Consider the following 57671-nt stretch of genomic DNA (forward strand, 5'->3'; position numbering starts at 1 on the left):
ATTTTTATAAATACAAAGTTGAAAAAAGAGTATTCCTTGCTTCGTATAGAAAAAAAGCAAGTTGGTCTAGAAAAATTGCAGGCCTTTTGATGCCTATCTATCTTTGACCAGCTTAGTTGTATTAGATATAAGTGAATTGCTTTGTGTCACCAAATCGATAATTGCATAATATAAATAGGGCTTAGTCATAATTAAGAGATTAAAAACAATTTTAGATAATAATGTAATCATGAGAGACGAATTAAAGAAAACAAAAAAAATGAACTATGTGCCACCAATGATTAAAGTGAATCAGTTAACCATGGAATATTCTATTGCTGCTGGCTCAGCGGTGGTAAATCCCAGTCAACCAGATGTTACTGATTGGGACGATAAAGGAACTGTTGGTGATGGCATTTCAGAGTTTTAAAATAAACATAAATAAGAAAATGAAGAGTAATTTAAGAAGAATAGTACAGTATTGTTTCATTCTTGGGGGGATATCAGTTGTCATGAGCAGTTGCTCCGAAAAAGATCAGGAGGAGATCACAGCTACAGTTGAAGGGACCGTACTTTCAGTTCGTGTGGAAGGGATTGCCGATGCGCGAGAAATCGCATTAAGTGCTTCCAACGGGCGAACTGCGGTCGGTCTACAGACGGCCGTTATAGCGAAAGAAAAAATGGTTTCTGTCGATGGTTTTGATGCGGTGGTAAGTGTTGAAAAACAAGCACTTCTTGAGGGTGATGGAATCAGTAGCGGTGCTAGAGCGGCGGCATCTACTACTGCAGTAGCAACAAAGGCTTCGACGACAAAGATGCGCAATGGAATTGAGTATAGACTTGTGATTTATGATGCTGCCGATGTGGATCATCAACATGCGCCCAAAGCAAATGTCGTTTTAAAATCTGGTGTAACACCTACTTTACCGATATCGGTAGATGCCAATAAAACGTATAACTGGTACGCTTTTTCTACAAATTCGGCGGGAACTGTGCCGGATGTCAAGAATGGTGTGGTGGATAAAGCAGGATTAAAAAATAAGGATGTTGTGTGGGCAAATGGTACCCTGACCACCCAAGCAGGAGTTAATAATTTGGCGATTACCTTTAATCGCAATACTGCACGCGTTCAGGTCGTGGTTAATACACTGGGTGTATCGGGCATTATGTCTGGAGTTCCGCAATTGGAACTATTAGCTGGCACCAATGGCGTACTGAAATATGGTGACCTCAATATATTTAATGGTGAGTATCAAAACGCGACTGCTTTTATCGTTGATGATATCTCTGGCTCGCAAACTCCAGCTCCTAGAGCTTACCAAAATACATTTACCTTGCATACTATTGACAATAGTACAGTCATTGCTGCTAATACATTAAAGGCTAAACTGGGTAATTTCAACGTAAGGAGATTTGATTTTAATGCACCAAATAATAGCAATTACCCGGGGTCGGCGCTCATAAATTTCAAGTCACCTACGGTCGCTTTAAAAAACGATAGCGAGTTTACGTTTGTCAAGAGTCATGCGTATAAAGTGGACATCAAATTAGTTGAGTCAGCTGTTAATGTTGCTGGTGTGCAATGGGCGAGAAGTAATGTCAAGGGATATGATGTCAATTTGTATGAAGGTAATAGTGTTTTTTTAATGGCCGATCCGATGAATAATGTGGATCACGGTTTTGAAACTTTTTATTGGAGTAATCTCCCACAAGATATTTGCCAGAAGGTATTTCCTGCCGGAACATGGCGATTACCTACGAAGGGAGATTTTGAGAAGCTTCGGAATGTAGCCTCAAATACTGTTTTCTTGGCGAGTACACTTTCCAATAATGATCTGAGTGGCAAAGGAATAGGGAATGGTTTCCTTGGTATACAATATGCGGATGAAAACACGGTAATCAATTCAGGCTATCCGATTTATGCGCAGAAATTAACACTGCCAATGGCTGGTTATCATGATTTTGGTATTACAAGTGGCTATAATATTTCGAACCCTTCGACTAAACGTCAGATAGAGGCTGGATATTGGACAAAAGATGGTGCTACATTTGGTAAACAGTATTTTCATACCAACGGTGGGTATGTGTATACGGGCAGTGAAACCCCGCCTGCAATTACTTGGGGAGGAAATGTAACTCCTCCAGTAGGGCAGAGATTTAGTGTGCGTTGTGTGCGAAATTAACATGCAGCACAGATCTGTTTCATCTTATTTAGCGGGTGTAATTTGGTCTAGAAAATTTCTGGGACATTAAAAGTGACGCTATATTTGGGCGGAAGAAATCCTGCTAAAAGAGATGCCTTATCAATAAAGGTCTAATCGATATGGATGTGTCATAATGAATAGAATAGAGAGTAGTAGTGAAAGTTCCTGCAGCAATGCAGGGACTTTTTTTGCTTGGTATAGAAAATATCGTGTTTGGTATAGTAATGACATTTTTAATTGTAATCTAGTCTATTTTTAAGAAAGTGTAAGTGATGTATGTACTTTTATTAAGTAATCTGATTTTTAAATTTTTGTAAGGATTCTTTTGTTGATCGGACCCCTTTCTTGACAAATTTGGGGTCTGACTGAATGATTTGTCTGATGCGTATAACAGCTAATTCAGAAGTTCAAACTTAAAAATAAACGATAAACCAAAATTGTGAGCACATGAAAAATCAAAAAAAAGTGTGAAGTCCCTTGTATCTATAGCCTCGTGATAGCGTTAGAACAGGGAATTGCTGCAGGATCAGCTACACTATCGCCCCCAACCAATCCCGATGCCACTGATCCGGGTACCGGGACGGGGGGGAGTGGAAACGTAGATTTTTAATAACCAATAATCTAATTAAACTTAAACATTTTATGAGACGAGTACACATCAAAGCGATCAAGGGCACGGCTCTACCAATCGCATTACTTTTGGCTGGGGGGCTTTTCTTCACCGGCTGCTCGAAAGACCGCGAGCAAGCGGAAGAAATGACCGATATCATCGGTACAAAATTAACATTGAAAATTACAGGAATAGATGAAAGTATCACTGTCTCGACCTCAGGTACAGAGGCAAAAACTACTGAGGAGAAAAGCGGCATGACAAAAGTTTTAGAATATCCTGAATTTGATGCTCTTTTATCCGTAGATAATTATCTTCCGCTTCGAAGTTCAGCTAAGGCGGCTTCTAATCCCTTATTGGCCCAAAGTTTAAAAGCTGTGACAATAGAAAATGGGGTAAAATACCGCCTGTACCTTTTTTCTCAGGACGGCAGTCGATTGATTTCATCGACCCTACTGACTTCCGGTACACAGGCTTCAATTGATGTGTTGAAAGGTACGACATACAGGTGGGCGGCACTTTCCTATAATACGGCAGAAGATGTTCCGGATATATTGCAAGAAAGTACAAAAATCGTTCTTCCTGCAGGTAAAGATATTTTATATACAAGCGGAGAAGTTGTTGTACCAACCGGAGCAGGCAATATAAATGTACCGATTGATATTACATTTAAACATAAATTTGCACGGTTGGCTGTTGAGTTGAACTCGCAAGGCATGTTTGCCAATATGACGGGGGCCAAGGTTAACGTTACTGGCATAAAGACAGCTACAATTGATGTAGTTACAGGCGGATTATCTGACTTGGTATCGGCAGATCAAGAAATGCCCCTTACTGTTTTTAAAGATGTCGATCCACTTTATCAGGATGATAAAATAACCTATGTGTATACGGCTGATCCAATGGCGGTAACAGGTGGTATTAAAGTGGGCGTTTCTGACTTGAGCATTCGCATAGATGATAATACTATTCGTCAGTTTTCGGCGCCCGTTAATTTCGCATTTAATATTACGCCGGTTTTGGGAAATAGCCATCGCCTATTGGTGAATTTGGTGGAGTCACCCTTGACCATAGATGCTGTGCGCTGGGCACGTCAGAATCTCTATTATCAAGCCGGACATAATCCTTATCGTTTTCATCACACCTACGCTCATTCCAATGCTAGGAACACTTATTTTTCGTTTAAAGGGCTCGTTCCAGATCAATTTGGTATCAATAGTGATCCCTGTGCACAGGTATATCCTGCAGGAATATGGCGGCAGGCAAGCGAAAGCGATTTTAGGAAGTTAACAGGTTTACTTGGATTGGGTGGGAAGACGCCAGCTTACGGTACCGTAAATAACAGAGGTTACTATGAGTACGATGCTGTCGGTGTGGCTGCTCCTTATCCCAATAATAAGCTCCATTTTAACTTCAATGGTGGCAGTACTGCAGTGAGTTTACTGAATGGTGTTGTACAGGCTACATTCGGGAATTATGGTACCCGTGTAGAGCTATGGACAGGTAGCTCCGGGTTGGACTTGGGCGGTTTGGCGGGACTTGGTGCCTGGTATTATTCTGGTTCAAAAAATCTTCTTGGGGGAAATTCTGCTGATCTTTTTGCAAGTTTGCTCAATGTATCAATAATTGGTGTCAATGTGATTCAGAGCCAAATGAAAAATGTCCGGTGTGTGCGGAAATAGAAACTATTATTAATCATTTTATTCAAGCTAAAATTCAAAATATGTTTAATTTAAAGCAATATAGAACTGTGCTGTGTCTATTTGGGACGCTTAGTATGGTCGGGCTAAATTCCTGTGAAAAAAGTACGATGGAGCCTGTTGATGAAACGGTCACACCTGGGGAACTAAAGTATCCGCTTTTTGTCGAATATTGGGGGGTACTTCCGGAATATAAAATAGCCGATTTTGGTCTTGTTAAGGCTGAAGATGTTCCAGAAGGTACAGACATCGTCCACCTTTTCGTTTTTGACAAAAGCAAAGGCTCTGATGGCACATGGAAAATAACCAATAGATTTGATAGCGAATATAATATGCCTATTCAGAAGGAGGAAATTCCGGATACCATTGTAGATGGTATCCGGTTGATCCAAGATAGAGGGATCCGGGTTATCTTTTCCATTTTTACACCGAAAGTTGTTGATGCGCAGGATGCTGATCTTTTTGCAAAAACTTGTCTTGCTTTTACAGAAAAGTGGAAATTAGACGGTGTCGAAATTGATTTAGAAGGAGAGCCTACCTCGACTCATTTACTACCGGCGTTAGGGAAATATTTTGGTCCTAAAGCCAACAACGGAAAAATTCTAGCTGTCGTAGACTACAATCAATATAATATTAGTCACATTAAAAATGCAAATCAATACCTGGATTATGTGAACACAATGAGTTACTGGAATACATCCTCTGAAATTGCTGCTGTGCTGAAACCCTATGCTGATGCAATGGGAGACGCAAAAAAAGTATTGATCGGTGTAGGTGGAGGCCCAGCAATTACTCCAGGGCAGGCTACTCCCCGTGGTGAAGAGATCAAAATTGCGCAATGGCTTAAAGCCAATTCTCCGGGTACAGGTATGATGAATTTTATTATGGATGCCGATTATGCTGTCAAAAAAACAGATGGAAGTATTTCGAGAAGCATGGTCTATTCGCAAGGTATCATTGCTAACTTAAAACCGCAATAGAGGGCATAAGAGTAAAATTTTATACGAACGTTTCATATACGTATTTGTTCGTATAGTAAATATGTTGTTTGGTCTAGTAAGATGTGCTGGTATTTCTATTATACCTATTTTTGAGATAATAAAATTAGTACAGGTTTTATTGTAGGGTAGACTAATAACTGTCGATAAGGCGTACTTTATAGTGTGCCTTTTTAAGTGAAGGTCTGACCATTTTAAAGTTAGAACAGTATAATGCAAAAAAGAACAGATTCGCATAAAGATTGTCCCTACTGTGGGACACTATTGTATACACGTGTTCCAAGAGCGAGCTGGGTGAAACTGTTCTTGTTTTTCTTGCCGTTGCGACGGTATAAGTGTTATCCCTGTAATCGGAAAATTTATTTTCTACAAAAAATGCACGATTGAATTTGAATTGACCTAATTGCCAATGTTGTAACTTCTGGACTTTTCTATTGAATGTATGGATAAATATAAACATTACTATGACGGTTTGTCCGATCGTTATTTTCTGAGGCAAGACTTTTTTTTACGCTTAATAAATTCAAAAAAATATGGAATTGTTAGACATATCGGCGGTATATCTCTTTTGGCATTTTGTCTTTTTGTTGATAAAAAATGGGATAAATATGAAACTATATTCGACTATTTAGATTGGATTTTCCATCTGGTTTTGAATATAGTCCTGTTTTATGTTAATATGGATATCTTGGTGCCAAAAACTATAAAGGCGCCGCCAGCACCCAAGGCAAGGTGGAATCATTCCATCAGGCCGGAGGAAGTCTAAATATGAATTTTTTAAAGCGGCGCAACTGGATGCTGGGTACTAGTCTTGGCTACCAGTATACTTCTGTAAATTTACAGGAATCCGATTGGAACACGCAACAGTTAAAACAACGGACACAGGATTTTCAATACCACTATGAATCACTTAATTTTATTTACTTTTCGAAATTATTCGGTAAAACCGCCATTTACTCGGCCAGTGTCCTCACCGATGGGAGTGAGAAAGGGATAGAGCGCCTTCGTGGTATATTGACTGGAACATTGCCGCCTTTCGTTGGGTTCAGATCTTAACACGACGATATTCTATCTCTACGACTTTTTGGGGTCAGATAAAGTTTATACCTTAGGTCAGATGGAAATCAATTCAGGATTAACCTATGAGCATAATCTGGGAAGATCATTCATTGCAACCGTCAAATCTGGGATGAAGACCATTTCGGGATCACGGATATTTGAGAAAAAAGAACGGCAAAACAACTATGTTTGGGAAGCTTCTGCAGATCCATCTTTTTACCTAAGCCTAGGACTTTCTTTTAATCCTTTTGCAAAAAAAGACTTTAGTTTGACGAATTTCTAGTCATTAATAAATGAAAACACGATCTGTTTTTGTATAAAATATTGACCTTTTGTATGAAAAATGATTGAGTATTCCTAATTGATCTATTCTCGTAAGGTGCTAGCTGTTTACTGTACAGTTTTATTTCGAAACAGTCTGCTTTGTGTTGTATTTAAATGAAAAATGATATCATAATAACACAGAGAAAATGTTCGATAGAAGGCTTAATATTAGCGGCAGCATAAAATTTAATTTTCAATTTAATATAGCCAGAAACAGAAACCCCAGCAATTGCTAACAATGCATCTTAAATCGGCAACCAAATGTGTGTATTTGTACCTTCACCATAAGTAGGAATTGTTCGCAGATCCGCAGTTCCAAAATTATCTGTGAAGCTCAATATCTTGTTGTCAAAATTGGTATAGGCTGCAATTTTTGGTCATGTAGTACTTGTAATGGTAACAGTACCAAAAGTTTCTGTGTCCTCACTGGCTGGAGGCGTTACATCGTCATCTTGGTTATAACGGTGTAAGAGCCGGACGGAACATTATCCCAATAGGTGATTGTAGCCGTTATCGCAATAGCCTGAGGAAATGAGATTCCATCTTCTTTCAGTTCAATTTCGTAGGTGTATTTTTTACCTTGTTCAAATTTTGAAGCCGCAGGTAGGGTTGATTTGAAATTGCTGAAAATCAAAGCTTTGTCTGTTGAAGCGTATTGAAGTATCCATTTATTGTATCTATTAAAACCATAATATTGAGAATAAGCTAACCATCATGGTTAACTTATTCTCAATATTACGCCGATCAATAGTTTTTTATAGAACTATAGACCTCATGTGATGACAGGGAGCAAAGCAGTGTCGGTATATACCAATGCTTTATTCGCCAGTTGGATTGAGTGTTTTGATCATCTCTCTAAACACAGGGTAGTCAGGTTGGTCAAAATTAAAGCCATAAGCACCAAATCCGCCTACTAATCTGCCATTTACCGGATCCATATAAGCATTTTTTAAATTGGAGCTTTTAGGGTTAACTTCGAAATCAGCTGGAATAAGCATTATCTTTTCTTTGGCAATACCAGGTCCTTTATTTTGATCAGTATAGCTAAACGCTGTATCAAAACCACCGTAATATGATTGGATGTAGATATAGTCAAATTTAGCTAATAAATCCTTTGAATATCCCAGAGATGAAAATGACAGATTTGTATCTAAAATTAATAATTTTTTTGGCTTTCCTGCTGGTAATGTTGCGTTCGGACCGAAATACTTCGCCATAGCGTTTAGATATCCCATTTGTTCTTCCGTTGATAACCAGGTAGACCTATCATAGTTGGGCTTTTGCCAATCATAGCCAATTTTGCTCAAACATTGTGGCTCATGCTCCACATCGAAATCTACCCCATCGAATCCCCATTTGTCGAGTGTATCTCGTAGTGCTTTTGCAAAACCATCATAATCGGCTGCTGTATTTGTCCAATTAATTTTATGATCCGAATCTTTGAAATTATCCATAAACTCGCGTAGAAATTGAGTTTGCACAACCTTTACTCCTTTTTCCTTTAAATTCTTTACACCAGCTAGTACTTCGGGAAGTGTTGGCTGAGTCGCGCCTGGAGCATGTACAGGTTGTCTACTGAGTTCCCAAAGTGGTTTGAATTGATTGAAGATATTGACAATATCAAATCGGTCCGGAACTTTTGTTAGGTCATATTCTGGACCAATTCTATCAATCCCATTAAAGTAGCCTACTGTCAGCTGATGGTTTGTTCCTCTAGTTATTGAAGTGACGGTTTGAGTCTCGCCTTCCTCTAAATTGCTTTTACAGGATAAAAAAGATACTGTTAAAAATAAAAGCATTGAGGTAACTTTGATTTTATTAGCAATGATTCTGTTCATTGTTTGATTTATTTAAAGTGAATAATTTAAAATTTAAGAATAGATTGTAAAATTTCATGTATTTGTCAATTGTAAATGGTCAGCAAAAAAAAATCGGACACCTCTTCTGATTAAATGCCTTGTCCACCATCAGAGTTAAAGGTGTGTCAACAAGGCTGGCAACTCTGGCATATAGTTGTATTTTATCAGTTAGATTTTGAATTACAATGTCCTCACTCAGTTTAGCTGAGCATGAGCAACCTGCTATAAACAGTCCCACAGGGCTTAGAGTAATAGGTGTTTTTTATCTGACTATATTTTCTAATTATTCGATTCGTAAATCATAGCAAGTTTCTGTGCTATTTTACATCGTTATGTCGTAATTTTTTCTTAATAACATAAATTTCCTTTTTACTTAGATAATTTTTTTAAAAAATCTTTCAAATTAAGTGGTAATTAACAAGGTAGCGTAGTTTTCGATCAATAGTAAGTTTTCTATACCAAAATATGTGTTTTCTAGATAAAATTCGATAATTGACAAATTTCACCCATAGGTGAGGTGGTAAGAATAATGAACCTTAATACTGATGATGACAGTGGCTATAAACAAAGAATATAACGTAGAATAGATGAAATCGGAACTAATGAAATTTTTTTTGATGCCATTAAAACGAAGTAAGGAGAACAGTTGAACAGTTAAAAATTAATCAAGCCAGATTTTGATATAATAAAACTGGGATCGGGGAGATAGGTGTACCATACTTGAGCAATTATAGCGATAAAGTGTGCTCGAAATGGTAATTATTTTTAACTCTCTTTATTCTGTAAAGGGGCGTTGTCATTGATTTCTTCAGATTTATTGACTTTTTGGTAATTTATATCAGTGTCTGTCATTTTGTTTACTTCCTTATCAACTTGACAGTAAACATCCATTTTTATATTTTTATTGTTTTTAGGTACTTTAACAATTCCCCATTTCATCAGAAGTTCCTGTGTGGAATTTCGCTTTAAGTGTTCTTTCTCAGGTTCCCCAATCAAGAACCCTATTGCTTTCATATTCTGGTTTGCATCGAATATTACCTTAAGAGTAGCTATTAAAGGTAGGGCGATGATTAATCCTGCTAATCCAAATAGCATGCCGCTCAAAAGAATGCTAATAACTGCCATTAAGGGATTGATGCTGACTTTGCTGCCAATGATGTTAGGAGTAATAATGTTACCTTCTAGGAATTGCACTACTTGGAACCAAATAATTATTCCCACAGCATACCAGGCGTTATCTTTTACAGCCAAAGCGAAAAGTGCGGGTAAAATAGATCCAATGGTGATCCCAATATAAGGTAATAGCATGAGAAGCGACGCTAGCGAGCCGAAGAACCATGCATAGTCAATTCCTAGTACCATTAATCCTATTGTATTTAAAACAGCAACAATACCCATTACCTTAATTAAGCCAACGAGATAGCTTTGTACAACGTAGTAGATTTTATTTAATACTTCATTTACTTTATGTTGAGGTGAAGATTTGAATGCTTTAAAAAAGAACTCACGAAAGAAATCACGGTAGTACAACATGAAGAAACTTAGAAGAGGTACTAGAGCTGCGCTAGCTAGGATATTACCGATAGAACCAAACGTGATTGACAGCATACTTCCGGCATTTGCAATTGTTTTGCTTGTTTGTTCCCGGAGTTTTTCCATTATCTCGGCACGTCCAACTGCAAAGGTTGTTTCCACCCATTTTTGACCATTTTCTAATAATAATAATACCTTGTTGCTGATTGCCGACGCGTTTTTTCCAATAAATATACTTTCATAAATTATAAACCAACTTAATCCAAGTATTACAACAATGGCTATGATGATGGCCAATATCGCGGAGATAGCTTTACCAAGTTGCATTCTTTCAAATAATCGGGCAAGTGGATAAAGTGAAATTGAAATTAGCGTGGAAAATATTACGGGAAGTAAGACACTCTGTGTAACGTATATCAATACGAGAATGAGTGTCAAAGTTAATAAGCTAGAAGCCAATTCGGAAGAGTAAGACTTGTCTGTGTTGTTATTTCGCATATAAATTGAAATAATATTAATGTTGCATAGTGAATAAGAAGTAACCATTTTACCATACTAAAGAGCTTCTACTTAAGTAAATGCGATTCTTTATCAAAAGTAAGGCTATTAAAGAATCAGTGGTGTTAATTGTCTTGAAGAATTCTTATGCTCTAGTCTGTTAAAAATACCAAGATTACTTTTGCCTCGCTCACTGTATTCTATCCCCCAAACTGGGTGATTTAGTCTTTTATGATTTAAGGGGATCCAAGCTAATAGTTGCCGGAAACTTCTTCTGTTTGAATGTCTTTATCCCAATCAGTTGTTAGGACGTCAGTAAGCTTTGTGACTCTGGTATATAGTTGTATTTTGTCAATTGCATTTTGGATCAAAATGTTCTCCAAGGAAATAAGTTGTATGAATGATTGCAAAGTTGTCTTTTTGCCCGGACTCAGTTTAGCAGAGTATGAGCGGACCACTGATAACAATCCTACAACGTTTAAAGTAAGAAGTATTTTTTTCATCTATATTATGCTCCAATTACTCGTTATTAGGAGATAAAATTAGAATCATTTTCAATCAAGAGCAGATTTTTTATACCAAACCGTCTGTTTTTTAGACTAAAACCTGAGTCGTTAGAGCATTATCATATGGGCTGTCGTTATGCATCATATTTATCGCAATACCTTAGCGTCGAAGCATTCTGGTATATTCATTGTTACACTACTGGATACTCTGATCGGAGTGCAGTATAATATAAATGGCGGTAAATGTCTTCATCCAGATATGGCCATTTTCGCAAAGATCAACATTTTTATAGTAACTATCAATTTGCTGTGGGCGTAGGATTTTATCGAGTGCTTTGTTACCTGGTGAAATCAATTTTAAAATGAAATACAAGGGCAAGATGTGCATTGAATTAAAGTTGGGAAAAGTATTTTATTCAAATTGAGTATTTCCGATTTTCAAATATAGACTTGGGTTAAAATGCATGACTTAGTTACAATGAATCTAAGCTTTTTTTTATTTGGTATAGAAAATACTTTGATTGGTATAGAAATTTTCAGTTACAACGCAAATCTAACTTAATTTTTAGATTATTAATAATTAGCAGTTGGAGCTTTGAGTTTATCTCATTGGGCAATGAATGGCGAAACAAACCCAGTTGAGGATTTCAACTGTCATTTTAAGATTTCTCTACTAGGGTGTGTGAGGGTATCCCTGACCGCAATTGAGTAAGTTAATTATAAGAAATAGATAGGTTCGAGAAGATCGGAGAATCGTCATTTTTTATAATCTAAATTTATGTAGTAGGCTACTGTATTATTCTTTATTTTTATATTAATTCCAAGAATCTAACATAATCAGGAAAAACCATTATGCAATTTAACTTCTCATTCGGTTCGAGTCCTTTCAAGACCCTGATTGCCTTTCATAAGCTTATAGCATCTTTCGAGGAAATGGCTTTGTCCAAAGTTGATTTTCAGTCTACCTACGCTAAGGCGTTGCTGGAAGAGATCAAAAAATATCCTGAACTGACCGAAGGGATCGAAAAAATGGAAGACCTGCGCCCCTATGAAGCTGTTGTCAAAGTCCTTTTGGCCGACCTGTTGCCAAAATCGCTGACGCAAAATGAAATGAAAGCCATTACGGCCCCCTTTCATTTATATACGTTTAATCATACCGAACGATTAGATAAAATCTTAAAGGATGCGGGTGATCATTATGATTTTAGTTTTAGGGACATATCGGCAGATACTTACTATATTCTGAATTGCTGTTTGATCATCAGTCATTACTACGGCGTCAAAGTTGATGCCATGGCCCCCCCCCTGTTTCTGGATATTCCCGATAAAAATAATATCACATATCATTACCGAGTTTTGTTCAATGTGGATTTTATGGATATTATTCCGACAGATAAAGCGGTGGATCTTTCGGCAGAAGACATTACTGAGCTGATTGATAATTTTTCGGACATAGCTTTATGGAAGACTAAATTTCCTGAACAAAGCTGGATACTGAAAGGATTTTCGATTATGACTCTCTTCGATTCAACGGTTGAAAATGCCGTATCAAGCTTTAAAAGTAATCTATTACGTGAAGATAGCTCGATTCATTTAGAAGAAATAGAAAGCATTTTCAGGTCTATCTATAAAATAGATGATTTGCGGATAGGATTTACCTCATTTGAAAGAGTTCGGAATGAATACAATTTGAGAATTGTCGAAAAACAGCCGTATAGTCATCTGCTATATGATTCAACGATAGCAGAATGTGAAGAAATGCTGTATAATGAGACAATGGAAAGTATGCTAAAGAATGGTGAGCTTTTAGTTGTTCCGGATATCGATAAGATACCCATTACAGATTCAAAAAAAGCGTATTTTATTGATAAACTGAAAAAGCAGCACGTGAAGAGCTTTATCTTTGTCCCCTTGATACAGGGCGACAAAATGCTGGGTTTATTGGAAATGTCCTCGTCGAGAGTTCGGGAACTGAATTCGGTGAATGCTAATAAACTCGACTTTATATTACCCTTTGTAAAGGACAAGGTATCCAAGGCATTTTCCGAAACAGAAAACCAGATTGAAGCAGTCATACAAAAAGAATATACCTCTATTCACCCAAGTGTAAAATGGCGGTTTCAGGAGGAAGCGATACATTATCTCAACAATAGGGCCTTTGGTAAAGATTATACGCTACAGGAAATTGTATTTGACAACGTTTATCCGCTCTATGGTCAGATAGATGTTCAGGGCTCTTCAGAATCCAGAAATCAGGCCATTACGCAAGATTTGATCAACCAAACAATAAATCTGATCGCAGTTTTTACCAAAATAAATCAGACGCATAAATTACCGTTGTTTGAACAAAAAGTTTTTGATCTGGAGCGTAATCTGGAAATGCTTCACCTTTCCCTTTCTACCGATACGGAGCAGCTTATGCTAGATCATTTTAATTTGGAAGTACATCCTATTCTGGAGAATTTTAGAAAGAACAATAAAAATAGTCTTATCCTTAGTGATATCGATGCCTATTTCGATCGAATAAATCCTGCGATAGTCGGATTTTATGAGGCACGGCAGGATTATGACAACTCCATCAAGCTGATCAATAAAAAGCTGGCGACTATTCTTGACGTAAAGCAAGCTGAGGCGCAGGAGTACTTCCCGCATTATTACGAGCGTTATAAAACCGATGGCATCGAACATAATATGTATATTGGTGCTTCCATTGCGCCCGATAGAAATTTTGAGCTATATTATCTCAAAAATTTACGCTTATGGCAACTACAGGTCATGTGTGAAATGGAAGTTCAGTTTAGAAAGCTCCAACCTGAACTGCCCAACCAGCTGGAGGTTACATCGCTAATCCTGGTCTTTGCAACGCCGATTTCCATCCGTTTTAAAATGGATGAAAAGCAGTTTGATATCAACGGATCTTACAATGTACGCTATGAAATAGCAAAAAAACGTATTGACAAAGCAAAGATCAAAGGCTCGACGGAGCGTATTACGCAAAGAGGAAAATTAGTCGTTGTCTATTCACATGCTCATGAAGAGGCTGAATACTTGGGGTATTTCAACTTGTTGCAGCACAAAGGCTTATTAAATGAGGATGTCGAAAAATTTGATGTAGAGGATCTACATGGACTTATCGGTCTTAAAGCTATTCGCGTTGGGTTTAGGGTGCAGGAAAGTTTGTAAAAAACCATTTGCAAACCAGGATCCATGGCTTACCCTGAGTATTGTTTCTCCTGGAACTGTCGTCAATGGAATTACGATTGACATCACCAAACCATCCTCGCCGGATGCCCCTGGCAAATCAGATACTTCTTTTTCGAGCTACTGTTATAAAAAAGTCGTTCCGTCAAAAATTTCAGGAGCTTGGGACCGCAGTGCCGGAGCCGATGTTGTTCTGATGCGATATGCCGAAAAACTATTAATCTATGCCGAAGTGCAATTATAATTTGCCATAAATTTTAAAAATTAATTATAAATAAAAATTACAAAAAACTCAAAGTTGCTGCATCCATACTCTGTTTGGCTAGAGGGGATTGGGAACCGCTACATCTAATTATTTTAACAAATTGGTTATGGACAAATTGACTTACGATTCAAGCTGGATCTTAAGGCTTCGCTTCAAGCCTAGGAGCTTATTAGAAAAGAAGTTACGGAAAAAGCGAATGATTCGACGACAGTTTTGATTGAAGCAGTTTCTACACTACCGAGAGAAAATGAAAGACGAACAAGGGATGTTACTGATAAGGTTTATGCATTGGGAATGCAATATTTCCTATTTCAGGATCATTCGAATGTACAACAGTATGCAGAAAAGGTGAATGATATGCTGCTCAAGTGGGCCAAGGTGAATACCGCCGGCCCGCTAGGGATCTTTTCAGACTAAAACTAGGGGCAAAATTAGAATGATCTAAAAATAGCCTTCTTTTTAATGGAAACATGCCTTTAAAATTTATTTAGGACACTTGTGAATATTCCTAATACCCAAATAAACAACAGCAATCTTCCTTAAGGAAGATTGCTGTTGAATGTATTCAAAACTATTATTTAAGTTAGCTGTTTAGACTTTGAAGCCATAAATTAATTCAATGCCTGATATACCAAAGTCTTATATTTTGCAGCAAATTTTTTAGCATGTGAAGAAGGTAATTGCTGCGTATAAAGTTGCGCTACAATTTTTTCTTTTGGGTCACACCAATACATAGTTCCAAAGATCCCTCCCCACCAAAAAGTACCAGCAGATTGCTCACGTTTCAAACGTCCTTTTTTTGTTGTAATTGCAAAACCTAATCCAAATTTTTGATTGTCAAAAGTCACTCGAATATCGCCAATCTGATTTTTAGTCATTATCTCAACTGTATGTGTCGCAAGTAATCTATGACCATTGTACTCTCCGCTATTTAGAAGCATCTGTAGAAAGACCGCATAATCCTGGATCGTGGATACAAGGCCGCCACCCCCACTATAATAGTCATCCTTATTGATAGGATAATCGACAGTTGCACCAGGCATGGTATTTTGTTGCCAAAGAATAGGCTCATGTGTTTTGGGGTCTTCAGTATACACTTTTACAAGGCGAGATTGCTTCGCTTGAGGCAAGTAAAAATAAGTATCGTTCATTCCCAATGGCTTAAAAATTTTTGTATGGAAAAAATTGTCCAGACTCATTCCAGAAATAATTTCTACCAATCGTCCAAGAACATCTGTACTTGCACTATAAATAAATTTCTCACCGGGTTGTGCAACCAGTGGGAGTGTACCCAATTTATTAATATCATCTACCTGTGAGCGTTTTTTATCCGAAAAGGCCACAGTAATATCTGCTTTAGCGTAAATGGCTCTCATCTTCTTTGAACCTATTTGTGGATAATCAATACCCGAGGTATGTGTCAGCAAATCACGGAAAGTGATCTCCCGTTTTGCGGGCTTTGTGGTATAGGTAGTATCCTTAGGATTAAAGCGGTCCAGTACACGCGGATTTTTAAATGAAGGAATGTACTTTGAAATGGGGTCATCAAGTAAAAACTTTCCTTCTTCGAAAAGCATCATTGCGGCTACACTTGTAATGGCTTTTGTTTGCGAAGCAATGCGGAAAATAAGGTCTGTCTTCATTGGTGTATTTTTATTGACATCGTCTATACCGAAAGCCTTATTGTAAACAATAGTGCCATTGTGTGCAATAAATCCAATTGCACCTTTAATCCAATTTTTGTCAACAGCCTGCTGCATAAGATTGTCAATACGTTTCAGCTTTTCTTCCGAAAAACCATTGGAAGCTGCATTTCCAGACTTATGTATAGTGTTGTTTTGCGCCTGTATATTTAAGCGGGAAATTGTAAATAAGAGAAAAATTAATAAATATCTCATTAAAAAATGTAATTAAAAATATTTAACTGTATCAGTTTTGTTATCAATAATAATATCCTTTGTCCCCTTCAATTTGTTTACTTTTGAACATTGTAAAAACACAAAAAGACTTCGCCTTGCAAACAGCTAAATCTTATTGAGTTAATTATTTATTAGGAATATCTGTTTTTATCCCCAGTTTTTGCAAATTTTTTCTAATCCCATTTCTTATCGCTAGCATGTCTGGGTCTTTATAAAAAAGAAGTATTTTTTTGCTTTTTCCATCTACATCTTCAGGCTTATCATTTGATAACACGAAGTGAGTAAATGTCTCGGCCGCATCTTCATCTATTGATGCACACGCGTAAAGACTGACAAAGTTTCCCGGTATAGTATTAAAAATTTTATTTGCGTCTCCAGTTGTGACTATTTCAATTGGAATTTTACTCCAAGAAATTTCGAAAATTTGCTTAATATATGACCCTTCTTTATACACAGGTATATAGCGATCACTTTTGGGATTATAACTTAAGTACTGCTGGGTTTTATTTTTAGTTATATAATGTCCAAATTCATGAATCATTATATAAATTGTAAAATCATAGCCTAATGTATTGAATTTATTATTTGGGCCCGAAACAGAAGGTATTTTTGTTTTATCCTTCCCTATCTCATAAGAGAGCCCTAAAGAAAATTGACTTAAAGAACTATTTTTTCGAACCCCCATATAAGCATATGTATAAGGCCCCTCTTCCGGATAGAAAAAGGTGAGCTGTGTGATTTCCTTTCGATATTCTGCAGGAATAATGTCAGTAAATAATTTAAATTTTTTCTTGTGTTCATCTATTGCTCTTTGTTCTTTTTCCCAGATTTCTTTTTTTATATACGCTGAGGCATTATCTGGTACTGGAAAACTTTTATCCAGATAAAGATTATCGTTGAATATATTATACGCTACAATCGTATTTCTAGTTTGTTGGTCATCATTGTTATCGGGAAAAATAATTCTTTCCACAATAGTCTCTTCGGTGCAAGAATTGAAAATTGGCACAGTGCCTAATGTTATTATTAGTAATAGTTTTGGTAAATTGTTTTGTTTCGACATATCTATGTTTTATGATAAAAATGTTATAATTGAAATCGAATACTTATTTGATCGCGTGGATATATATCTTTTGAATCCCATTGTATGGTACCATAATAACTGATCTTTTTTCCGTGGGCTACAATTGGGCGAATAAGTCTTTCGTGATTTTTAGGAAGATCCATGCTAATCGTTGCCGGAAGCTTCTCCAGTTTAAATGTTTTCTCCACAATCAGGGTCGCGGAAGCGTCAGCACGGTTTGCTGCCCTAGCATATAGTTGTATCTTACCATTTGGATTTTGGATCGCTATATCTTCCGAAGGAATAAGTTCTAGAGATAGTGGTGAAGTTTTTTTTTACCCCGGCTCAGTTTAGTGAAGTAGGAGCAACCCGTTAACAACAATCCCGTGATGCTTAAAGTAAAAAGTATTTTCTTCATCTTTATTATGTTCAATTTTATTCGTGCGTAAATTGTTTGTGAAAGCTTTTATTTCTATCTTAATAATGCTGTGTGGCAAATATCTCTCTAAAAGCTTTACCAATTTGTTTTTAGGCTTCAATACCCTGTTTACTTTAGATCATTTGAATAAAAGCGTTCAAATCCAATTACATATTTCAAAACTCGCGTGATTTTTCAATTAAACGTTATTTTTCTATACCAAATCAGTTGTTTTCTAGATCAAATTCGATGATCCACAAGTCTTGACTGAAGATGAGGTCGTAGAGATCTCAAGCAAGATGTATTTTTTGTCTTTTGGTAATACAGATGTTAATAATACTTTATTGCCATCTTTCAAAGATAGGACCATCCAATAGTTACTATTTCATTAAACTTCGGACTTGGTACCTTTTGTCAGTTTCTTAAAGCCAGCTACCAATATCTCTTTCTTTTTTATAGGAAAATGCAAGCTTGGTACAGAAAGTTTTGTTGTCAATTGTGATGTATGTTATTTTTGGGCTAAATACCTTAATCATAAATACTAAATACGATGACACAACGAAACCTGCGATATGCTAAATTTTTGATGGCAGTGACCATGATTCTTGTTGTTCCTTTTGTTTATGCCCAACACAAGAAGCCTAATATTATCTTAATTCTTACAGATGATTTGGCTACAGCGATCTTAGTTGTTATGGCAGCCCAAATATTTCAACTCCTTTTTTGGACTCGATCGCTAGTAAAGGGGTCAGAGCAACAAACTTTGTGGTTTCAACGCCATCTTGTACGCCTTCGCGAGCATCGCCATTGACAGGACGATATGCTTCCCGTTACAATCTGCCGGCACCCATTGGTCCTGGATCAGATCTTGGGCTACCTAATGAGGAAGAGACAATTGCTGAGCTGCTAAAAAAGGTGGGGTATCAAACGGCGTTAATTGGCAAGTGGCACCTTGGTGATAAACAGGCCTATCATCATCCCAATAAGCAAGGTTTTGATTTTTTCTATGGTATGTTGTATAGTCATGATTATCATACCCCCTATGTAAAAACAGATTCTGTTATTAAAATTTTTAGAAATAGAAAGCCAGAGGTCTTGACGCCAGATGATTCAGATCTCAGTGCATTGTACCATAGGGAAACGGTGAACTTCATTGAAAGTCAAGATAAAGATCATCCATTCTTTTTATATTATGCACATAACTTTCCCCACCTTCCCTTGGCTTTTGCCAACAGAAAGAATGAGTTTGCTGATCAACAGAATGCAGGCACTCTTGGAGCAGTGATGCATCGGTTAGACCATAATTTTGCTGAACTTTGGAGAACGGTCGAGAAAAAGGGATTAGCCGACAATACAATTCTGATTTTCTCAAGTGACAATGGACCCTGGATTGCTTATCCATCACGAATGTCAGATGACCATGCAACAAAAAACTGGCATGTAGGCACGGCGGGAGTATTTAAAGGTTCGAAAGGGGAGACAACTGAAGGTGGAGTGCGTGTTCCTTTTATTGTCTATGGAAAAGGATATGCTCAAGAAGGAAAGGTTATTAGACAGGCGATCAGTAATTTAGATGTGTTGCCGACAGTGGCTAAATGGGCCGGGGCTTCCCTTCCCAGAAAATTGATCGATGGTCAGGCAATAGATTCTTTATTGAATGGTAAAGCGGAGGATCTAAAGCTCTCACATAGACCAATATTCTTGGTAAATTATGGACATATTGAGGCTGTTCGATCTGGCGACTGGAAATACAGGCGGATACCGGCAAGTGGCAATCAGCTCTCAGGAAAATCTCCTGAAGCTATTGAAGAATTGTATAATATTGCTTGGGATCCAAGTGAAAGAACAAATATAATAGCAGATTATCCTGAAAAGGCAAAAGAACTTAGTACACTATTCGAAGGATTCGACGGAAACATGAAGTAGGAGATGAACTGACTGAAATTTGGTGTCAAATCGAACCTTGTGCTGAGCAGTTAAAGTGATCGAAGTGCTTGTTATAGGATCACTTTTGCAAAGGAATTAAACTTATAAACCTTGTTTAAAAAATAAGCTTTATAAGTAAGTAGGCAAATTAAACTTGGTTGTCTAAACTAATGTTAATTAAAATATTTGATAAACCAATAAACATACCTATGAAAACCTATAGCATTATAGCAATATATATATGTCTAGTGTTGGCCGGATCAGTCGTTAAAGCTCAGCAGGCAAAACCTTATAATGTGCTTGTCATCCTGACAGATGACCAACGATTCAATACCATTAGGGCACTTGGTAACAACGAAATACATACACCTAATCTGGACAAGCTTGTAAAAAGTGGGACCACATTTACCCAAGCGCATATTATGGGCTCATTGGGGGGGGCTGTCTGTGCACCGAGCCGGGCAATGCTACTCACAGGGAGGCCTGTATTTAATGTCCATTCAGATGGTCGTAATATTCCTCCTAGTGAAAAAACCTTCCCAGAATTATTCAGAGATAATGGTTATCGTACTTTTTCAACTGGTAAATGGCATAGCAACCTACAGTCATTTAACCGCTCTTTCGCTAGTGGGGATAATATATTTTTTGGAGGTATGCATGAGGAAAAATCAGGTGGACACTGGAAACCTCGCCTACATCATTACGATCCTAAGGGAGCGTATAAGGATGAATTTCAGGCTGATGAATTCTCTTCAGTATGTTATGCGGATGCTGCCATTAAATTCTTAAATCAACAACAGGATAGTCCTTTTCTAATGTATGTAGCCTTTAGTGCACCACATGATCCAAGAACCCCACCAACGGAATTTTTGTCGCTTTATGACAAAAAAAATATTTCTTTACCTGGCAATTTTATGCCGCGCCACCCATTTAACAATGGAGAATTAGCTGTACGCGACGAGCAACTATTACCAGTGCCGCGCAATCCTGATCGTGTAAAACAGGAAATTGCCAAGTATTATGCGATGATTACAGCGGTTGATCATGAAATTGGGAGAATAATGGAAGCCCTCCGTAAAACTGCCCAAATTGATAATACGATTGTCGTATTCGCGGGAGATAATGGCCTTGCCGTCGGTCAGCATGGTCTATTGGGGAAACAAAACCTATACGATCATTCCATGCGTGTCCCCTTAATTTTTAGTGGTCCGGGTATTCCTTCCAATAAACAGACAGATGCCTTGTGTTACCTCACAGATGTATTTCCTACACTATGTGAAATAACCAAATTGCCCCAAGCGAAAACTGTAAGTGGAAGATCAATGAATAATGTTTTTACAAAAAGGAAATTCGAGGGTCGAGACCGGTTGTTTCTGACCTATTCGAATCTTCAACGTGCGCTGATTAAAGACAATAAAAAACTTATCTTATATAACGTTGATGGAGATCATCCTATACAACTATTTGACTTATCTAAGGATCCGTTAGAGATCAATAACCTGGCAGAAGATAAAGATCAGCACGAGACCATAAGATCTTTAAAAACTTTACTGAATAACGAGATGCGGGCTTATGGAGATTTCTGCGATCTATCGAAAGAAAACTGGGGATATCCCGGACGTTTAAAGTGGGAAGATGCTTTACTTATTAATCCTTAAATATCAGCAATGCAAATCCGAAGACTATTTTTTATGATGAATTTAAAACCATACCTATTTTTTTTCTTTGGTGCTGTACTGTCGACCGTCACTCCACATAAATCTACAGCGCAAGACGATCTAAACCTTCGATCCGTATTGGGAGAGGTCGATTCTGCAGGTATTTTTTATTCAAAGGATCATTACACATGGTGTAGTAGTGTGATCAAAGCTGAAGATGGTAATTATCATATGTTTTATTCCCGGTGGACACATGGAAGAAGGGCCTTGGATGACGATCCGATGAATTATATTTTCAATGGATTCAGTGGCTGGTTAAAATATTCCGAAATTGCGCATGCTGTATCAGCTAATTTGAATGGACCTTATCATTATACTACTACAGTTTTGAAAGGCGATGGGAAGGCTTCGAGCTGGGATCGTTACACGATGCATAACCCTTTGATCCGTAAATTTGGAAAGTATTATTACCTATTTTATGTCAGTAACTCTTTTGATAATTCTTTTGCGATAAGTGCAGATAAAGAAGTAAGTAGAGACTGGGCACATTGGTTAAAGTATAACTGTACACAGGGTATTGGTGTGATTAAAGCAAAAAGTATTGAGGATTTGTTGAGTGGTAATTATGAAAAACCTGCTGTGCCCTTAATGAAGCCTGACAATATCAATACTTTTGAAGTAACGACGAATCCTACAGTGGTAGAAGGGCCGGACAGACGTTATTACATGATGTATAAATCAAGAAAACCAAACGTTGGAAATATGACCTTTTATATGGCGGCAAGTAAAAAGCCCGATGGGCCCTACGAAATGGTGGGGGAGGTATTTACTTCAGCAGAGATGGCCTGTGAAGATCCTTGTATGTGGTATGACAAAAAAAGAAAAAGGTTTTATGCGGCGGTTAAGTACTATTCCCATAGTAAAAAGCTGGTGCCTCAATTTGGAGCGCTTGCTTTAATTACGTCGACAAATGGGCTGGACTGGGCGGCTGCGGCACATCCATTAATCTCGTTGCGTGAAATGAAAAAGACAAACGGAAAAGTAGTTCAATTATCACATCTGGAACGTCCTTTTGTTGTAACAGATAAAAACGGACAACCCATAGCCTTGTTTGCTGCGGCTTCAATTAGCGAACCTTCGGAAGGTACAGATCATCCATCTTTTGAAAATAATTCATTTAACGTTAGTTTTCCAATAAAGGAAGTTAAGAATAAATAATGTATGCAGAAGAGCAGGCTCCTGTCCGTTTTCAGTCAATACAACCTTTCTATTTTCAGGGGAACGACTTTCTTGTTGGTCGAATGTTTCTGCGCAAGCAATGTGGTAATATTCGGGTTGAGATCCAGTTTTTTGATTAAAGCAATTAGATCCCTCTAAGGACTACCCATCAGTAATACTTATTGTATACTTTCAGGGTGGTCCATTGTGATATACCGATTATAATGCCGACATCCCTCCATCCACAGGATAAGCAACACCTGTTACATAGGAAGCCTTATTAGAACAAAGCCAAGCAACCAGTTCTGCGATTTCTGAAGGCTCTGCGGGTCTTCCCATAGGCCATAGGGCAACATTGGCTTCAATTGTAGTCTGAAGAGCTTTAGCGGCTTCCATGACTAGGGGGGTAACAACGGTACCTGGACAAACGGCATTTATACGGATATTGTCTAGGGCGCAATCTAATGCGGCTGATTTAGTTAAGCCTACAACGCCATGTTTGGAAGCTGTATAAGCTGACTGCAGCTGTACACCCAATATCCCGGCTATGGAAGCTACGTTAACTATAGCACCACCTCCAGCAGCTTTAATTGCAGGGATCTGCGTTTTAAGACCAAAAAAAGTACCGGTTAAATTAATAGCAATTATCCTATTCCAATCTTGAAGAGAATAGGTTTCAACAGGAATAAATGGTCCACCAATTCCGGCATTATTAACAGCAATATGGACTGCTCCAAAACGTTTAACAGTAGCGGCAATCAGGGCTTCATGATCCGCTAATTTACTGATATCGGCTTTAACAAATATAGCCGAAGCACCCATTTCATGAAGCTCTTTTACAGTCTGCAGACCACCTTCTTCCTGGATATCACTGACGACGACACGAGCCCCGCCCTGACCTAATTTAAGTGCAATCGCGCGACCTATACCACTACCTGCACCAGTAACTATAGCAACTTTTTTTTTCATAACTTTGAAATTTTAATTATTTAAATATTTAATGATTATTTATATTTAATCTATTGTAGTTGCATGTAAGGTTAGACAGTATACACCGAGTCCCTTCCGAATTTCCCATTTAAAGTAGCATACGTGTGTAATGTCCATATCTTTATTAAGTGTTACATATAGTAACTTTTAGTAAAGGTATAAAAAAAATATAAAAGTTACTTATTGTAACATTTAAAAATTGTTAAATTTAATGAAGAATTACGACGGAAATAAGAGCACTAAAAAAAATACAATGAAAAGAGCGGACGCCATACATAATAATACAGCACTAATAAAAACAGCGTTAGAATTATTCAAAAAGAAAGGACCTGATGTTCCTCTTACTGAGATTGCAAAGCAGGCCGCTGTTTCCAGAATGACATTTTATCGTCATTTCCCGGATAAAAGTGCTATGATAACTGCAATATTTGTTTACACTCTTGAAAGATTAGCAACATATGCAGCTAGATTAGAAGATAATGATCAGGCTTTTGTAAAACTGCTTGATATATTATTAAAAAAGCGTGTTGAATATAACCTGCTTGTTCCGTATATGGAAGAAAAAGATGGTATACCTACATCTGATAAATTGTTTAAGCTATTTGCAAAACCCATTGAAAACGCTAAAGCATCAGGCTTATTGAGAACGGATTTTAACGGAACAAGTGATCTGTTGCTACTGATTATGATGATGGGAGGTTCGTTATCAAATCACAATATACCAGACTGCAAATATACTTCCGAAAGAACTATACAGCTAATCATGGAAGGCATAATAAAGAAATAATTAGACATCCTTCTTCTTATAGAAGACCAAGGCCACCCCATCGCATAGTTTGTTTTATTAGCTGTGAAATCTACGATATACTGCATCGTAAGGTCTTGAAGTGGAGTGAACTTTGTGAAAAAGTTTGCTTGATTCAGTTACCTATCCCAAGGTAGAGTGAATTCTTGTGCAGTTTCAGAGAATTATCAAAGCTGTTATCAATCTTATTTATAGTTTTTTATTGAGTTCTGAGGCCTATTTTATAGCATATCACCAGCATAAAATTACCGATATAGGGTTATGTAATTAAGTCCTCAACCTGTGGTAATTTCTTCCAATATCGTCACAAAATTTTCGTACAGGACGGATGTAGTTGTACGATTAGAATTTTTTGAAGGACAACAATTATGTGACAGGAATCCTGGAGAATGTATGGTTGAGGTCACCCTTTGTTTTAAAATTATTGTTCCCTTCGACTCGGTCAGTGCTAAATACTGCTAATTAGGTGAAATATAGCCTTTGAGAATCGAAAATTTCGCTTCTTTTTTCGTTGTCTGAGTTTAGGGATATACACAATTATAGTTTGATCTAGGAAATAGTGTATTTCGTCTAGAAAGGTTTGCGGATGATAGGTGTTGATTCTATTTTTATTCTGCGACTAATTGATTCAGGTTTTTTCCTGGATAAACTTAAACAACTTTTGGACGAGCTGCAAAACGAGGCTCTTCTGTTTACAGTATAGTTAATTATAGATTTTATTATTACGAATAGATACGCTCAATAGATTAGGTATCTACGGAAAATAATCTGTTTGGGGAGGATAATACCTTGAAATAAAAAAAGTTGCTAAGCTGAGTGCCTCAATGACGGTTTTAGCGCGAACGTGATTCATGCAGATTCGTTGAGCTGGATGTAAAGTAATGAAATACAATTTTAAACCTTAATAAATTATAATCAATGAATTCAATTTCAAAGACCTTGGGGCTTATTCCCGCCTTGGCCCTCTATGCACAGATTAGTGCGGCTCAGCAAGCATTCAGTGTGAGTGGTAAGGTAATCGATAAGGATACCAAGTTGGCGCTCCAAGGTGTCACGATTAAAGAAATCGGTGGATCAAAAGCGGCAGCCACAAATGCACAGGGGGAATTTACCATTGTGGTAAAACCCGATGCAATGCTATCGTTCTCGTATGTAAGTTATACCGCGCAGACGGTAAGTGTATCCAGTCAGAAGAATCTGATAGTAGAAATGATTTCGTCCAGTGAGAAGATTGAAGAAGTTGTGGTAACTGCATTGGGTATAAAGAAAGAAAAGAAGACCTTGACCTATGCCGCCCAGTCGCTTGATGTGGGGTCTTTTGCTAAAGTTCCTGAACCGAATATTGCTAATTCATTGTCCGGACGCGTAGCAGGATTGGATATTACACGCTCTTCATCAGGGGTTAGTGGATCCAGTAGGGTCGTGTTGCGAGGTGAGCGGTCGATGACCGGCAATAGCCAGGCACTTGTTGTTGTGGATGGGATTCCTATCAATAATAATTATTATTCTTTTGCGACGACTTCTCCCGGAAATGCAACGGGTGGGCGGGATGTAAGTGATGGGATTTCGAGCGTAAATCCTAATGATATTGAATCTGTCAACGTCTTGAAAGGTGCTTCCGCAGCAGCGCTTTACGGAAGCAGGGCTTCCAATGGAGCATTGTTGATCTCGACCAAGAAAGGTAATGCCCGAAAAGGGATCGGAATTAGCTTCGGGTCTAGTACGCAACTTGAAGCAGCGATGCAGCTACATGATTTTCAGCAAGAGTATGGACAGGGCAGCAATGGGGAATATATTCCCTCCAGCGAATATTCCTGGGGTCCTAAGCTAGATAGCAAATTGTTTGTGGATTCCTGGAGTTTACGCCCTGAGGATGCCAGCAAAAAAGTCCCTTATAGTACAAATCCCGATAATTACAAATCTTTCTATAAGACAGGTATTACCACAATAAATAGCCTCGCCATCAATGGCGGAACCGAGCATACAAATGCTTATTTTTCCTATACGAATACTTACGCTGGTGGTATTGTCGATAAAAATAAGATGATCAGGCATAATCTGAACTTACGGTTGGGCGGAGATTTGGGAACTAGCCGGTTTTCTTATGACAGCAAGTTAACTTACTTATACCAAAGGGTGAACAATGCCATCAAGACAGGGGAAACGTTCGATAATGTAAATCGCCAGATTGTACGGGTACCTACCAATATCGACTTGGCCGATATAAAAAACTATCAATTTACAGATGAAAACGGTCGTTTACGACAAAATTACTGGAATCCCACCTCAAACGGAGGCCAAAATCCGTATTGGATAATGAACAATACGCCGACAGTGGATGAGCGAAATCGTATAATGGGTTTTGTCGCATTGAATTACAAAATATTGCCCAATCTCAATGTGATGTTTCGTTCTGGGATGGATCGATCATTGGACAGTTATGATCTACGCTGGTATAATGATACTTATGTCATTGCACCAAATGGCAACTATCAGATTGGCAACAACGATGCACTGGAACTCAATAATGATTTATTGTTGACTTATAATACACAGTTCGGTGAACATTGGACGCTTAATGCTAATGGGGGAGCTAATATACAATATAATAAATTTGTGATCGGCAATACGAACAATACACAATTGATCTATCCCAATTTTTTTAATACGGGTAATGCCTTGCAATCTATTACGACGCGCAATACCTACGCGTTTGAAAAACAATCGGTTTTTGCGGCTGCAGATGTAGGTTTTAAAAAATTCCTTTTTCTTAATTTGACTGGGCGGATTGATCGTTCATCCACTCTTCCTAAGAATGAAAATGTTTATCCATTTGGGTCTATTGGTCTCACTGCTGTGTTGTCGGATATGGTCAAACTTCCAGATATAATTAGTTTTGCCAAAATCCGTGGATCCTGGGCACGCACAGGGAACGATGCGGGTCCTTATCAACTGATGGCCCCTTATTCTACCGTTCAAGGAGGATCGAGCATTCTCGTTTTACCATCAACCACTTTATTTAATGATCAATTGCGTCCAGAGCGTACGACTGGTTACGAGGCCGGTTTTGATGTCGATTTTTGGGCGAATAGGTTGGGTCTTTCATTTACCTATTATAATACGAATACAAAAGATCAACTCTTTAATGTTACGCTACCGACGGCCTCAGGATCTACTTCGCAATATATTAATTCCGGGGATGTAAGAAATAACGGATTTGAAATCATGCTGGAGGGCACGCCAATAAGAGGAGAAAATTTTTCATGGAAGACATCTTTTAATTACGCACAGAATGACAATAAAGTACTCTCTATTTTTGGAGGATTAAACGAATACGTTGGCGCATCAGATTTTATGAATACAATCAAAGCTGTTGTTGGTCGTCCATTTGGTGAGCTATACAGCCGAGGCTTCGTACGCGATACCCAGGGACGGATATTAGTTGATGAAGATTCTGGTATGCCTTTGGTTACTTCCCAACAATCCGTTTATCTCGGCAATACCCGACCAGATTGGATTGGAGGATGGAGTAATACGTTGAAATATAAAAACTGGGCCATGAGCTTCTTGATTTCTGCACGAATTGGTGGGGTTGTGTCTTCGTTGACAGATGCCGTGATAGACAGTGATGGATTGTCTACACGTACATTAGTCGGCCGCGAAGGTTTTATTTTCGATGGTGTGTATGCCAATGGGGATAAAAACAGCAAATCAATAACTGCTGAACAATATTTTCAAGCTATAGGCGGCAGAAATACGCCCATTGGTGAACAGTTTACATACAGCGCATCAAATATCCGGCTTCGTGAGCTATTGATTAGCTATAGCTTGCCAGAATCTATTCTCGAAAAAAGTTTTATTAAAGGTGCGACATTTTCATTGACTGGACGCAATCTTTTCTTTCTGATGAATAAAGCCAAAAATTTTGATCCTGAATCAGTTGTGGGCAGCGCTGCAACGTCGGTTGGTTTGGAGTCATTTGGCCTTCCGCCGACACGTTTGTATGGCCTTGACATCCGGTTACAATTTTAAATTTATATGAGATGAAACGAAATAATAATAAAATAAAAATAGCCATTGCTTCCCTTATTGTAGGAAGTGTATTGATCACTTCATGCAAAAAAGATATTACGGATCTCAATGAAAACCCCAATGCTTTATCAGCAGTTGACGCCCTATCCCTCAAATATCTATTTTCCGCATCACAGTATTATGGGATTATGGCGGGAACCGGTAGCGGTGGAACCTATCAGCTCTTTCAATCGCTGTTTACCGATCAGCGTGCGCAGTATTTTTCATGTGTTCAGACCAAGTTTCCAAGTGACCGAAATGTCATGGTAGGGAGTTGGCTCAATGGTTCTTGGGATCAATTTTATATTGGTCAGAACCAACTTGCAGAAGTACTGGGCCATACTGCCCCCGGGGCAGTACTGGATAATCCAGCAATCTATGCCATAGCACAAGTTTGGAAAGTATATACCTACCAGCTTCTTACCGATGCATACGGTCCACTACCTTATAGCGAAGCCGGCAATAAAAAGAGCGTAGTTTTATTTGATGGTCAGCGAGAGATCTACATGGATTTTATCAAGATTCTGAAAGAATCAGCAGCAACCCTTAGCAAGGCCGATGCAGTGAGTGGATTGGGAGATGGAGATCTTATTTATGCCGGTGATACAAAAAAATGGCTCCGATTTGCCAATAGTTTGCGGTTGCGGATAGCATTAAGGATATCCGCAGTGGAGCCTGCAATGGCGCGCAAAGAGGCCGAAGATGCTGCTGCAGCAGCAGCAGGGGGGGTATTACAAGTTGCGGGTGACAATGCATTACTGAAAGTCAGCAATAATACACCAAATCCGCTAGCGGCAATATCCAATTGGGGCGAGTTTCGGATGAGTGCTGCCATGCAAAGTATATTGCAAGGTTATGATGATCCACGATTACCGGTATATTTCTCGCCTGCTAAGAATTCCGGAAAGTTTAAGGGGGTGAGAAATGGGCTGAGTATCGCACAGATGCAAGCTGTTGGAAACACCGCCGACGATAATTCCAATCTTGCCATAAAAATTGGCTTTCAAAATCAAGGCCAGGCTCCTTTTCCAATTATGGTCACTGCCGAAACGTATTTTTTACTGGCGGAAGCAAAATTGAAAGGCTGGAATGTCGGTCAGCAGACCCCCGAGCAATACTATAAGCAGGGCATAAAGGCATCTATGGATCAGTGGGGAATAGAAACCACGATTGGGAATACATATATTGAAAGCGTGAAGACGCCTGCTGCATTGAATGATGTGTTTCAGACGCCGGCATTAACAGATATACCTGTTAAATTTAGTGTCAGTGCAGATAAGCAATTGGAACAGATCATTACCCAAAAATGGCTTGCATTATTTCCTCAGAGTCCGGAGGCTTGGGCTGAATATCGCAGAACAGGATTTCCAAAGTTATATTCCAGGCTGAATAATGACAACCCCGAGGCTTCGACAGATCCAAATAGTGTGCATCGGTTAACATATCCGCCCAATATATCCGCATTGGATCCCAAAGGCTACGCATCTGCTTTGGAAAAATTAGGTGGAAAAGATAATGTGCAGACTAGCGTATGGTGGGATGTTAGGACGAAATAAAAACGTCTTGTTATTGGTCAATGACTAAGCCTCTTAATTATAGTCAGTTAGATGCGGAATGATATTAGAAGATTGCAGATACCAATGAAAGCTTAAGAATTAGATTTATTTATATATTTTATATTTCGACTTATGAATTCTATTAAAATAAGCATGATGCTCCTTGTTGGAGTATGCGCTCTCGGAACAAGTTGTCAAAAACAATTACTTGACGAGCAAACGAAGGATGAACTTTCGAAAAAGGCAGTAACATCTTCAGGGGACCTATTTGATATGGCATCCAAAAATCTTCTATTTGACCAAGAGGGGTATCGTAAGCTGATGGCCGAGGTTCGTGGGGGGGACAGCAGTATAGTGAATGCGCTGTATGAAACTACCGCTAATGAGGCTCTTACGGCCAAGATAATCCCTTATTCAACTTTGTACCCGACAGATGCGCAACAGAGAACTATTGCCGAAAAAGCAGCTGGTGATGACTCAGGCCGCGTAGTGGCTCTTGCTCTCAAAGTTGTGACGGTAAGTGATTCTGCCAGGCAACAAGTTTATTTAAATAAGGCTGTTGATATTCTAAAAGCTTGGGCACGAACCAATACAGTTTCTTGGCATACACCTATTGAAACGGCCTTTCTCGGAATGTACCAAGGTTATTCTGCCATACGTTCAGTAATCAAACCAATTGATCGAGATTCTATCGATAATTGGATAAGGGGTAGGGCACTGAATGGACAGAACGCTTTCATCAATGGCTCCCAAGCCTCCAATTGGCAGACTATTCGTATATGTTTTTTATACTATTCAGGATACATCTTACAGGATATGACGTTGTTAGACAAAGCCAAAGCATCCTACAAAAGTTATCTTGACCTCAATATCTTGAATGCTGAAGGTCTAACAGATGATTTGAAAAATAGAGATGCTTTTGTCTATCATAGCTATATGTTAAGATTTGTTGCTTTTATTGCTGGAGCAGTCTACAATATGGAAGGTAAGGAAGCTGCAGTGGCAACTCTTTATCAAAAGAATACCAAGGGATATAGTTACGATGCATCTATCAGCCTTTGGGAACCATATTTGAACGGGCTCTATCACGATGAATTTGCAAACACCATTTTAGCTGATGAACGGGATAAAAGAAGGGGCACTTATAATCCGACGGGCGATGTTTATGTATTGGATCTTTTAGTGAAAATAATTCCAGGGCGAATCTACCCTTATATACAAAAATTGTCTCCTAATCCTTCCCGTTTTGCCAATCTGAATAGATATTTGGCAATGCTGAATAATCCTAATCCGATTATCCCACCCCCGGCAGTAAATATCCCTGGGCGAGGAGAGCTTTATAAGTTAGTTACGGGCGTAAATGGTAGTAGTGTTATTGATGTGAAAAATGCGGCTATTGCTAATGGGACAAGTTTACAGTTATTTCAGTTCACAAATAATAATGCACAAAAATGGAAGTTTTACAGCGCGGGTGGAGGAAATTATGTAATCAATTCAGCACTGGACAAAACAATGGTGTTGGATGTCGATGCAACAAAAGATATCGCTGGAACACCGATACGAATCTGGTCTGCTAACTTTAGCAGAGGGCAGCTTTGGAAAGTGAAAGATCTAGGCAACGGATATTATACCTTAGCACCAGCGAGTGCACCCGGAAAAAACCTGGATCTAGATGGATCAAAAACATTAGATGGTACCAAGATCCAAATCTGGGATATAAATAATGCTCTTGGACAACGCTGGAAGATCGTTAACTAATTTATCATTTATAAACACATTAATTTAAATTATGAAAATTAAACCTATTCAAATCGGAATTCTGTATGCTTTAGGACTTGGGCTCTTAAGCATCTCTGGCTGCCAGAAAAATCAGTTGGCTGCTACAGAACCATTAATGTTGAATGCCCGCGCTCAGACCGGGAACTCCGCAATGCTACCCTACACAAAAAACCTGATGTTCGATGAGCTTGGGTATAATCAATTTAAGACTGATCTCGCAAATCCGGCGATAGCGCCCTTGGTGTTACGACTTTTTGAAGAGAGCGCTAATGCAGCATTGACCCATAAGACGGTGGCTTATAGTAATATATATGATTCAAGGCCTCAGTCAGAATCTGCAGCTGGAAATGACGCGAACAGGGTTGTGGCTTTGGCTTTGAAATCATTTGCGACATCAGATTCGATATCGCGGCAGGTTTACATCAACAAAGCTGCAGAAATTCTTAAAACTTGGGCGAAAGTAAATGTTTCGTCCTGGCATAGACCGGTCGAGACAGCATTTTGGGGGATGTACGAAGGATATTCGCTCTTAAAGCCAGCTATGTCCTTAGCAGATCGAGATACGATAGACCGTTGGATCCGTCGTAGGGCAACGACAGATGGCGGTAAATTCACTGTACAGGACGGCAGTCAGGTCAATAAAGATAATAATTGGGAAGCGCAGCGCCTATCGCTTTTAATCTATTCGGGATATATTTTAAACGATGCAAGCTTAATCACACAAGCGAAAAATGAATACAATACGTTTCTTGAAAAATATCTGGCCGTAGGAGATGGAAAAACACGAGATTTTCAAGATCGTAGTGCTCTCGTATATCAAGCGTATGGGCTCTACTCTGCAGTACCTTTTTTAAAAGCTATTCATGACCAGGAGGGGGAAAGTGAGGGGACTATTTTTTTAAATAAGACAACAAGTAAAGGATTTAAATTAGAAAATGCGATTCGGTTTTGGGAGCCCTATTTGTGCGGGTTGTACCATGATGAATTTAAAAATAGTATATTCATCGATGAACGTAATGGACCACGAAGAGGGCGATATAAACCAGCTCGTGATATTTATGTTTTAGATAAACTTGTTGGTTTTTTTCCTGAAAGAGTCTATCCCTATATTGCGCTGCTTGACGGTAATCCTAGTCGTTACAATAAATTGAATCGCTATCTTGCTCTTTTGGGAAAATCGCTGCCAGCAAGTGATATCCCTACAGTAGAGCTTTTCAAACATACTAATTACGTTAATTCTGTTGCTCTTTTGGGAATAGGAGGCTACTCGTCGGCTAAAATGACCTTGATCAATATTTTGGATAATGATATTTCTAGTTTGAAAGTTCCCTCCAATCGTACCGTTCTATTATACTCGGGCGACTTTAGGGACTCCATTGCGGCAGGAGGCGTATTTAAGGAGATAAAAAGCAATATTAGTTATCTTTCCTCTCTTTCATTTAATGATTCAACAAGTTCTTTCATTATTATCAATAGATAGTTAGACCGTTGTTTGAAACGAATTTAAAAAAGTAGGTAATCCCATCAATAAATATTGGGTTACCTACTAATAAAAATAAAATGCAAACTTTTACGCATTGTATGGGGGCCAGATTGGATAATAAATTGCTTGTGGATTCTTTCCTATACAAATATTTAATGCTTGTGGCATAGTCGATAAAAATAAGATGATCAGATATAATCTCAACTTACGGCTGGACTAACTCCCTGGATTACCTGGAACGCAGGAGGAACTGCTTCTATTGTTGCTTCGGACGCGAGTACTGGTTTGAAAGCAATACATTTGCAGGGAGCAGGAGAGTGCTCTATACAACAGCGGATCACAGGTCTCATTCCCAACACAACTTATGTTTTCAAAGGTTCCTGTAAACTTTCTATGGCAGGTAGCTACGCGGTTCTAGGGGTTAAAAACTATGGTGGTGTCGTAAGAGATGTTAATGTGACAACAACGCAGTATGAGCAAAAATCAGTAACCTTTACTACAGGTGCTACGAACACTTTTGCGGATGTTTACTTCTATAAAAAAGGGGCGGTCAAAGATATCGCTTATGGCGATGATTTTTATGTAGAAAAATTATAACATCAATTACGCTTAGTATAAATCAAAATTATGAAAGGAGGTAAACTTTAAGGATTGTTTTTGTAAACAGCCTATTTCAAATAATATCTGTAAAAAAAACTTTAGACCTATTTTAACAACTGAACAGTAAAATCAATAATCTGTTAAATCTAGTTTTAAATGAAAAATCCAATTATTACACAAGCCAAGGTATGTTTTCGGAAAAAGCAAATTTTCTCGTTGGGATTCTTGTTACCGTTGCTGGCCAATACGTCTTATGCGAGTGGCGGTAGCTTTCTTCCGTCAGATCTCTCCATCACATTACACCATCTTGATAAAGATGCTCCATTACGATTAAATAGTTTATCGGTTGACCAGCATGAGGTCTCGGGACGCGTAGTCAATAAAGAGGGAGAAGCCGTCTCCAGTGTAACCATAAAAGTCAAAGGAACATCTGTTGCAGCTTCCACTGACAAAGATGGAGCATTCAGGATCAATGCGCCCCTTAACGCAACATTAGTCATCACGGCAGTAGGATACGCAGCCCAGGAAAAAGTTGTTTCCGGTACCGGAACGATACAGATTACCCTGCAATCTTCAGTTAATGGCCTGGAAGAAGTCGTGGTGGTAGGATATGGTAAACAAAATAGAGCGCTGGTCACCGGAGCAGTATCACAGATTGGCGGGGAGGTTCTTCAAAACCGGTCTATTTCACGGGTTAGCCAAGCTTTGCAGGGACAGCTTCCGGGGCTTAACGTAATCAGCGGGAACAGTGGTGGAGCACCTAACGCGACACAGAGTATTAATGTCAGGGGGTTTACCGGCCTGGGATCTTCAGGGGCCCCCTTGATTGTTATTGACGGTGTACAAGGTGGAGATATTAATACGCTAAACCCGGACGACATAGAGAATATCTCTGTATTAAAGGATGCGGCGTCGGCAGCTATTTATGGTTCCAGCGCTCCTTATGGCGTGATTCTGATCACTACAAAACAGGGAAAAAAAGGGAGTAAACCAGCGATCACGTATAACAATAACCTAAGTTGGGCGCAGCCGATCAATCTTCCGAAGATGTTAAACTCGCTGGACTTTGCCAATTTATATAATGAAGCTGCTTTAAATGCAGGTAGAAGCGCGATTTTCAATCAGGAAACCATAGATCGGATTGTTGCCTATCAAAATGGATCCCTGGCAACTGAAACTATTGCAAGTACTGCAGCAGGAGCCAACGAATATTATTCCTTTAATACCGGAAATGCAAATAACGATTGGTTTAAAATCTATTTTAAAGATCTGGCATTTAGCCAACAGCACAATATAGGCGTTTCCGGTGGCTCTGAAAACACAACCTACTATGTCGGATTGGGCTATAATGACCGCGCCGGGATGTATAATTATGGGGTGGATAACTATAAAAGATTCAATGCACGCACAAATATAACAACTCAGGTTGCGAAGTGGGTTGATTTTAGCTGGAGAGGCAGTTTTTCTAAGGAACTAACAAATACACCCAATACCTATAGTGGACGGACAGGTGGCAATTATATGCATCAGATGGCCCGAAAATGGCCGACGGTACCCTTATATAATCCAGACGGAAATTTTTCAGAAGCTAACGATGTGCCCCTGCAATTGGACGGAGGAAGGACGAAATCCATCCTTGACAAGGCCCTGTTGACAGGTGAGTTTGTTTTCCGGTTGGCACCGGGATGGACCGCGACAACAAATTACACGTTTGACGCTTCCTTTCAGGATCAATCATCACATACCAAAACCCTTTATTCTTTCCGCCCCGACGGATCACAGTATCCGATTGGTGGCACATTTCCCAATGGGTTTAGCAGGTCTAATTACCGCATACAACATCATATTATTAATGCTTTTACTAAATACGAGAAACAACTCGACGATCATTTTTTCAGTGTGATGGGTGGTTTTGTACGCGATTATACAGAATTCCAACGCTATGGGGCAAGTAACAACCAGTTATATTCGAATGATCTCCCTTCTTTATCGGGTACCTATGGGCCAGCACCTTCCATCAGTGATTTTGTCCGTAAGATCGCTTCGGATGGTTTCTTCGGTCGTGTCAATTATAACTACAAACAAAAATACCTATTTGAATTTAACGGACGGTATGACGGTACCTCACGTTTCCTAGGAGATGTAAGGTGGAAGTTCTATCCGGGCGTATCTTTAGGTTGGAACTTGGACAAAGAAGCATTTTTTGAACCAATTCTACCAACCGTTTCAGCGTTTAAACTTCGGGGTTCTTATGGATCATTAGGTGATCAGGCATTTTTGGATACAGATCCGAATAATCCGGTCTGGTATCCTTTCTATCCGAGCCTGGGTACAACCAGTCCACCCAATACCAACTGGCTTTTCGGAGGCAATCAACAAGCTTCTGTCACCCCACCGAACCTTGTAAATCCGGATCTGACCTGGGTGACGACGACGACCCTCAATATCGGAGCTGATATGAGCTTTTTGAAAAATAAATTAAACGCCTCCTTTGACTGGTATATCCGCAAAGCAAATGATTTTGCGGGGCCTGCTCAGGCACTGCCGGGGATACTGGGGGCGACTCCGCCAACCGTCAATAATGCGGCTATGGAAACAAGGGGGATGGAACTAAGCCTGAGCTGGAGAGATAAAATTGGTGAACTGGGTTATGGAGCCCGTCTTTCGCTGAGCGACTATACCGGCAAGGTAACCCGATACCCCAATCCGACAGGAATTATAGGGTCGGATACCTGGTATGCCGGACAGAAGATGGGTGAGATATGGGGATACACAACATATGGGTTGTTTCAGAATCAGGCGGAAATAGAGGCAACCGTTCCACAGACAAAAATATCTGGGCGGACCTGGAAACCAGGAGATGTCCGTTATGTGGATGCGAATAACAATGGGGAAATTGATTTCGGAAGCAATACTATTTCTGATCCGGGAGACCGTAGTGTGATCGGGAACAACACACCACGTTATGCATTTGGATTTACCGGGGACCTGAACTATAAAAATTTTGATCTGTCTTTTTTTATTCAGGGTATCGGTAAACGTGATGCCTGGATAGGTTCTAATTATTTCTGGGGGATCGTAGGTGATGAATGGCAAAGTTCGCCTTTTGATGTACATATGGATAGATGGACGGAGCAAAATCCGAATGGATATTTTCCCAAATTTTACCTGACAGATGAAAATGGAAAAAATACACAGCCACAGACGAGATATCTGCAAAATGCTGCTTATCTGCGATTCAAGAATCTACAGGTGGGCTATGCTTTGCCAAAGGACTGGTTAAATAAAATAGGTTTCAGTAAAGCCCGCCTGTATGTCAGTGTGGAGAACCTGTTTACAGTGACCAGCCTGATTAAAACCATGGATCCGGAACTATCAATAAGTGATGCCAAGATCTATCCTTTGCAACGGACTTATTCAGCAGGTATCAATTTTTCTTTTTAACATAAACATGCATTTGAGATGAAACGTATTCAATTAATAATATGGACTGTTTTTGGAGTTATTGCTATGAGTAGCTGTCAGAAAGATCTTCTGGAGCAGACCCCTGAGACCAATATCAGTGATGCCGATTATTGGAAAACATCTAATGATCTGAAGTTGTATGCCAATAATTTTTACAACAGTATGCTACCTAACTATAACGGATGGGGTAGTACGGGGATCTATGGTCTGGATGCCGATGGTAGTGACAATATGATCGCTGTCAGTTATAATACCGCATTGAATGGCGAACGTGTCGTACCCGGCAGTGGCGGAGGTTATGGTGACTATGCAGATTGGAGTCAGCTACGCAATGTTAATTATTTTCTTGCAAATTATTCCCGGGTCCAGGAGCCTTTTGATAATGTAAAGACCTATGTAGGGGAAGCCCTGTTTTTCAGAGCATATTTTTATTTTTCCAAACTAAAAACCTTTGGCGGTCTTCCCTGGTTGAACATGCCGTTGACACCTTCTTCACCGGAGGTTTTTAACGAACGGTTACCGCGCAATATTGTTGTTGATTCAATGATGAATGATCTGGACAAAGCGGTGAGTTATCTACCGAGCAAAAGTCTTGCGGAAGCATCCAGAATCACCAAGGAAGTCGCCATGTTGTTTCAGGCGCGTATCGCATTGTATGAGGGCACCTGGGAGCGTTATCAGAAGGGTGATTTTGCTGTCGAGGGATCTGACGGGAGAAAATATCTGGAAAAGGCCGCAACGATCACTACGGCGCTGCTCGATAATTCAGCTGGTTATGCATTGACCTCATTTGCAGGCGATCCAAATGGTTATTGGAATCTCTTTAATCAGGTAAATTACAGTTCAAACAATGAGATTATGCTTTGGCGGGCATTCAATCTCGCTCTTAATCTAGGGCATAGATGGCATCGTTACACCAATTCGGGTGCTGGCAGGGGCCTGACAAAAGATCTGGTAGACGCCTATCTCTGTAAAGATGGTAAGCCCATCTCGGTCAGTACGCTTTATAAGGGCGACGCAACCCTGAACGATGTTGTAAAGGATAGAGATCCCCGTCTTGCTCAAACAATTTATGTGAATGACGGCCAGCATATATTGACGAATAACAGGCCAAATGGGCAGGCTCCACTCGCATTTCAATACCCCTCTTTTGAGGTTGCAAATGAAGGTAAATCCATTACCGGATATCAATTGTATAAAGGACATAATCCTGACTATAATCAGCAACAGGATCTAGGTACTACAGGACAGATTATTTTTCGTTTTGCAGAAGCCTATCTTATCTATGCAGAATCGAAGGCTGAATTGGGACAATTGACACAGGCTGATCTGGACCGCAGCATCAATCTATTGAGAAGGCGTGTCAATATGCCTGATCTTACTATTGCAACTATTATACAGGATCCCAAACAGGAATTTAAAGCAATCAGTCCATTGCTCAATGAGATACGACGGGAGCGTAGAGTAGAACTGGCTGCAGAGGGGTATCGTGCAGATGATTTGTTTCGGTGGGCAGCAATTGGAGAAAAGATTGCTGGCTGGAAACCCAAAGGAGCGAAACGAGCCCAATGGGAGGGGGCCGGTGTGCCCGAAGCTATCTCTACGGCAGTTAAAAGCTTACCAGTGGATGCACAGGGATATATTGAATATTACCGGAATATAGCTGGTTTATCGAATGGATTCCAATTTAAACTGGATCGGGATTATTTATCTCCCATTCCACTGGATCAGAGCACACTTAACTCAAAGATTAAGCAAAATCCGGGCTGGTAATATAATCAAGCATAATTCATCAAATAAAATAATAAAAACTAGTTTAACATTATTTTTTGTTTTTTAGTAATATCATTGGAAGTCCTCTCATCGCGGTGAGGACTTCCTTTTGTATTGAGCCTCATTTAATTCATCTGCTATCATTACCTTCTTATCCAAGATATATAGCTACAATAGTAGCTAATTCGGGTTTCATATCAAATTTTTTCAATTTTAAAAGATAGACCAGAAACTATTGCTGCCACCGAGTAACAGATCAAAATACGTATGTCCACACTTCCCTCAATGAGGTAAAGTGTTAAAATTATTCCCATAAGAGTAAGTAATATTAGCATAGGAATTGTCCATTTTATATTGCTTTTACAACCATCCAGCATATAGAATGCTGTCATGTAGATAAATAATGTAGGAAGTGAGAGTACCAAACTAGCCACCATCCATATCGGAAATAATAGAAGTGATTCTAAAAAATCAGTGAAATTGATCGCTCTCAATCCTTGGGTTAATGTAAGGAGGATAATTCCGAGCAACAATGTTAGCCCCCAATGTTTTAAAATATACGAGCAGTTCATAGTGAATTACAGGATTAAATTATATTCGTACTGTCCTTTGGCGTTTATAAATTCAACTTCGTAGTTGTCCGTTAAACACTCAAAGGTTCATTACCAAATTTTCCCCAAAATTTGTGGGTTTATCTCTAGCGAGACAGGTACTGTTTTGCAGTTGTATAGCCACTTCGATCCGGGGCATATATTCCTGCTTGAAACAGAAGAGTAATGGGTTAATTCACTTTGTAGGAAGATACGATTTTTTTCTGACTTTTTTCAATTTGATTAATCACTTTTGAGGACGATCCACCTCAAAGTAAATATTGCACCCAACTTTCTGACCAACTTTTCACGCTTGTCACTTTCCATGGTAGAAAGGCGGGGTACCTAAAAGAAAATACGCCACTGATGAAATACAATATTCAAACATATATTGCCAAGATTCAATGTATAGTAAACGTTGACCTCTTTTGCGATATATTTGTATAGGAAAACATAAACTTGATATAGAAGAATTGTAAGCTATCCACCATCATATTACTTTTAACCTGAAAGCATTAAAGCTGGCTTTCAAAATGATTCTAATATGAATAAGGACAATTCATTTATTAGAGTGTGTAACATTATTGAAAGTTCTCACAGCAATGTGAGGACTTTCTTTTGAATTGGACCAATTCCTCTCATTTTTTTGCAAAAGGATCTGTATGAATCACACATCCTTTAGTTTGCCTACATTACAACTATATCTTACTTAATTCATCTATAGTTAATTCAACTGCTTTATCATTAGCCGTAGGCTTAAACCCAAATGCCTTAATGAATTTAGTGCTGTCAAAAAAGTAATTTCTATCGTATTGATAAAGCATTTCATAAGTTTCGGCGATAAATAAATCCTGTTTGCCATATTCTTTTATATCAGCTTTGGTAAGTATTTGGACATCGTTAGATTGTTTCATTTTTGAAGCGAAAATGTTTATCCAATCTTTTCCTGTAATATTGTCTTGTTCTACGGGCAAGTTCCATATTTGATTAAATGCTTCATTTGAGTTGCCAAGCATAGCCGTACCCAATGCTAAATCAGGTACAAACCCTGTATTGTGAACAACATCAGCATTGCATAGCCATTGTGCTGTTCTATTATTGGATAGGTTGTCATAAATCAAATTCATCAATAAACTTTTTTCTTTGATTGCTCCAAAAAAATCAGGTGCTCTTGCGATAATGGCTTCTATTTTTCCTTTTTCAACGGCATCTATAATATATTTATCTACCCAAGCCCTTACTTTTCCTTTGTCGCTCGTGGGGCTGATTGGGGAATTTTCGGTAATGTGTTCAATATGGTTTTCACCTATGGCATATACATTGTCAAAAAAGACAAGTTTGGTTTGGTTTTCTGCACATGCCTCTACAACATCTTTTATCAGCTTTGTCCATTTTTCTTTCCAAACTTTGGCTTCATATTCAAAACCAACTGTTAGGTAACAGATTTGGCTTCCTGCAATAGATGCTTTTACTTCGTCTGCATTTGTCAAGTCGGCGGGAAAGAGTAAATCCGTATTGTTTATCTTTTTTGGATTTCTGCCTACAAGTTTGATTTCATCTGTAAATTGTTTTAAGGCTTTGGCTAATTCTATTCCGACTGCACCACCTGCTCCCAATATAGTTTGCATAATTTGCTGTATTTAATTTTGTCAAAAGTATTTCAATATTTTGCTTTTGGCAAGTATGTACTTTTTTGTATCTTACGAACAAAAAAGAATGTAATATTGATAATGAATTAGTTATCATGAAAAATAAATCAGAAATTTGTCCGCCAAGCTGTTCTGTCGACTATGCTTTCAAGCGTATCGGTGGAAAATATAAAGGGAGAATACTTTGGTACTTGTATGAACACGAACCTTTACGCTATGGTAATTTAAAACGGATTTTATACGATGTTACCACTAAAATGCTTACCCAGACTTTGCGTGAATTGGAAGGCGATAACCTAATCAATAGAAAGGTTTATCGTGAAGTTCCACCCAAAGTAGAATACTCTTTGACCGAAACAGGAAAAGAGTTAATTCCTTTTATTGATTATCTTCGACAATGGGGCGATAAGCAAATCAAAAAAGAGAATAGTAAACTTTGATTTTCTTTTTTCAAATCGACATTATTGTTGATCAATCGGTTAACGTTTTCTTCTACGGGATCATTGCTCCACGGTAAGGTGAGAGCATTTTCAACAGCTGGGTAATCCGATAGTGTTCCTTTGGCGAAAGACGCTATCTCCTTTACTCCTGACTTGTTTGATTTGTCTAGCTAGTTCCTCAACTCCGTATTGCCCGATCGTTCAACCATCATTTTGCGGAAGAGTTGCACAAGAGAAAAAGTCTTAAGCAGATCTTCGGAGGATTTACATAGTTCTTCGATATGTTGCCCCTGTCGGTTGAATTTCGATTTGTCAAAAGCAGATAGGTCGCTGTAGCAAAAGGGTAAGTTTTAATTGGGTACAGATACTAGACCATAAGTAACTTTTAGGGCGAAATATATTTTGTATAGAAAAATATAAATGTCGTATAGTTTGATTAATGATCGAATGATGCTAGTTGTAAATTACAGTATGCCTAAATTTGACTTCGGGTGTTCATAATTAAATGGATAGAGTAGGTAGGTGATTTGAATTCAAATTTGGTACAGAATCCAAATTGGTAGTTTAACATACATTAATTTAAAGTATAACAATAAAAGCATAATGTACAGAATTATATATATTATCACCGTATTTTCTATATTTTTAGCAAATTTTCATCTGGGCCATGCCCAGGTGACAATCGTCAACCCTCATACCGATAAGGAGTTATTGAGGAAATTCCAGGACGCCAAGCTGGGGATGTTTATCCATTGGATGGTCTGCCATCGTGAGGGCATGGGCGATTCCTGGGCAATTGGTTCAAAGATCAAAACAAAGGCTCAGTCTGACTCTATTACAATGCTATGGAATCCAGTGGAATTTGACGCACGAAGAATGGTGGAGACCGCGCGAAAAGCGGGAGCTAAATACATGGTGGTTATATCCAAGCATCACGATGGCTTTGCAATTTGGGATAGTAAATACACAACTTTTGATTTAGAAAAAAGTCGCTTTAAACGAGATATACTTTCAGAACTAGCGGCCGAATGTAGGCAGCAAGGTCTGCTCTTTGGAATATATTATTCCATAGCAGATATAGATTATGCTGGTTGGAAACGGATGCCAAATGTTGGGGATGTTATTGCCGAGCCCAAACACGGAAAACAGGCTTTTATAGATTTTGTGAAAAATCAAACGGCAGAATTGATAAAGAACTATTCTCCGGATATCTTATGGTACGACGGTCATTGGTTAGATCCAATTTGGGGACCAAAAGAAGGTAAGGAACTCTATGATTTTGTTAAATCAAAGAAGTCTGACGTCCTAGTTACCAGATTGTCTATGACCAAAGGTTATGACAATGAGGAAACATTTTATCCATATGGTCATTCAGGTGATTTTTTCTCCATGGAGGCAAAGACTGCCGATGCTCCTCCCTTTCCCTGGGAAGCGTGCACGAGTGTTAGCTATCCCGTTTATGCCTATGAACCAAAGGCGGCCCTCATTTCAAGAGAGAAGTTGTTGACTGACTTTAGCAAAACACTTTGTGGCAACGGTAATTTTTTGCTCAATATTGGTCCAGATGAACAAGGCACACTTCCCCCAAAATTAGTGAACAAATATATGGAATTAACGAATTGGATCGAGAAATATCCCGAAGCAGTGTATAATACTAGAGGTGGGCCATATAAACAAGGAGATTGGGGCGGAAGTACTTATCGCGGAAAGTATATTTATCTTCATTTAAGGAATCCGACCAAGCTACCTAAAGAAATTACTATACCACCATCTTATAAAGTGAAGGCTATTACCAGTCTTGATCCAGTTAAAAAGTTGACTTTTAAACAGTCTGGACATCTATTGGCGATTCAGATTCCAGCTGTGCTATTGGAAGAGACGATCCCAGTGATTAGAATTGAATTGGAAAGAAATTTCCTTTTTGATAGTTGGATGCCGTTAAGAGAGGAGCAAAATGAAAAAAAATAAGTTTTGTTGCATCTTGTTTGTTCTATATTTCCATTCATAATACAATACTGTCAGGTTTTAATCCTGACCCATGCGGCATGTACAAACTGAGTTTTTTATTCCTTCTGTAGTAAGTCAAAAAGGGTACAAGAGAAGGTTTATGATACGCGATTGAAATGGTTCAGGATCACGATCCTGTGATAGGCAGATTGCGGTGGATAAGTTGAAAGCATTGACTGATGAAGGTAATATCCCGTGAGATTGTTTTAATGGAGATTGGAAGAATTGTTAGGCACAAATCATTCTAAGATCGATTTCTTTTAGAAGATTGTAAGCTTGGGCTGACATTTAAGTATAGAACAGTATAAATCATTGGACTGATGAAAGATTCACCTGAAATTCCTGAAAATCTAACTAATCTGGATAAACGATTTGACCGCATTCATACCTTTTTGATGAAGATTAAACGGGTTCGTGCAGTCAAAAAAATAGAATTTGGATTTATTATATATTATTACCTTGGTCAGGATTTTTTTGTACTCGACATAGATAAGGAAGTCCTCGTCGTAAAACATGAGGTCTTGCAGAGCGATGAAGGAAAACTTTTTTTTCAACATCATCAATCAGATATTTTCCCTTATCCTTACCTCAAAAGGAATGAATGGGATGCCTTTCGTGTAGTATATCGAGTGGCATTGTCTGATATTTATACCCTCATTACATTAACACAATGCTATTTTGATCGGTTAATTAAGTAACACAGATTATAAGAGCGCTCAACGAGGACGAAGAAGGTGCCTGAGTTGCTAGTGAACTACTTTGTTACATAACTTAAGACGCTAAAGTTCATATTAGCTGATTTCTATCTCGATTGAAAGATGTTTTATATTCATATGCTTATCCATAATTGTTGGCCTTTGCATACCTTCTGTTGAAAGGGTTAGGTTCAATAAAATAGCGTAACAGTTAATTGTACTGTAGTATTTTGTAGTTCTGCTAGAGCTTAACAGTAGAGACAGACCGTACTACTGGATTTAGAATAAAAACAGTTTTCTTTGGATCTTGGTACTGAAAATAGATAGGTTCGAGCAGGTCGGTTATTTACTTTTTTAAATATATTCTATTTGCCAAATTTTGTAAGTCGGCGGTGTCTGTGTTGCAAAGTATTATTAAGATTTTATCGAAGTTTTTATTAACCATGATCTCGGAATTAAATCCTTCAATACTACCGCTTCTTCTATAGACATTTGCTTTATCATCGTAGTAAAACCCAACTGTAGGTTTTCCAGAAAGCCACACTACATTATCGTTGGTTTGGGGTTTCAGAAGGAGATTGTTTTTTGAATTCTCAGAAATCAGCGCATTGTTTCCGATGGCAAGTATGAGTGTAAATAAATCTTCGGTAGTGGAGTAAATTCCGCCGGCGCCGAAATAATTGGATATGTATCTTCTGTCATTGAAAAGAGGTTTGTTTTTTTGTACTTCCCCAAATGAATAATTATGATAACCATTCGCTAAATGCTTAATAATTTCATTTTCACTTACAAATCCTGTATTTTTTAATTTTAAAGGTATTATAATTAAATCTTCTATTGATTTTGAGAATTCTTTTTTTATGATAATTTCGATTATTTTAGAAAGTAATACAAAGTCAACATTGTTATAATTGAATTTTACAGTATCGTTTGATGATTTTCCTACAAATTCCCTTATATAATCATCGATTGAATATTTACTAACCACGGCTTTTATGGGTTCGTTTTCTAACCCGGAATAGTGAGTTAATAAATCCTGGATTGATATGTTTTTGCAATTTTCGGGAAGTTCAGGGAAGAATTTTGCCATCGTGTCTCTGAAATCGATTAACCCTTTTTCTTGAAGCTGTACAATAGCAAGTGATGTAAAAAGTTTGCTAATGGATGCTATTGGAAATCGGGTTGTATCATCGATTTCTACATCAAACTGAATATTAGCAAATCCTTTGTTGATTTTTTGCTTTTGTTTTCCATCAAAATATAAAATGCTTCCATTAAAGTGCCCTTTTTCGTATTCATGGTCGATTAGGGTCTGAATATTATTTTGTCCAAACAGAATTAAAGGAAATAATAAATATAATATTAGGGAAAATTTCATTCGTTATTCTTTTACACTTGATTCAGTTAAAATTACGCGTAATAATTTATAATGGTAAATGTACAGAATTTGAATATGCTCCCAATAGACATCAGGATAAATATCAATTCTAATAAGCGGAGTTCATTCGCTTTTCTTCTTATAACAATAAATCCTTCCACTTCCAACTTTTTCTACCCCATCAATCGCCGATTGATGGGGTGGTCCATCGCTTTCCCTTGAGGATTAGGAACTTTTTCAGCGGCTGTCTCAATAATTCTTCCGCTAACCTAAGCTCCAATAAATATGCTCTTGATTGCATTCAAAGTGAGCGCCTCCTATTTTTTTGGACTATTCTAAAGTAGAAAATACCTCTATTTTAACCTGCTTTTTGATAAACATTTCCGGTGTCAAATCTCCTAAACAGCTATTAGGTCTGAAGCTTCGTTGAATGATTCAATATTCGGATTATCTATCGGTTTTCTAGGTTTGGAAAAAAACTAATTCGACTTTCTGCTCATATGGCCAATCTAAGCTTTTTTTATTTGGTATAGAAAATACTTTGATTGGTATAGATATTTTCAGGTAAAATAATAATCTAACTTAACTTTTAGATTATCAAAATTAGCTGTTAGATTTTTGAGCTTATCTCATTGTGCAAGAAATGGAGAAACGCTCAGGTGAGGATTTCAACTGCCATTTTAAGATTTCGCTACCAGTGCATAAGGGTACCCTTGAGTAGAAACTGAATAGGTTAATTATAGGAATTAGATTGTTTTGTGGAAGATAGGTTAAAGTCTGATGCTGAAAAATGTATAGTAATAACAAAGTTAGTAGCATTATAAAAAGGATGCTGGGAAATTAAAAGATCGATCCAGGATAATCTTTTAAGTTCCCAGTATTTTCCAAAACTAAGTTGTAATAAAATTCGTGAGATGAATAGATGCATTACAATTGATGAGATGAATTAGCACATGAGGGGTTAAATTTCATTGGATTTAGACTATTTTCCAAAGAAAAACTATCCCCTGTATTTTAATAATGAGCTGTTATGAAGAGTCGAGTATTTTTTTTGTATTCCCTTTTTATTTTTTTTATTGGAAACCAGGCAAATGCGCAACAGATAAAATTACGGGGGCAGGTGTATGGAAGAGATAAAACTCCAGTAGCGTACGCAACAGTGAGCTTATTGACATTGGATTCGATTCGTTTACAGCAAATGTCATCCGATGAAAACGGTTCTTTTTCAATGGTGATAGATAAGGGAAAATATCTATTAATACTTTCTCAGATTGGAAATGAACTATATTCTAGATCAATAGAATTAAACGAAGATTTAGATCTCGGAATTATAAAAGTAGACGGAAGTATAAAATTACAAGGTGTAACAATCCATTCTGCACTACCATTAATACAAACAGACGGAGATAAATTATATTTTAATATTGAGAATAGTCCGCTTGGATTAGGTAATGATGGACTTGAAGTATTAAAGAAGAGCCCGAAAATTAGTGTAGGAGCTGATGGGAAATTATTATTGAAGAACAAAAGTGCCTTAGTTCTGCTAAACGGCAGAAAAATTAATCTTAAAGGTAAGGAATTGGAAGATTTTTTATCCAACATCATATCTGAGAATATAAAGCGAATCGAAATACAAGAATTAGCCTCTTCGGAACAAGATGCTTCATCGGATGGTGGAACTATAAACATTGTTTTAAAAACAATCCAAACCGGATTTAGAGCAGTGGCTAAAGCTAACTATCTTTATAAGAATGAAGACCACAGCAAATACGGCGGTGGTTTGAATCTAAATCTTGGTCGAGAAAAATGGAATGCTTACAGCGATATTACCTTTAATTCAAACAAAGATTTTGCTAAGACCAAAAGTGTTTTTAACTATTCAGATGGAAGAATAAATGATGAAATAGGCCAGTTTACGCAGAAATACAAAAGTATAGGGACACGATTGGGAGCAATTTACTATCCTGATCACCGCAATGAGCTGGGCATTGAGGGCTATTTCAATCGAAATGAGATGGATATTTTACTGTACGGAGAATTGGATATAAAAAAACCTTTTGAAAGTACAGTAAGTAGTATAAACAACTCTTTATCGCGATCTTCTACAGATCTGTGGTATGTGACATTCAATTATATATTAAAGACTGATACGATAGGCAGCAAGTTTAAAATTTTTTCAGATATTGGAAACAGCTTTACTGATCCGGTGAATGATGTTTCCATTTTCTATCCTTTATTTCCAGATCGCAATAACCGTTATATCTATGACAATCGAGCGGACTCTCGCTACTATACAACACAAGTGGACTGGATTCAAAAGCTGAAAGGTAACTGGCAGATTGAAAGTGGTGCTAAATTTTCTCGAATTGAACGTAATAATAGATTAGATGTTAAATTTCAAGAAGGGCAAGATTGGAAAGATGACAAAAATCAAATGCAAAATTTTGATAACAGGGAAAATACTGTGGCAGCGTATCTTACAGGAGAAAAATTATTTGGGAGGAACTATATTAAACTAGGCTTGCGCTTAGAGCACACAAATATAAAAGGTAACAACAAAGTCAATGATAATAAAATTGCAAGTAACTACACTGAATTCTTCCCAAGCCTTTTTTACCAATTTAATTTTTCGAACGATCGAAATGTAAGTATAAGCTATAAGCGGAGTATTTCAAGACCTTCTTTTACTGACCTCAACCCGTTCGTCTTAAAAATTAACGACTATCTCTATCATATTGGTAATCCAAATCTACAACCGTTGTTTATCAATCGTATTGATTTAGCCTACAATTTTAGTAAGCATTCGGTTTCATTGTTTGGTATGGAGATAGATCAACTTATACAAAAAGTTTATTTTTTAGACCAAAATGATGTTAATTATTTCCAAGCTCAAAATTTTGGTACCTATAGATCTATTGGCGTAGATCACTCTTACAACGGAAACCCTCTTAAATGGTTGTATGTAAGTGTTTCTAGCGGAGTGTATTACAACTCTTTTAACGGGCAAACTATCAGCCGCTATGGCGGAGCTTCTTTCTATAACAATAGCTACCTACAGATAAAACCCTATAAAACATATGTATTGGAGTTATCAAGCAATTATCAACATGGTTACCGTGAGGTTAATATAGAAAATAGATATAGGTATCAATTTGATATTACAGCATCCAAACAGTTCAAAGATAATCTTCTATTCAAATTGGCAGTACTTGACGTATTCAATTCACGCTTCGATGAGAATACTTCTTTTTTTCCAGATTTTAACTTCAATTTTTATCAAAAGCGTTTGACAAGAGGCGTCTTTTTGCAGGTTCAGTATACATTCAATAATAAAGGAAATGTAAAACAAAGCAATGTTAAATCTGATAATGACAGCAGAACACGACTTTGATTTTGGATTTATCCCGTAAAGTATTCTGTAGTGCGCAATGCAGAAGAAATGCGAATAAATAATGCCTAGGAAAGGCAATAATAATCAGTTTAAATAAATTAAATCTTTAAAAAATGAAAACGAAAAATTCAGGAAGATTTCAAGAGCTAGTTAAAGGAATGCTGATTCTTGAAGACACAGAAAAAGGAATGTTAAAAGGAGGCTTTTCCAAAAGCTTTTCATTTCAGGGACTAAAATCTAGTGTTACAGGGAATAACTGTACTTGTACAGTAAATAATTCTACTACATGTAACAATGAAGAAGCTAAAATTTAACAACTGATTCCCAACTTCATCGGTAGCTTCGAAAGTCGATACCGATGATATTTAAACCAATTGTCATGAAATCAAGTATTTATAATAATTTTTTTCAATATAACAATCAGCAGGTCTGTTACAATCTATTGAATGACAAATTTGTAATCTTAGAAAACGATGTATTGGAACTTTTTGTTGCGGCGATAAATCACCAAGAAGTCAATGAAATAGAAAAAATCCACCCAGAGTTCTTCAATTATATGATAGAAGAAGGATTTATAATTGAAGACAATTTAGATGAGTTTCAACGGGTTGTAGAATTAAGCAAAGAGGTAGATAACAATGACGGTCAATACTTATTGTTCATCAATCCAACGATGAACTGTAATTTCAAATGTTGGTACTGTTATGAGTCTCACATTAAAGACTCTAAAATGGATGCCCATACGATCGAAAAAACGCTTCAGCTTGTAGATAACATATCTTATAATAAACCGAGTTTAAAGATGTTTGCCATTTCCTGGTTTGGTGGGGAACCTTTGCTTTATTTTGATAAAGTCATTGTTCCCATACTTGCCCGGGCAAAGGAAATTCTCGATAAGCGAAACATCGAGTTAGTTACAGGCTTTACGACTAATGGTCTATTGTTCGATAAGGCGAAGATTGAATTTTTGAAACAATTCAATGTACAGGAAATTCAGATAACACTAGATGGTTACCGTGAAAACCACGATAGTGTAAGATTTATCTCCAACTCAAAAGGATCATTTGACCAAATTATTTATAATATCATCTTACTCGCAAAAAATAAAGTTAACGTTGTTGTTAGAATAAACTGTTCAGATAAAAACATGAATGACATTGATAAGATTATGGATCTCTTTTGTAACTATCCCAACAATGTCAAAAAATATATAAGGTTTACCTACCATAAGGTCTGGCAATTAGAAAGCTCGCTCGAACAAGATGTTAGGCACTACATTGATAAATACAAAGGAAACGGTTTTTACGTTGATGGGGCAGTGTTTGATTCTGTTAGAGGATCTTGTTATGCGGATAAGAAAAACCAAGCATTTGTTAATTACAACGGTGATATCTTTAAATGTTCCGCAAGAGACTTTACATCTAGTAACCGACTTGGAGAGCTAAATCCGGAAGGTAAAATCGATTGGAACGAAGAATCTTTTGTAAGAGAAAATGCAAAATTTAAAAATAAGCCCTGTCAAACCTGTTCTATACTGCCAATCTGTGGCGGGGGGTGTAGCCAAGCGGCGTATGAAAATCTCGGAAAGGATTATTGTGTAAATGATTTTGACGAGGGAAAGAAAAAAGACATTGTAAAGAGAGTATTTGAGCAGAAAATTTTAATAAATGCTTAAGTTTTATTTTCAATATGATCAAATGGATTGCGGAGCTGCCTGTCTAGCGATGGTTTCTTCATTCCATGGCAAAGATTTCGGAATACAACATCTTCGATCTAATATGTTTATTTCTCGTGAAGGGGTATCCCTATTAGGAATTAGTGATACGGCGGAAAAAATAGGATTCGATACGGTAACTGCACGTGCTAAGGTTACTGAATTGAAAGAGGGATTATTGCCGTGTATCCTTCATTGGAGGCAAAACCATTTTGTCGTATTGTGTGAAATAAGCAAAAACGTCCTCACGGGGAAAAAAAAATATAAAATAGCTGATCCTTCCCACGGAAAAATTTGGATGTCAGAAGAAAAGTTTAAAGAAGCATGGTGTTTAAATGGTGAAAACGGTATTGCACTCTTTTTGGAACCAACGGCTAAATTCGATCTTCAAGTTCCAAAAAAAATAAATACTAAGTCCAGTAAATATCTAATAGGTATTCTAAAAGCCTATAAGAGAAATTTTGTATACTTATCGGTATTGATGCTGCTTGGTTCGATGATTACTCTTGTTTTACCAATGTTAATGCAGAAATTAATCGATGATGGGGTTACAAAGAAAAATTTGACAATGATCAGCTATATCTTACTTGCCCAATTATTGTTATTTCTGGGAAATATTATCTTCGACATTTTTCGAAATCGTATTCTATTGTTTGTAGGAAATAAGATCAATATTCAGATTATTTCTGAATATCTGAAAAAGTTGTTAGCGCTCCCTGTACAATTTTTTGAGACTAAGTTAATGGGCGATTTTAATCAAAGAATCCAAGATCATGAAAGAATCGAGCAGTTTCTGACTTCGCAGGCGTTGCTAACGTTGTTCTCAATGATCAGTTTTTCTGTTTTTTTCGGTGTTCTCTGGTACTACGATTCAAAACTTCTGGTTGTTTATTTTATACTTACTTTGTTGTCCGTAGGATGGTCAGTATATTGGTTGGGAAAACGTAAAGCTTTAGATTATAGTCGATTTAATCAACGAGCAGAAAGTCAAGAGGCAATTTACGAGATCATCAATGGTGTTTCTGAAATGAAACTTAATCAGTTCGAGACTTTTAAGCGTAATAAATGGGAGGAGATCCAAAGAAAGTTGTACAAAGTCAATACCCGGTTACTTAACCTTGGACAAACACAGCTAGCGGGCTTTGAATTTCTCAACCAACTGAAGAACATTATTGTAACCTTTTTGACCGCCTCTTTTGTTGTAAACGGAAATATGACAATTGGGATGTTACTTAGTGTATCTTATATAATAGGGCAGATGAATTCGCCTGTAAATCAATTAATCAATTTCTTTCGCTCTTATCAAGAAGCAAAACTAAGTTTAGCAAGACTTAATGAGGTACATCTGTATGACAACGAAGAATCAGATGCCCTTGGTGAGCTACAAGTTTCATCAGATAAAATTTTTTTAAATTCATCAAGCAACGAGGGATTAAAGATCAATGAGCTATCTTTTCAGTTTGAGGGACCGAAGTCTCCTTTTGTGTTAAAAGATGTATCGCTCACGATTCCTCATGGAAAAATTACAGCATTAGTCGGAGCAAGTGGAAGTGGAAAAACTACATTGATGAAATTGCTTCTTCGTTTTTACCTACCAACGCAGGGTACAATCTCCTATGAAGGCAAAGATATACGTTATCTTTCTCCACAAAGCATAAGGGAGCATTGCGGTGTAGTGATGCAGGAAGGTTACATATTTTCAGACACTATAGAACGAAATATAGCTATGGGAGAGGAAGAAATCAATCATGAAAGGCTTATACATGCTGTTCGGGTCGCCAATATTGAATCGTTCATTAGTAATCTTCCATTGGGGTTTAAAACAAAGATTGGAGCAGCAGGGAATGGTATTTCTGGAGGCCAACGACAACGTATTCTAATTGCTCGGGCGGTGTATAAGAATCCGCATTACATATTTTTTGACGAAGCAACCTCTGCCTTGGACTCTGAAAATGAAAAAATAATACACGATAATCTCCAGAATTTTTTTTCGGGGAAAACGGTTTTGATAATTGCTCATCGTCTTTCGACAGTCCGAAATGCTGATCAAATTATTGTGTTAAAGAACGGGCAAATTCTAGAAGAAGGTACTCATTTAGAGTTAGTTGGAAGAAAAGAGGAGTACTACAGTTTGGTTAAGAATCAATTGGAACTTGGAAACTAATTTGTGATAGATTTACAATACTTATGTCGTTCAAGTTTTGATAACGGTTTCTATCAAGATCGATAATATGACCTTGCTAATCTTCGGCTGGCGAGGGATATCCTCAGTCTTTCAGCGTTCTTCACTCACTTTGAGAGCTCTACAATCTGGCTTACTGTCAAACGTATTTTTTTCATCTAGATAGGGCAGGTTATTTTCTGGCATATTGAAAAAAGAATAAGTCCCTTAAAAAGGTCTTTTCCTTCCCTCTACATATTGTAGTATTTTTTCTTCACTCACATTCTTATCTCCATAGACGAGATAATCTTTCCATACATCACTTACAATACGGTGGATGTCTGCAAAGCTTAATCCGATGGCTTTATGAGCAATTTTTTTTAGATCTATAGTATAGGGGAGGTCAAACCCAGTGAATTCTAAATCAAATAATTGGTAAATATCCTCCTCAGTGGGAAGAGGAAACTGGATGATGTCATCAAAGCGTCTGAATAGCGCAACATCCAAAGCTTCTGGGAGATTGGTTGCTGCGATGATCAAACTTCTTGAATCATCTTTTTCAATTTGGAGTAAGAAGCTATTAAGTACGCGTTTTATTTCACCCACTTCATTTCCTGCGGAACGGGAAGTACCGATGCTATCAAACTCGTCGAAAAGATATACAGCTCTAAAATCTCGCATCGCGTCAAATACTAGGCGAAGCTTTGCAATGGATTCACCCATATATCGACTAATCAACCCATCGAGCCTGATGATGAATAGGGGGAGGCCCAGTTCACTCGCCAATACATGAGCACTCATTGTCTTACCACAACCTGGAGCACCAGTAAAAAGAAGCTTTCTACGAGCAGTCAAACCATGACTTTCGAGAATGTCTATTTTACGTTGCTCGTCGAGTACACGCTGGATAGAATTTCGTACATTCATTGAAAGTACCATGTCTTTCAGTTTTACCTCAGGGCGAACTAATTCCAGTAAATCGTCTAATTCTTTTTGGGCACTATTGACAGGAAGCTTTTTGATCAGAACAGACTCTTTACTTTTTGAGAGCTTTGCTTTGTCGATCATTTTTTTGAGCTCTTCGGCTAAGGCAGTATGTCCTTGTCGCGCTTCTGCGGCAGCTATCTGCATAGCAGTAGCATAGAAACGACTTTCGTCTCCTTCGCCAAATGAACGAATTAAACTTTTTATTTGTTCTAATGCTGCCATTATGCTTTACTCAAAATTTTTGCAAATATAAGGTTATATAATCAAAATAGGTGCCGACTTTAGGCTTTACTTAAAGATAATAATAAATATTGGAGAATTTGAATGACATGTATAAATAAAAAATACGAAGCACAAATATTGGACTTCGTATTAATGTATACTTTTACAATTGGATCCTTTTATGAAAATGCTTTGGAGCTATAAAACAATTTTTTTTGCAATAACTGCTGTTGATAATTTATCAATATCGGTGGATTTTACTGTTATTTATTAATCATCTGATATAGGAAGTGTGAGTAATTCTTTTGCCCTTTTAATATATGAGTCTTTTATTTTATTACTTTCAAAGAACTTATCATATTTTTCTTCAAACTTCTTTTTTAGATCAATAAAATCATCTAGATTATGATATGCTGTGTCTAATTTCTCTAAAGCTGATATCCAGCTAGAGATATCTCCTGCCATTTGATTATAGAGTTGGTATATTAAGCTGCTAATTTTTAACAATTTTTCGTCATCTACCTTTAATTGGAGGATACTAAGCGAAGAAATTGAACTCCTTAAATTTTCGCTGAGGTCGTCCATATACCCCTTATATGTCAAAGCTTCTTTGGTCGTTTTACAATTATAATTAAAAACTGCCAGCGTGAAATTCCAAGAGCAAATAGATTCCCAAAATTTGTAAATGGCATCTCTTTCTTCTATTTTTTGTTTTAGCTTATATTCTCGGTCATAGCTAAGTTTCGTTTTAAAGCTTTCAAGATCCTTAGTAAATTCTTTTTTGACGGATTCGATTTTCACTGTTAATTCACTAATATCCTCTTTATCCGCTAAATTTTTCCCCTTTTGGGTAAAATAAGCTGGGTAGTAATTCTTAAACCAAAAGCCCAGTAGGGTTGTAATGATAATTTGGATTAAGGCAATAATTCCGAAATCAATCCATCTCATATTATTTATCTAAATAAAGTTCGTCAATAATATCGATCTTTTCTTTTGTACTAGTTAGAATAGAAATAACTCTATCCAAATATGATGAAGCTTTTATTGGATTCCCATTGTAGTAAGACTTATCATTTTTTAGGTTCTTGCCAATTTTAAGAAGATAATAAGAAAATTCATTGAGTACTTGTGTTGATAATTCTATATCGTGAATTGCTCGTTTAAATTCATCATCAACCAAGGACCTCGAGTCCATTGTATTTTCAATTGAAATTTCAAATTCAGGATTTATTGCATTGATGAATATCTCTAGTTTGTTTATAACATCGTATCCTGCTGTCACTTTTTTATTTTCTATAATATCTTTTATTGACGCAGTAGAAACCATTGTTTTTTTTGAAAACTGTGCTAGTTCTCGATAGCCGACCAATTTAGAAAGTTCTTCTTTCAATCTTGCCGTCTTCTGAGTGCGATCTTCAATTATTAAATCATGAATACGATTGATTTCTTCATCAACAGGTGTGCTTGTCATATATTCATTCCACTTTTCAATAGGAATCTTAACTAAATATGCTAGAACCGGACGAGACTTTATTGTTCTTTTAATCTCAGACCATTTATTAATCATTTTTTTATCTCTCATATGGCTGTTTTTTATTGCAAAATAAAAAAATAATTTCGTTATTAACTTATGCGATGAGGTCATAATGTAGCAAAAATAGCTAGCTGTTTTGGTGCATCGCTTAAAGATATTGTCATACAATCAAATAAACGCTATTGTGCTACATACCATTTGCTTTATACGGAAGATTGGTGATTAAAACTAGCTGGAGAAAGACGGAGTTGGTTTATTTTGGAATTGATAAAACATTGATCCTCCAGAGTGGTGCAAAGATAGAAAAAAAGTATGTTTTCCAAGAAAAAGTGAGCTAAAAATGATAGTTTTTTGATGTGTTGACACTTTTTTAAGATAGTTTTATTAGTTAGCTATTAAAGTTATCAACATTTTTATATAGCAGATTTTCAGATTGTTATAATTAATTCCTGGCAGCAAACGCATTCTATGACAAACTTTTGTTCAAAATGTGTAAAAGTCGAACTACCGCTTCGCAAGAAAATCGCTGATATTTGTTGTAGAAAGATAAAAGCCACAGTGCTAGTGTGGCTGAGGATCTTTGGGACAGGTCCAAACCTGTCTGTGAAGGTTTTCAAAAGTAAATATTTATGCCAACTCGTAATAATTTATTTTGAAAAATGACAATTGGTTTGGCTCCCCTAATTTAATGAGTTTAGTGACCTCTTAACTCATCTTATTCAAAATGATTCGTAAGAATATAACGGATCTTTCAAAACAAGGTTTTGGAGGAAATGGGAGGAGTCTGCATGCCTCAATTGCAGCAAGTTTGATGGTAGGATATGATAAAAAAGGAGGATGTAATGAAATTGTCATGTAGGCGGCTAGATTTTGCACAGGAGAATCCAAAAGGGATGGCGCAGATTTTAAAACAGAGTAATATTATTAAAGGCGGTTTTAATAAGGTAACACACGAAGTATGTTACTCACTCGCAAAAGGTATCGTTGATTATAATGATGCGAAGGTACTTCTCGAAATTAGATTGCGAGATTCATTTAAAGATAATAAAACGAATCGTAAGAGGAGAGAATTGTGCCAGGTTGTATTGTATAATTTTTATACGTTTCTAATGCAAGAAGGGCTTACCTGTGTGCTCAACTATTCTGAGATTAATTTAAGATTGAAAGATGGGCATATAATTGGTGGGCACAGTTGTGCAATATTTAAAGATTTAAATGGAAATCCTGTCGGAGTTGTTCTGACAGATAGGGAGTTTGACTTCGGTAATTCTTTGCGATTGCCTATTGAACAATACTGGATAGCTAGGAAGATGAAAGCAACTAGTCTCTCTGCTGTGCGGGTATTTGTTTACAACACAGTTGATCATTCTTACCAAACTATTTCATATTCAGATGAAAGGATTCAATATGTGTTGGATCGATCTAGTGAAGTTATTACAAGGG

The 57671-nt window shown here is 37.6% G+C and carries 39 protein-coding genes and 1 pseudogene (1 of these 40 running past the window's edge); 28 read left to right on the forward strand and 12 right to left on the reverse strand.

What is annotated here, in order from left to right; all coding sequences use genetic code 11:
• The first annotated feature begins 229 nt into the window (after window positions 1-229).
• The 6 genes from AC07UV_RS17940 (at window position 230) to AC07UV_RS17965 (ending at window position 6833) form a co-directional block, all read left to right on the forward strand.
• Window positions 230-409, forward strand: coding sequence for a hypothetical protein (locus tag AC07UV_RS17940; protein ID WP_495184711.1), 180 nt, complete (start codon window positions 230-232; stop codon window positions 407-409).
• A gap of 19 nt (window positions 410-428) precedes the next feature.
• The gene (locus AC07UV_RS17945) at window positions 429-2162 is read left to right on the forward strand and encodes a fibrobacter succinogenes major paralogous domain-containing protein (RefSeq protein ID WP_495184712.1); all 1734 of its coding nucleotides are present in this window, start codon (window positions 429-431) and stop codon (window positions 2160-2162) included.
• A 663-nt stretch (window positions 2163-2825) separates the two neighbouring features.
• Complete coding sequence (locus AC07UV_RS17950) at window positions 2826-4475, forward strand: hypothetical protein (RefSeq protein ID WP_495184713.1); 1650 nt, start codon at window positions 2826-2828, stop codon at window positions 4473-4475.
• Between the two features lie 41 nt (window positions 4476-4516).
• Window positions 4517-5473, forward strand: a complete 957-nt coding sequence (locus AC07UV_RS17955) for an EndoS/ChiA family endoglycosidase (RefSeq protein ID WP_495184714.1) — start codon at window positions 4517-4519, stop codon at window positions 5471-5473.
• Window positions 5474-6259: 786 nt separating this feature from the next.
• Complete coding sequence (locus AC07UV_RS17960; protein ID WP_495184715.1) at window positions 6260-6547, forward strand: hypothetical protein; 288 nt, start codon at window positions 6260-6262, stop codon at window positions 6545-6547.
• Between the two features lie 61 nt (window positions 6548-6608).
• Window positions 6609-6833, forward strand: a complete 225-nt coding sequence (locus AC07UV_RS17965) for a hypothetical protein (protein WP_495184716.1) — start codon at window positions 6609-6611, stop codon at window positions 6831-6833.
• Window positions 6834-7313: 480 nt separating this feature from the next.
• Here the strand turns inward: AC07UV_RS17965 and AC07UV_RS17970 are convergent, their stop codons facing one another.
• From AC07UV_RS17970 to AC07UV_RS17980, 3 genes are all read right to left on the reverse strand, one after another.
• Window positions 7314-7508 carry a hypothetical protein gene (locus tag AC07UV_RS17970; RefSeq protein ID WP_495184717.1) on the reverse strand — a complete coding sequence of 65 codons (195 nt, stop codon included), beginning with the start codon at window positions 7506-7508 and terminating at the stop codon, window positions 7314-7316.
• 184 nt (window positions 7509-7692) lie between these two features.
• Window positions 7693-8712: an EndoS/ChiA family endoglycosidase gene (locus tag AC07UV_RS17975; RefSeq protein WP_495184718.1), complete on the reverse strand. Its 1020-nt coding sequence runs from the start codon at window positions 8710-8712 to the stop codon at window positions 7693-7695.
• 786 nt (window positions 8713-9498) lie between these two features.
• Window positions 9499-10812 (reverse strand): AI-2E family transporter, encoded by a 1314-nt coding sequence (locus tag AC07UV_RS17980; protein WP_495184719.1) that lies wholly within the window; start codon window positions 10810-10812, stop codon window positions 9499-9501.
• A gap of 1310 nt (window positions 10813-12122) precedes the next feature.
• Between AC07UV_RS17980 and AC07UV_RS17985 the strand changes: the two genes are divergently transcribed.
• From AC07UV_RS17985 to AC07UV_RS17995, 3 genes are all read left to right on the forward strand, one after another.
• Window positions 12123-14453 (forward strand): GAF domain-containing protein, encoded by a 2331-nt coding sequence (locus tag AC07UV_RS17985; RefSeq protein ID WP_495184720.1) that lies wholly within the window; start codon window positions 12123-12125, stop codon window positions 14451-14453.
• Complete coding sequence (locus AC07UV_RS17990; protein WP_495184721.1) at window positions 14425-14715, forward strand: RagB/SusD family nutrient uptake outer membrane protein; 291 nt, start codon at window positions 14425-14427, stop codon at window positions 14713-14715. Before AC07UV_RS17985 ends, AC07UV_RS17990 begins: the two co-directional genes overlap by 29 nt.
• Before the next feature lie 234 nt (window positions 14716-14949).
• The gene (locus AC07UV_RS17995; RefSeq protein ID WP_495184722.1) at window positions 14950-15153 is read left to right on the forward strand and encodes a hypothetical protein; all 204 of its coding nucleotides are present in this window, start codon (window positions 14950-14952) and stop codon (window positions 15151-15153) included.
• 194 nt (window positions 15154-15347) lie between these two features.
• Here the strand turns inward: AC07UV_RS17995 and AC07UV_RS18000 are convergent, their stop codons facing one another.
• The 3 genes from AC07UV_RS18000 to AC07UV_RS18010 all read right to left on the reverse strand — a co-directional run bounded on the left by AC07UV_RS18000 (window position 15348) and on the right by AC07UV_RS18010 (window position 18136).
• Entirely contained in the window at window positions 15348-16634 is a 1287-nt protein-coding gene (locus tag AC07UV_RS18000; protein WP_495184723.1) for a serine hydrolase domain-containing protein, read from the reverse strand.
• Between the two features lie 145 nt (window positions 16635-16779).
• Window positions 16780-17718 (reverse strand): hypothetical protein, encoded by a 939-nt coding sequence (locus AC07UV_RS18005; protein WP_495184724.1) that lies wholly within the window; start codon window positions 17716-17718, stop codon window positions 16780-16782.
• 310 nt (window positions 17719-18028) lie between these two features.
• The gene (locus tag AC07UV_RS18010) at window positions 18029-18136 is read right to left on the reverse strand and encodes a lipoprotein (protein WP_495184725.1); all 108 of its coding nucleotides are present in this window, start codon (window positions 18134-18136) and stop codon (window positions 18029-18031) included.
• A gap of 723 nt (window positions 18137-18859) precedes the next feature.
• Between AC07UV_RS18010 and AC07UV_RS18015 the strand changes: the two genes are divergently transcribed.
• The 3 genes from AC07UV_RS18015 (at window position 18860) to AC07UV_RS18025 (ending at window position 22938) form a co-directional block, all read left to right on the forward strand.
• Window positions 18860-20062 carry a sulfatase-like hydrolase/transferase gene (locus AC07UV_RS18015; protein WP_495184726.1) on the forward strand — a complete coding sequence of 401 codons (1203 nt, stop codon included), beginning with the start codon at window positions 18860-18862 and terminating at the stop codon, window positions 20060-20062.
• Window positions 20063-20271: 209 nt separating this feature from the next.
• A complete protein-coding gene (locus AC07UV_RS18020; protein WP_495184727.1) occupies window positions 20272-21720 on the forward strand; it encodes a sulfatase family protein in 1449 nt (482 codons plus the stop codon).
• A 33-nt stretch (window positions 21721-21753) separates the two neighbouring features.
• A complete protein-coding gene (locus AC07UV_RS18025; RefSeq protein WP_495184728.1) occupies window positions 21754-22938 on the forward strand; it encodes a glycoside hydrolase family protein in 1185 nt (394 codons plus the stop codon).
• A 219-nt stretch (window positions 22939-23157) separates the two neighbouring features.
• Here the strand turns inward: AC07UV_RS18025 and AC07UV_RS18030 are convergent, their stop codons facing one another.
• On the reverse strand, window positions 23158-23907 hold the full coding sequence (locus AC07UV_RS18030) for an SDR family NAD(P)-dependent oxidoreductase (protein WP_495184729.1): 750 nt from the start codon (window positions 23905-23907) through the stop codon (window positions 23158-23160).
• A gap of 274 nt (window positions 23908-24181) precedes the next feature.
• Between AC07UV_RS18030 and AC07UV_RS18035 the strand changes: the two genes are divergently transcribed.
• The 8 genes and pseudogenes from AC07UV_RS18035 to AC07UV_RS18070 all read left to right on the forward strand — a co-directional run bounded on the left by AC07UV_RS18035 (window position 24182) and on the right by AC07UV_RS18070 (window position 39460).
• Window positions 24182-24715, forward strand: coding sequence for a TetR/AcrR family transcriptional regulator (locus AC07UV_RS18035; RefSeq protein WP_495184730.1), 534 nt, complete (start codon window positions 24182-24184; stop codon window positions 24713-24715).
• A 936-nt stretch (window positions 24716-25651) separates the two neighbouring features.
• Window positions 25652-28765 carry a SusC/RagA family TonB-linked outer membrane protein gene (locus AC07UV_RS18040; protein ID WP_495184731.1) on the forward strand — a complete coding sequence of 1038 codons (3114 nt, stop codon included), beginning with the start codon at window positions 25652-25654 and terminating at the stop codon, window positions 28763-28765.
• Window positions 28766-28776: 11 nt separating this feature from the next.
• Complete coding sequence (locus tag AC07UV_RS18045) at window positions 28777-30360, forward strand: SusD/RagB family nutrient-binding outer membrane lipoprotein (protein ID WP_495184732.1); 1584 nt, start codon at window positions 28777-28779, stop codon at window positions 30358-30360.
• Between the two features lie 132 nt (window positions 30361-30492).
• A complete protein-coding gene (locus AC07UV_RS18050; protein ID WP_495184733.1) occupies window positions 30493-32118 on the forward strand; it encodes an RICIN domain-containing protein in 1626 nt (541 codons plus the stop codon).
• A gap of 31 nt (window positions 32119-32149) precedes the next feature.
• The gene (locus tag AC07UV_RS18055) at window positions 32150-33619 is read left to right on the forward strand and encodes an alginate lyase family protein (protein WP_495184734.1); all 1470 of its coding nucleotides are present in this window, start codon (window positions 32150-32152) and stop codon (window positions 33617-33619) included.
• 228 nt (window positions 33620-33847) lie between these two features.
• Window positions 33848-34219 (forward strand): annotated as a pseudogene (locus tag AC07UV_RS18060) (carbohydrate binding domain-containing protein); the annotation flags it as partial.
• 159 nt (window positions 34220-34378) lie between these two features.
• A complete protein-coding gene (locus tag AC07UV_RS18065) occupies window positions 34379-37666 on the forward strand; it encodes a SusC/RagA family TonB-linked outer membrane protein (protein ID WP_495184735.1) in 3288 nt (1095 codons plus the stop codon).
• An 18-nt stretch (window positions 37667-37684) separates the two neighbouring features.
• On the forward strand, window positions 37685-39460 hold the full coding sequence (locus AC07UV_RS18070; RefSeq protein WP_495184736.1) for a RagB/SusD family nutrient uptake outer membrane protein: 1776 nt from the start codon (window positions 37685-37687) through the stop codon (window positions 39458-39460).
• Window positions 39461-40748: 1288 nt separating this feature from the next.
• Here the strand turns inward: AC07UV_RS18070 and AC07UV_RS18075 are convergent.
• Window positions 40749-41678 carry an NAD-dependent epimerase/dehydratase family protein gene (locus AC07UV_RS18075; protein WP_495184737.1) on the reverse strand — a complete coding sequence of 310 codons (930 nt, stop codon included), beginning with the start codon at window positions 41676-41678 and terminating at the stop codon, window positions 40749-40751.
• Window positions 41679-41794: 116 nt separating this feature from the next.
• Here AC07UV_RS18075 and AC07UV_RS18080 point away from each other — a divergent pair, with 116 nt between their 5' ends.
• The 3 genes from AC07UV_RS18080 to AC07UV_RS18090 all read left to right on the forward strand — a co-directional run bounded on the left by AC07UV_RS18080 (window position 41795) and on the right by AC07UV_RS18090 (window position 44844).
• On the forward strand, window positions 41795-42139 hold the full coding sequence (locus tag AC07UV_RS18080) for a winged helix-turn-helix transcriptional regulator (RefSeq protein WP_495184738.1): 345 nt from the start codon (window positions 41795-41797) through the stop codon (window positions 42137-42139).
• Between the two features lie 603 nt (window positions 42140-42742).
• Window positions 42743-44107, forward strand: a complete 1365-nt coding sequence (locus AC07UV_RS18085; RefSeq protein WP_495184739.1) for an alpha-L-fucosidase — start codon at window positions 42743-42745, stop codon at window positions 44105-44107.
• Between the two features lie 359 nt (window positions 44108-44466).
• A complete protein-coding gene (locus AC07UV_RS18090; RefSeq protein WP_495184740.1) occupies window positions 44467-44844 on the forward strand; it encodes a hypothetical protein in 378 nt (125 codons plus the stop codon).
• 343 nt (window positions 44845-45187) lie between these two features.
• Here AC07UV_RS18090 and AC07UV_RS18095 read toward each other — a convergent pair whose 3' ends face one another.
• Entirely contained in the window at window positions 45188-46219 is a 1032-nt protein-coding gene (locus AC07UV_RS18095; protein WP_495184741.1) for a serine hydrolase domain-containing protein, read from the reverse strand.
• Window positions 46220-47339: 1120 nt separating this feature from the next.
• On the opposite strand from AC07UV_RS18095, the gene AC07UV_RS18100 reads away from it, so the two are divergent.
• The 4 genes from AC07UV_RS18100 to AC07UV_RS18115 all read left to right on the forward strand — a co-directional run bounded on the left by AC07UV_RS18100 (window position 47340) and on the right by AC07UV_RS18115 (window position 53488).
• Window positions 47340-49610, forward strand: coding sequence for a TonB-dependent receptor domain-containing protein (locus AC07UV_RS18100; protein WP_495184742.1), 2271 nt, complete (start codon window positions 47340-47342; stop codon window positions 49608-49610).
• Window positions 49611-49723: 113 nt separating this feature from the next.
• Window positions 49724-49924, forward strand: a complete 201-nt coding sequence (locus tag AC07UV_RS18105) for a hypothetical protein (RefSeq protein ID WP_495184743.1) — start codon at window positions 49724-49726, stop codon at window positions 49922-49924.
• Between the two features lie 65 nt (window positions 49925-49989).
• Window positions 49990-51285, forward strand: coding sequence for a radical SAM protein (locus AC07UV_RS18110; protein WP_495184744.1), 1296 nt, complete (start codon window positions 49990-49992; stop codon window positions 51283-51285).
• Window positions 51278-53488, forward strand: a complete 2211-nt coding sequence (locus AC07UV_RS18115) for a peptidase domain-containing ABC transporter (protein WP_495184745.1) — start codon at window positions 51278-51280, stop codon at window positions 53486-53488. The genes AC07UV_RS18110 and AC07UV_RS18115 overlap by 8 nt, the downstream gene beginning before the upstream one ends.
• A gap of 225 nt (window positions 53489-53713) precedes the next feature.
• Here the strand turns inward: AC07UV_RS18115 and AC07UV_RS18120 are convergent, their stop codons facing one another.
• The 3 genes from AC07UV_RS18120 to AC07UV_RS18130 form a co-directional block, all read right to left on the reverse strand.
• Entirely contained in the window at window positions 53714-54694 is a 981-nt protein-coding gene (locus AC07UV_RS18120; RefSeq protein ID WP_495184746.1) for an AAA family ATPase, read from the reverse strand.
• 270 nt (window positions 54695-54964) lie between these two features.
• On the reverse strand, window positions 54965-55642 hold the full coding sequence (locus tag AC07UV_RS18125) for a hypothetical protein (protein ID WP_495184747.1): 678 nt from the start codon (window positions 55640-55642) through the stop codon (window positions 54965-54967).
• Between the two features lies 1 nt (window position 55643).
• On the reverse strand, window positions 55644-56276 hold the full coding sequence (locus AC07UV_RS18130; RefSeq protein ID WP_495184748.1) for a hypothetical protein: 633 nt from the start codon (window positions 56274-56276) through the stop codon (window positions 55644-55646).
• 773 nt (window positions 56277-57049) lie between these two features.
• Here AC07UV_RS18130 and AC07UV_RS18135 point away from each other — a divergent pair.
• A protein-coding gene (locus AC07UV_RS18135) for a hypothetical protein (RefSeq protein ID WP_495184749.1) crosses the window boundary here: on the forward strand, window positions 57050-57671 show its 5' portion. Its footprint extends 29 nt past the window's final position; the window shows 622 of its 651 coding nt (coding positions 1-622); its start codon is at window positions 57050-57052; its stop codon lies beyond the right edge, outside the window.

Source organism: Sphingobacterium sp. GW821-FHT03E03 (genome assembly GCF_059420745.1).

Excerpts from the sequence above, each read along its gene's own strand:
- AC07UV_RS18065 (WP_495184735.1), top strand. The coding sequence starts at position 34,379 with ATGAAAAATCCAATTATTACACAAGCCAAGGTATGTTTTCGGAAAAAG.
- AC07UV_RS18115 (WP_495184745.1), top strand. The coding sequence starts at position 51,278 with ATGCTTAAGTTTTATTTTCAATATGATCAAATGGATTGCGGAGCTGCC.
- AC07UV_RS17960 (WP_495184715.1), top strand. The coding sequence starts at position 6,260 with ATGAATTTTTTAAAGCGGCGCAACTGGATGCTGGGTACTAGTCTTGGC.
- AC07UV_RS18120 (WP_495184746.1), bottom strand. The coding sequence starts at position 54,694 with ATGGCAGCATTAGAACAAATAAAAAGTTTAATTCGTTCATTTGGCGAA.
- AC07UV_RS18045 (WP_495184732.1), top strand. The coding sequence starts at position 28,777 with ATGAAACGAAATAATAATAAAATAAAAATAGCCATTGCTTCCCTTATT.
- AC07UV_RS17965 (WP_495184716.1), top strand. The coding sequence starts at position 6,609 with ATGGAAATCAATTCAGGATTAACCTATGAGCATAATCTGGGAAGATCA.
- AC07UV_RS18095 (WP_495184741.1), bottom strand. The coding sequence starts at position 46,219 with ATGAAATTTTCCCTAATATTATATTTATTATTTCCTTTAATTCTGTTT.
- AC07UV_RS18075 (WP_495184737.1), bottom strand. The coding sequence starts at position 41,678 with ATGCAAACTATATTGGGAGCAGGTGGTGCAGTCGGAATAGAATTAGCC.
- AC07UV_RS18080 (WP_495184738.1), top strand. The coding sequence starts at position 41,795 with ATGAAAAATAAATCAGAAATTTGTCCGCCAAGCTGTTCTGTCGACTAT.
- AC07UV_RS18085 (WP_495184739.1), top strand. The coding sequence starts at position 42,743 with ATGTACAGAATTATATATATTATCACCGTATTTTCTATATTTTTAGCA.
- AC07UV_RS18105 (WP_495184743.1), top strand. The coding sequence starts at position 49,724 with ATGAAAACGAAAAATTCAGGAAGATTTCAAGAGCTAGTTAAAGGAATG.
- AC07UV_RS17940 (WP_495184711.1), top strand. The coding sequence starts at position 230 with ATGAGAGACGAATTAAAGAAAACAAAAAAAATGAACTATGTGCCACCA.
- AC07UV_RS18005 (WP_495184724.1), bottom strand. The coding sequence starts at position 17,718 with ATGTCGAAACAAAACAATTTACCAAAACTATTACTAATAATAACATTA.
- AC07UV_RS17975 (WP_495184718.1), bottom strand. The coding sequence starts at position 8,712 with ATGAACAGAATCATTGCTAATAAAATCAAAGTTACCTCAATGCTTTTA.
- AC07UV_RS18050 (WP_495184733.1), top strand. The coding sequence starts at position 30,493 with ATGAATTCTATTAAAATAAGCATGATGCTCCTTGTTGGAGTATGCGCT.
- AC07UV_RS18020 (WP_495184727.1), top strand. The coding sequence starts at position 20,272 with ATGAAAACCTATAGCATTATAGCAATATATATATGTCTAGTGTTGGCC.
- AC07UV_RS18110 (WP_495184744.1), top strand. The coding sequence starts at position 49,990 with ATGAAATCAAGTATTTATAATAATTTTTTTCAATATAACAATCAGCAG.
- AC07UV_RS18025 (WP_495184728.1), top strand. The coding sequence starts at position 21,754 with ATGATGAATTTAAAACCATACCTATTTTTTTTCTTTGGTGCTGTACTG.
- AC07UV_RS18125 (WP_495184747.1), bottom strand. The coding sequence starts at position 55,642 with ATGAGATGGATTGATTTCGGAATTATTGCCTTAATCCAAATTATCATT.
- AC07UV_RS18090 (WP_495184740.1), top strand. The coding sequence starts at position 44,467 with ATGAAAGATTCACCTGAAATTCCTGAAAATCTAACTAATCTGGATAAA.
- AC07UV_RS18000 (WP_495184723.1), bottom strand. The coding sequence starts at position 16,634 with ATGAGATATTTATTAATTTTTCTCTTATTTACAATTTCCCGCTTAAAT.
- AC07UV_RS17980 (WP_495184719.1), bottom strand. The coding sequence starts at position 10,812 with ATGGTTACTTCTTATTCACTATGCAACATTAATATTATTTCAATTTAT.
- AC07UV_RS18055 (WP_495184734.1), top strand. The coding sequence starts at position 32,150 with ATGAAAATTAAACCTATTCAAATCGGAATTCTGTATGCTTTAGGACTT.
- AC07UV_RS18040 (WP_495184731.1), top strand. The coding sequence starts at position 25,652 with ATGAATTCAATTTCAAAGACCTTGGGGCTTATTCCCGCCTTGGCCCTC.
- AC07UV_RS18130 (WP_495184748.1), bottom strand. The coding sequence starts at position 56,276 with ATGAGAGATAAAAAAATGATTAATAAATGGTCTGAGATTAAAAGAACA.
- AC07UV_RS17950 (WP_495184713.1), top strand. The coding sequence starts at position 2,826 with ATGAGACGAGTACACATCAAAGCGATCAAGGGCACGGCTCTACCAATC.
- AC07UV_RS17955 (WP_495184714.1), top strand. The coding sequence starts at position 4,517 with ATGTTTAATTTAAAGCAATATAGAACTGTGCTGTGTCTATTTGGGACG.
- AC07UV_RS18070 (WP_495184736.1), top strand. The coding sequence starts at position 37,685 with ATGAAACGTATTCAATTAATAATATGGACTGTTTTTGGAGTTATTGCT.
- AC07UV_RS18035 (WP_495184730.1), top strand. The coding sequence starts at position 24,182 with ATGAAAAGAGCGGACGCCATACATAATAATACAGCACTAATAAAAACA.
- AC07UV_RS18010 (WP_495184725.1), bottom strand. The coding sequence starts at position 18,136 with ATGAAGAAAATACTTTTTACTTTAAGCATCACGGGATTGTTGTTAACG.
- AC07UV_RS17985 (WP_495184720.1), top strand. The coding sequence starts at position 12,123 with ATGCAATTTAACTTCTCATTCGGTTCGAGTCCTTTCAAGACCCTGATT.
- AC07UV_RS17945 (WP_495184712.1), top strand. The coding sequence starts at position 429 with ATGAAGAGTAATTTAAGAAGAATAGTACAGTATTGTTTCATTCTTGGG.
- AC07UV_RS18030 (WP_495184729.1), bottom strand. The coding sequence starts at position 23,907 with ATGAAAAAAAAAGTTGCTATAGTTACTGGTGCAGGTAGTGGTATAGGT.